Raw genomic sequence first — 57,671 nt, forward strand, 5'->3', positions numbered from 1 at the left:
GTTGGTGTTATACCGTTCCTGGGACTTATTGTTCCTAACATTGTATCACTGTATCTGGGGGATAATCTGCGCAAAACCATTCCGCATACCGCAGCACTTGGTGTAGTATTCCTATTGGCTTGTGATATTGTGGGGCGCATTGTAATTCATCCTTTTGAAATTCCAGTTAACGTAACGGTGGCGGTAATTGGCAGTGCGATCTTCTTATTTATGTTGTTTAGGGGGAGAGCATATGCAAAAAAATAGCACAAAGTTAATTCTACTAGGGGTTGTTGGCCTTGCATGCATTCTGCTCTATGCCTTCTATGATATAAAAGGCGGGTTTGATTATGCCTTCCCAAGACGCATGGTCCGCATCGGGGCTATGGTTGTAACAGGTATCGCTATCGCATATTCAACCGTTGTATTCCAGACGATTACGCGTAATCGGATTCTGACGCCGTCTGTTATGGGTTTGGATTCTATGTATGAGGTCGTGCAGACTTTAATTTATTTCTTTGCCGGCTCCATGTCGGTATGGGTGCTGAATAAGTACTTGAATTTTGGCGCGGCGATTGCTGCTATGGTTCTATTCGCGCTCATCTTGTACCGGTTCCTGTTTAGGGCAGACAAGCATCCCATTTATTTGCTGCTATTAATAGGAATGATCTTGGGCACACTGCTCGGAAGCTTCGTCACCTTCTTGCAGGTATTGATTGATCCGGTAGAGTATCTAAGCCTTCAAAGTCGTCTCTTCGCGAACTTTACCAATGTTAAGGTCGATTTGTTGTACGTGTCTATTGTGATCTTGGGCATAGCATTTATTTATGGTTATCGTATTATGCACAAGCTCGACGTCATGTCACTGGGCCGTGAGAATGCGATCAATCTTGGTATTAACTATGATGGCATGGTCATGAGAGTGCTGATCCTGTCTTCGGTGCTGATTGCGACATCTACTGCGCTGGTCGGCCCAATCACGTTCTTTGGACTCATTGTGGCCAATCTCGCTTATCAATTTATAGTGACCTATAAACACTCTATATTAATTCTGGGGGCCAGCCTAATTAGTATAATCGCGCTGGTCGGCGGACAATTTCTCGTCGAGCATATACTGGAGCTGCGCACCACACTGAGCGTCATCATTAACTTTGTCGGTGGAATCTACTTTATATTCTTATTACTCAAAGAAAGCAGGGCGGCTGGAAGATGATCGAAATCAAAGGATTAACGAAGCGATATGGCAAGAAGCCTGTTGTAGAGGACGTGTCAGTAACGATTGAATCAGGGCTGATCACATCGTTCATTGGTCCGAATGGTGCGGGTAAATCTACCCTGCTGTCCATGGTCAGCCGTTTGCTTGATTCGGATACAGGGGAAGTATTTATCGACCAAAATGATGTGAAGAAGTGGAAGTCGAGCGAGTTCGCAAAGCGGGTATCCATACTGAAGCAGTCAAACTTTATTAATGTGCGTTTGACGGTGCGTGAGCTGGTTTCCTTTGGACGTTACCCTTATTCCAAAGGGCGGCTTAATGCAGAGGATGAGCAGTTCGTAGACCAAGCAATTGAATATATGAATCTTGCTGATATGCAGGACAAGTATTTGGATGAATTGTCAGGCGGACAGAAGCAGCGAGCATTTATTGCCATGGTCATTGCACAGGATACGGACTATATTTTGCTCGATGAACCACTGAACAACCTGGATATGAAGCACTCTGTCCAAATTATGAAAATTCTACGCAAGCTCGTTGATGAGCTGGGCAAAACGGTCATTATCGTGCTCCATGATATCAACTTTGCCTCCGTGTATTCTGACCGGATTGTGGCGCTTAAGGATGGCAAGCTGGTGAAGGACGGGCCGACACATGAAATTATTAATACCGAGGCTCTGCGTGATATCTACGATATGACGATTCCGGTTCAAGAGCAGAATGGTAACCGTATTTGTGTCTATTTTGATGCCCAATCCTAAGTGAAATAGAGTTCCTGATTATAGGCTGAGGAGCAGCTAAAACAGCTGATTTCTCAGCCTTTTTTTAAGATGATCGCTTTAGGAGGGGGCAGCATAAACCAATAAAATTGAACAATTTATTAAATCTCGTATAAGAAATCATGAGAACTTTGTAAAAAACGTTTGACTTATCATGCTTTAAAGCAATATAATGAGAATCGTTATCAACAATATGATAATGATTATCATTATAAATAAGAGAAACGAAAAGGGGAGAGTTAGTGATCATGAAAAAGTGGAAATTTACTTCTGCAATACTTGCCATCGCTTTGATGCTCGGAGCATGCGGAACAACGGAAGAAGGTAGTACAGCGGAAGGAACGAATGAAACGGCAGTCGTTGAGAATGAGACAACGGCAAGCGGAAATGAAGCAGCTGGTGAAGAGACAGCTGTAGAATCAACGGCTACATACCCGCTAACCGTATCTCCTACGGTTGGTTCATCTGAAAGTGAAGAGAACGGAACGATCAACTTTGAAGATGTTACTTTTGAAAAAATGCCAGAGAAAGTCGTTGTATTCGACTATGGCTTCTTAGATACACTAAATGCACTGGGTGTTGAAGGAATCGTTGGTGTTGCTAAAGACTCCACTTTGCCAGCTCACCTTGAAAAATTTGCATCCGATGACTACGTAAGTGTAGGCGGACTCAAGAGCCCGCTGTTGGAAGATATCGCAGAGCTTGAGCCAGACGTGATCTTCATCTCTGGTCGTCAATCTGCTTACTATGAAGAGCTGAAAGAGATTGCTCCCGTCCTCTTCGTGGGTACACAGCAGGATGACTACTGGAACACTTTCCTTGCTTCTGTGGACACGGCAGCCAAAATCTTTGGCAAAGAAGCAGAAGCTAAAGAGTACACTGCGAAATTCGATGCAGCTCTAGAAGAGATCAATACGCTTGCAGGCAACTTTGAGACGTCCCTGGTGACAATGTACAATGAAGGCAATCTGTCAGGATTCGCCTCCGAATCCCGCTTTGGATATATGTATGAAGTATACGGATTCAAGCCAGTAACAGAGGATATCGAATCTTCATCCCACGGCTCTAACTTCGGCTTTGAAGCCATCCTGGAATTCAACCCTGAAGTATTGTTCGTTATCGACCGTACCGCAGCTACAGGCGGCGAATCGAATATCGAAGCCGATATGGAAAATGACATCATCAAGAAAACAACCGCTTACCAGAACGATCGTGTCGTTTACCTTGACGGTCCACTGTGGTACCTGAGCGGCGGCGGCTTGGAATCTGAGCTTGCTAAGATTGAAGAAATATTGGCTGAATTGAAATAATCTAAATGAATAAAGACTGCTACAGAAAAGGGTAGATCCTTAAGTAGCAGTCTTTTTTTTAAGGGAACTAATGAAGAAACCTTGAACATATAAACCGGCTTTGCCCTTGCTGATAGGTGCAAAGCCGGTTTATTGTTGAAGAATAGTACGGATAAGTGATAGAGAAGGTAGAATCTATGTTACATTATGTATAGAGCCCTGTATGAAGCTGGGAAACAGCAGAGCCGAATGAAGCCCGAGATGATATTTGATGAGGAAGCTCACTACAACTTCAGAGACGGAGGGAATGGGATGAACGAGAAACGAAAGGACGAATTAGGAAGAAGGTTTTTGCTAAGCCCCTATATTTTAATAGATGAGTGCAATGAACTGGAAATACAAGAACTGATCTTTCTCATTCATTCAAGTAAACACCTCAAGACAAAAGAGGCAGCTCCAGCGAAGCAGCTGGATGAGAGAATCAGTCTGTTAATTAACGTGCTGCACGAGAAAGTAAGAGACGCAGAAGCGTTATACATAGCCTATGAGAAAAAGACGAATTACCCTTACATTGATGCAGAGGATCGCATCTGGATGTTCTCAACAGAGGAATATGCATCGCATGCAGCCGATTATTTCATGCAGCAGCAGCTGATGCTGGAGATGAAGCGGGTTAACAAGGAAGATCTGATGAAGATGTTTGGCGAGCTTCACATGCTTGGGCTGCAAAAAATACTCGTAGATAATGGGCAGTACCACACCTTGCTGGATCGGGATGAGCTGCTGCCGCCACCGGACTTTGGCGATACACCCGAGATTAATATTCCTGTAACCAATCCAGATTTGCAGCATGCTATTATTCGCTTCTTTCAATTCATTGGCACCAGACGGAGCGGAGAAGGAGCAAAACAGCTGGCCAAGGAGTTTGAGGCCAAAATGTTGTATGAAGTGATTCGTGCCAAGTATCTAGTCCCGATGCAGCTGGAGGAAAAAGTGCCGTCTACGCCAGATGAGCAGGGCAGAAAGACGATCAAGGAAGGTGCAAGAATCCAATTTGCCGTACTGGGCGGCGAAGGCGATTCGAAATGGCTGCCGGTATTTACAGATTGGAAAGAGTTTGAGAAGGCTTACGATAAGAAGGTGTGGAGCAGCAACATTGCTACATACGATGACATCGTGGCGATATCAGCAAGAATGAATGGAATTGTCGTGAATTGCAGGGGGATTCCTATTCCCATCCATGAGAAAAATAAACAGATGATTGAGGCGTACAGACAGGAGCTTGCTTCGGCTTCGGCTGAAGCTTCTAAGGAAGCACCAACCGAGGCTGTACAAGAGAGTAATACAGATGATGTGCCAACCGAAGCAACGAGTGACGCGCCAGATCGAACATCTGATGCAGTACCGAATGAGGTGTCGAGGCAAGCTTTGAATGATGCATCGGCAGATGCGCCAATTAAAGCAGCAACAGATGTAACAATGGACCCGGCAACAGGAGCACAAAATGATAGCCAAGCTGATCGCGAGACGGAGAATACCACTAACATTGGAGCTCAGAACGAAAGTGCAGCCCCAGTTGAGACGAAGCATTCACCTTCTGCCGCGGCAATTGAGGAAGTGAAGGTTCCTCAAGGAACAACGCTGCGGATTGGTGAACCTAGTGAGGTGCCAGAACCTCTCTCCCACTCGTTAAAGGCCTGTCTGAAGAAGCAGAAGGGCGTTAAGAAAGCCTACTTAAAATGGATGGTAAAAGGAGAAGAACAAAGCTATCTCCTCATCGTCGATTTCGAGGGGAGTCAGGCAGAGCTGTTCAGAGACATTGCCCAAGCAGCTTCGCCTTATCTGAACGGATCATTGCTTGATATTACCGATAGCAAGGGCTGGGCTGCCGAACATCTCAGGGATGCGGAACCATTTTATAAGAAGAAACGGTTTGGATTTATTTGATCTAAATAAACGATGGAAGACTAGCAAGTGAATATTTAATATCTATCCTGTCCAAAATAGTAACATTTAATAGACAGGAGATCTTATTTATGAATGTAACTTGTCCTTCCTGTAAAAGAATAGTGAAGATCAAAAAAAACGGAAACGGAAGATGCGAATGTGGAGCTAATATTAAAGTGATAGACAAGGATTAATTCAGTCTATTTGCAAAAAAATAGATATTTTTATAATTAGATATAGACACCCTCTATTTTATATGTAAAATATTCTTTAAAATTAAACAAAGAGGTGTCGACATGAGGTATCTCTATAAAATATTTCATGAAAAAAATGCAACTGATTTTCAGATAAAATACAATGAGAGATTCAACTTTGATTCGACTAGCCGTTTTGGCTTATATATCAAACCGATGAACCAGCCCAATAACTATGAACTATATTATGTTCCTACCAATAATATGCTTCAAGTTGTGAGTAAGATCCATGCAGTGTCTGACCAATTTGAAAATATCTTTAATGAATTACCAACAGTTGCACAGAAACAATTTATAAACGAGTGCTTAGTAGAGGAATTATACAACACAAATGACCTTGAAGGTATAAGAAGTACTCGAGAGGAGATAGCGAGAAGTACTAGAGAAATACAGCTAAATAGAGGTTCAAATAAAAGATTTGAAAGCATGATTAAGTCGTATATACGTCTTCTGAATAATGACATCGTACCTCCAATGACACCTTATAATATACGTGAAATATATGATGATATTACAAATGGTGAGATCGAGGAGCAGGAACTGCCTGATGGTAATATTTTTAGAAGTGAAACAACTTATATATTGAAAAAGTCGGGTACAGGCAAGGTCGTTCATCAAGGAATGACACCAGAGTCTGCAGTTATTAGTGCCTCAGAACAGTTATTACGGTTTATGAATGATAATAATGAGGTTCCTATGATGATCAAAATTGCTATAGGGCATTATTATTTTGGGTATATTGATCCTTTTTATGATGGAAACGGGAGAACCTCAAGATTTATTAGCAGTATCTATTTATCTGAAGTGCTAGGTGATATTTCAACACTTTCCTTATCAAGAGGATGCAATAAATATAAAAATAAATATTTGGATTCTTTTGAGATCACAAACAGCATAAAGAGCAGGGGTGAAATGAACTGCTTTATTGAGAACTTTCTGGAGATCATTCTAGAAACTCTTATACAAATGAATGCAGAATTAAAGGAAAAGAGTGAGTTGTTGAACTTAGCAAGTCGAAAAATAATGGAAGAGAGTATCTTGAAGGATCAGGATGGATTTTACGCGGAAGTCATGTTCGTGTTAGCACAAGACTACTTCTTTGATTCCAGTAGAGGTCTTACAATTAAAGAGCTCAGCGAAATATTTTCGAAATCAGAAGCAACATTAAGAAAAGTGATGAAGGAGTTAAGTTCGTTGTCCCTCGTTGATCAGAAAGGCGAAAGGCCTGCATATTACTGTGTTAAGCAGAGTTACTTTGAAAGTTGAATTATAGATTATAAATAAGGACGGATAGGATTAGGCTTTTTTAGACAACTACAAAAAATCCCATCGTGGTAGCGGTAGAGTTTTTTCTACTGTCTACTATGATGGGAGCATATCATGCGCGGCCCAGTTCTTGTCTAGCTGCGTTAAGCCTTCGTATACTTTTCAACTACATCGACCAGCTCGCTCCAATGGTCACATTGATCCCAATGGAATGAGGAAGGAAGCTCGTAAATCTCTTCCCAGGAGCGTTTCTGCAGATAAGGCTTCAGGTTCTGCTCCACACAGATGACCTGCATGAGGGTTCTCATCCGGAACTGAAGCGGATAGCGCTCATCCTTCGAGATCGGTTTAAAATACGTTTCAGCCATATAATCGACTAACGCTTCTCCCTTTGACTGTTCCTCGTGCTGATTCCATACGAGCTTGATCTCCTCGGTCAGTTTGCGCCAAGGTGTTTCAATCTTAGGATACACAATGCCCATCACGGCAGCATCCTTATAGGTCCAGAGCGCCCAGGAGACATCGTTTGCTTCGCACAGCTCCAGCATGTCTTCAATGATCGTCATCTGAAAATCAATCTGCTCTTGATTGAACACCAGCCCAAGCTCACCACACCAGACAGGACGCTTGTACTTCTCGCGGATGCTGAGCAGCTGGTTGAAGGCGTCGGCAAAGATCTCTTTGCGGCGCGCCCGGTCCATTTCCTCGGTAAGCACAGCAGGTTCATCCACGAACGGATAGAAGTGGAACTCATATGCCACCTGCGGATCATCAATCGGATCCAGCATGGAGAAGTCGGTCGTGAACTTGTTACCCTCAATAAAGATAATATGATGCGGATCGTATTTGCGAATTTCGGCAATGACCTTCTCGTAGAACTCATTAAATGCTGCTGCATTGGTGACCATTGAAGGCTCGTTAACAATATCATAAGCAGCAATCCAAGGCTGATCCTTGTAGTACTGAGCAATATGTCCCCACAGTCCGATGACGGTATCGCGCAAAGCGCCATACTCCCAGAACAACGGTAGGCCGGAGGAGGTGTCCGCGTGCCAGTCCGGATTTTGCCCGCCTGGAACGGAGTGAAGGTCGAGCATGGCATAGATCTCGTATTTTTCACACAAAGCAACAATATGATCGAGATATTTAAAGCCGTCATTCTTGTATTCATGCGGATTTTGATCATCAATAAAGTATTTATAATTAAAAGGAATCCGAAGATGGTTGACGCCGATCTTTTTGAGAAACTCAAAATCCTTCTCATCGACATATTCCAGCAGGAATCGGTCAAAGAACTTGGCGCTGCGCTCTTCGCCATACACCTCGGCAAATGCCTTCTTAATCATGGTGTCTGTCCCAGGGAGTCCAATCATGAAATGCTCTAGGTTCATCCAGGACCCGAGTCCAAAGCCTCGAAATACGATTTTTTCTCCGTTCACCGTAAAATCTTCACCGCGAACCTGTACAAAATTGTGCAATAGATTAGTCATGATCATGTACTCCTTTTATCATGTGTTAGTTTTTCATGCCGGTTGTAGCTACGCCTTGAATGAAGAATCTCTCGCCGATCAGGAATACGATGATCATCGGAACAGTCGCAATTAATGTGCCTGCCATGAGTAACCCGTAATCCATGGTGTGCTCGGTCTGGAAGGATTTAAGACCCAGCTGCAAAGTCTTCAAGCTATCATCATTAAAGTAAATCAAGGGTGCCAAGTAATCGTTCCACATAAAAGTAAACGTAAAGATGGCGAACGTGGACAAGCCAGCCGCAGATATAGGCATCACAATTCGCCAGAAAATCCGCCATTCATTATAGCCGTCAACCCGCGCCGCTTCATTCAGCTCATCAGGCAGACTCTTGAAGAATTGCCGCATCAAGAATACACCGAAGCCGCTGAACAGCTGAATCAGAATGTAACCAGTATGCGTGTTGTACAGTCCCAGGCTACTGACAATGGAGAACTGAGGCACCATAATAGAGTGCCAGGGCATCATTAGATTCGCCATGAAGAGGACAAAGATCGTATTCTTAAAGGGCACCTTGAGCTTCGCAAACGCATAGGCCGCCATGGAGCAGATGATAACCTGCAATACCGTGATCACCACGGACAGCTTTAATGTATTCAGAAAGTACTGGGCAAAAGGAATGGCCGTCCATACCTCTTTATAGTTGTTCAGGAACAGCGTCTCCGGAATCCAATTCATCGGGTTCTTGAACAGATCGACATCGGTCCGAAGCGATGCGGAGATCATCCATAAGAATGGGAAAAGTGCAGCTACTGAAAAGATAACGAGCAGAATTAACAGCAGGTAGTAAGAGGGCTTATGTCTCTTGACTGTATGAAATGCATTTATCATGTGTTCCTCCCTCCCCTCCTTAGTAAGTGACCCATTTCTTCTCGAGTCTGAATTGAATTAGTGATATAACCATAACGATGACGAACAAGACGATGGACATCGCAGAGGCGTATCCCATCTGATAATTGCTGAAGGCTTCCTGATAGATTCGGAATACGAGCACATTCGTTGAACGTCCCGGACCGCCGTCGGTCATCACCGATACAAGGTCGAATACCTGGAAGGAGTTAATGATCGTAAGAATGAGCACCATGAACAAGGTGGGTGACAGGGAGGGCAGCGTAATGTAAATGAACTGCTGAAACTTGTTTGCCCCATCAAGCCTTGCAGACTCGTACAAGTATGTTGGTATCCCTTGAATGCCTGCAAGCAGGATGATCATGTAGTAACCGAAGCTCTTCCATACCGCTACCAATACGATGGCAATCAGTGCCCAGGCCGAGGACATCAGCCATTCTGGCGGATTGGTTATTCCGATGGCCTTCAGGATGTAATTGATCGGACCCGACATCGGATTAAAGAGCAGACCCCATACGATGGCGATCGACACCATGGAAGTGATATGAGGAAAATAGAAGGCCATACGCAAATATTTGCGCAGATGCCATATGTTGTTCAAAGCTACTGCGGAGAGCAGGGCGAACAAGATCGTTAGAGGAACAAACAGAATCATGTAGATAAAGTTATTCTTAAGTGATATAAGAAAATAATCGTCCGTAAGCAGCTTGGTGTAATTGTCTACACCTATGAAATTCGGCTTGATATTGAAGCCGCCGTAATCGGTAAAGCTTAAGTACAAACCATAGATTAAAGGGATAAATATAAATACCGCAAACAGGATGAAGGCCGGTAGAATGAACAGTGTGCCTGCCATGTAGGATTTGTACTGGATTCGATGTCTGCCCGTCATCACAACAGCCTCCTTTGTCATTATTGATCTTACGTAGATCAGCCTGAGTCCGAGTGGGGACAGGCTGATCGCCATACTTCGTTATCTAATTCAAGACGGAGGATCTCTCCGCTTGGAAGTTTTGGATCGCCTGCGCCGCATCCTGCTCCTGGAACAGGAATAGATCGAGCTGCTCGCTGTACAAGTTATACACTTGATCGATCTTGGCAATCGGAGGCATTTCAACCAGCGTATTCGATTCGAAGAAATATCCGCTTCCTTCAAGGCCGGTGGCATTCAGGAAGGCTTCCTTCGTTGCATCACTAGAATAGGCAGGGAGGACACTTGCTTCTGCAATAACCGACTCCCCTTCCTCACCGGTTACGAATTTTACAAATTCATAGGCTGCGTCCACATTTTTGCTGGCTGGATTAATCCCCATATAGGTACTCACACCGCCAACGGTTATTGGGTCGGAGGTTCCCTCTGGGAGCGGAAGCGGAGCCATATCAAATTCAATATCGGTCTTGCCTGCTTCTATATCGGCCTTGAGCATATTGACAGTCCATTCACCATTGACCATTATGGCGACGTTCCCATTCTCGAACTGCTTGATCCAGTCGATGCTCTCTGCATTCATCTGCTTATAGCTCATATGAGATTGATCCTGATAATACAGGCGATCCAGATAATTCATCCATTCCTCAATGGGGGCGAGGCTGTCGTCCAGGATCGTAGTCCCCTGCTGAATTGCACCAAGTGGTGAGATGATCCAGTCAGCGTAGTAGCCGCCCCACTGCTTGTCTGCTCCTTCGCCTTTTGTCAGGCTCTTCGCCAGCTCCGCGTATTCCTCCCATGTTAACTGCTCAGGATAAGGAATGCCTTGGGCATCAAAGAGCGCCTTGTTATAAAAGAGGGCATATTGAGACGTCCGATAAGGGAGCGCGTAATATTTCCCTTCGGTTAGCACCTCACTAATCTCCTGAAAGCTGGGACCGTAGGCGCTGACATCAAGATTATCCTCCTTCACCCGATCGGTAAGGTCCAGCAGCTGATTTTTGGAGGAAAACAGGCCAAGACTGGTTGTTCCGTTAACGCTGTATACATCCATTTTTGAACCGCCGGAGAGGTTGTTCATTATTTGCGTGTTATACTCATTTGCATTGTTGCTGATCGTATTCATATGCACTTCGATGTTGCTATTCTGAGCATTAAAGGCTTCAATGACCTTCTGCATGTAAGCTTCTTCATCCGTCCATGTGTAATATTCCAGAACGACTTTGCCATTCTCACCTGTACTGCCTTCTGAATCTGTGGCTGCTGAACTGCAGCCGACCAAGGCAAGTATTAGCACAGCAATCAGCGAGAACCTGAAATAGCCGTGTTTATTCTTCATCATAACGCCCCCAATTTTTTGTGGTATGCTCTAATAGTAGGGTGATCTTTGGTTAAGTGTAAGGTTGAAATTTTATCGTCCTACAGGTGGACGAAGGGAGAGCAGCGGTATATCAGGCTAAAATACAGCTCCAGTTGCGGATTTATTATGAAAACGCATTCCTAATAAGGTGTATATAATTTCAACCTTTACAGGTGAAGGAATGCACCATAAAATTAATTCATTTCACATCTTAGGGAAGGGTGGCATCTATGGTTATATTCTTCGTGCTGATCCTGTTTATTGTGATCGCGGTATTCTGCCTGACCCAGCAAAAATATACAAAGGCCACGCTGTTTATGCTGCTCATGGGCTTTTCCTTCCTCGTCGTCGTTTCCTGTATTATTACTTATTTGTCCAAGGACGCTTATTACTATTACAGCCTGGATCGTTACTTCGGTATCTCGAAAGAGCTGCAAAATGATTTGGTATTCTTGCCGGTATCACGGTATGTATTGATACGAGTCTTTAACGTGTTCACCATGGTGTTTCTGTATGCGGGCCTTGCTTCTGCGATCTATTTTGCCTTTCACATCCTTCCCAAGAGGGGGGTATGGATTCTATCCCTCATCGCACTACCGTGTATCCTGCAGGTGATGATCTACGATCCGTCCGTATATACGGCCTTCTACTATGCAATGTACCCGGATTACATGACAGCACAGGGTATTGTCACTCTCTATGAATCCATTCATAAAGTGACTTGGACACTAAATACACTTTATATTGTGGCAGGCATTGTGCTTATTATTTATGCCTATTGTGATGCTCCCAAAGTCAGGCAGATCCGAAGCAATATACTAATGATTGTGGTGACCTATGTCTCCGTACAAATTACGTACTACTATATGAATTACTGGGCTCCTGACCTTATGGTCAAAGTGTCCAAAGCGGCCCATTTCATCAGCTTTAAACCCATCAATCTAGTGGGCAATCCGTCCATCTATACGCTGCTTCCTTATCTTGCGGGGGTGTGTGTGCTGCTCAGTCTATATTCCATCTACAAATATGCACGCCTGCAGAACAGCATTCGGAACCAGGAGACCGTGACATCGCAGAATATCGATTCGGCATTATTAACATCGCGTGTGTTCAGTCACTATATAAAAAATGAACTGCTGGCCATCATGGCGCAGACTGAATTTTTGGAGAGCATGTGTGAGAAGTCACCTGAGGTTGTAGAGGAAATTCAAGTAATCGAGCAGCGCTGCCGCAAGGTGTATGATCGGCTGAATGTTATTCATCAAAAAAATCTTAAATCCCAGATGGAGCTTAAACCGGTTCCCTTGACAGAGCTAATGGACAAGCTGCTCGGCGATATGAGTATGGAGCTCAGAGATATTCAGCTGAACTACAGCAAGCCGCAGAAACCGCTGACGATCATGGCAGACTCTTATTATTTTTCGCAGGCCATCGAAAATATTATGTCTAATGCCGTTGACGCTCTGAAATTTGTTCCGGACAAATCCAGACAAATCGATGTTAGAATGAATGTGAAGAACAAGTGGGTCGAGCTGATCATTCAAGATAACGGAACGGGTATGGAAGAGGACAAGCTGGAGCACATTTTTCAGCCTTTCTACTCGTCAAAACCAACGGCGACAAATTGGGGAATGGGATTATCGCTCTGTCATACGATTATTACGTCACATGGTGGTAAGATTCATGCCAGCAGCACACAGGGAGAGGGGAGCTCATTTCATATTGTTATGCCGTTACTCTTAAGATGATATATGGAAGGAGATGAGACATTCGTGAGTACGCCACAGATTAAGGTTCTGATTGTTGAAGATGATGATCTAATTTGTAAGCGATACCAAATGATCATGTCCAAGGATGAGGAGATTGAGTGCGTAGGGAGAGCAGCAAGTGGATACGAAGGAACGATGCTGGCTGCGCTGAATAAGCCGGATGTCATACTCATGGATATTGAACTGGAGGATAAGCAGGCCGGGCTTAGAGCTACGGAGGAGATTCTGAATTACATGCCGGAGATCAAAATCGTCATGCTAACCGTATGCGAGACGGATGAAACGGTATTTCGTGCGTTTGAGCTGGGTGCAACGAATTATTTACTCAAAAATATGCCAGCCGATTCTATACTACAGGCAGTGAAGGATGCTTATAACGATCGACCTGCTCTTCACTCGAATATTGCCGGCAAGATTACTAGGGAGTTCAAACGGATCAAGACGACAGAAGACAGTCTGCTGCACAACTTTTTTATCTTCACCCAGCTGACCCCGACTGAGCTTGAGGTGCTGGAGCTGTTGATGAAAGACTATACACGGCAGGAGATATGCAAGCTCAGACATGTGGAGCCTTCCACTCTAAAATCACAGATTAACAGTATTCTAAAGAAGTTCAAGAAGAGCAGTGTGCAGGAGATTGTGCCCGTGCTCAGAGAGCTGCACATTCCAGAGATCCTTGAGCAGCGTAAGGAGAAGTCGTCATAATTCTGCTGAGCAGGTGTTTTTTAGAATGGCTATGTTAAATCCACCGTTGATAATTAACCATAATAAAGCCGCCTGGTAAAAAGGCGGCTTTACCTGAGCTATCGTTTCCCGTTAGTTTAAAGACAAATTCATAGGTTTCTTTTAAATCACTTTTATTTTTCATTTAATGAAGGTCTTAGTCGTAGTAAACCTATTGTCATACAAATCATACTCATTGCCCAAATTAATCCGATCCATCCAATAGTCAGAGAATTCTGTACTGAGCTAGTTGTTGCTCTAGTTTCCAGCAGTTTAATCCAACCTAATGCACCCCATGAAAATAATATTAAATGAGCTAATATCCATCCATAACCAGCTTTTTTGTATCTAACCATTAATACAATAACTACAATAAGAATTGCTCCAATAACCAATATTAAACCGAATCTTAGTAAGGCTAGAACTTCTTCTTCCATTAACAACGAAACCCTACCTCCCTCAGCTATTAAGATTAATTAGTGATAAACTCTTACTGATACAACACTCTTTAATAGTCTATAGTTATACAATTAATTTTGAAAACAGCGATCTTGTCCTTGTCTCGGGATACGAACTTGTACCGATAAAATAAAGAAACACCGCTAAAATAGCGACTTTCATTGGGACTATGCTCTTGTCCTCCGACACGTGACCACCGTTCATGTCAGACGACAAGAGCTTTTATACAAATACAACAAGAACTTCTATACATAAATCTGCGTAAAATTTTTGGCGGTCCCCGAACCCTAATAAAGAAATTATCCTTTTCTAAAAATGCATTCATAGATATTGATTCTGATCTAAGATTCCAATCAAAAAATGAGAACCCCTCGAATTGAGGGGTTCTGAGTTTTAAAAATAGTTATAGCACCTTCTTGGCATAAGGGATTTTCCGAATCAGCATAGCGAGCAAATAACTCGTGATTGTCCCTAACCCACCTAATATCAGAAACTCAATAAACAGAGGCATCTGGGTGCTGTGCAACCAAATGCTATAAGCAATCAATACGAGTGAATGGATGATATAAACCGTATACGAGGTAGTATCAACACTACGTTGAAATCCGTTCGTTTGATTGCGATATTTGCGGTACACTGCCAACAATAGTAGAGAGATGCCAAATCCGACAAAGGGCTCCCACATGGCATAGATGAAGGCATTTGAGTTTAGTCCCCCTCCGGTACTCAATGTCGGGTTGAGGATGAGAGCGGCGATCGGAAGTATCGGCAGGAATACGAGTGCGATAATGCCCATGATTTTTACGGTTCGAGGTGGGATACTCGTTAACCACTGATTGCGGTACGCGATAATCCCTGCAATAAAGAGTACGATATATGCAGGAAAATAACCAAAGTTCAATCCAAATATCAGCTTGCCAATCGGGAATATTTGCCGAATTCCGAAGGTTACAAGCCCGATGAGCGTGGCAGTAAGCAAAAGCACTTTTACCGATGGGAACGGGATACTCTTCTTTGGTGCACTATCTTTCCTAACTATCCTTACAATCGTATAAACTGAATTAAACACAAGCAATGCGAGCAAAAACCAGAGTGGACCAGGTTCTGTGATTGCAAAGCTGAGGATCTGCGTCCGATAAAACTCCCAAAATGACACTACTTTGCTAGCGTCTGTGCTGTAGTGGAGCGTAGTGATATATAAAATCACTGGACTGATGAAGAAAATATAAACGATCACAGGAATCCCCAAGCGCATCAGCCGATCTTTGAGAAATGACTTTGGTCCTTTGCGATCAAAAGATGACGGCACGAAGTACCCCGCGATAAAGAAGAATAATCCCATAAAGAACGCTTGGTTGATAAAGACAAACATCAGCATCAGCACAAAACTCGCATCAGGCTTTTGAAGCGTATCAAAAAAATACCACGAACCCGGTACAGCATATGTCGTCGCTGCATGATGAAACACAACCAGAATTGTGAGAAATGTCCGCAGATGATCCATATAAAATAGACGATTGTTCACCGTGCTCCCCCTTTTATATGATGTTTTTCTTGTTTACTTTTCTCCTGCGAACCCCACTAATTGATACTAAGTGGCATACTGCTTGAAATTAGCAGCCGGACGATACATTTAAATCAATGCAGTAAAACAACGCTTCTGAGCAAAACTAGAATTGTAATACCATTTCCGACTTCTGGTTCGTTGGATAACATTCGAGCAACAGCTATAGACTTTTCGAACTCTAGCAGATTGGATTTTCTAACCTCAAGCAGTTTCCTCTTTGTTGAACATAATAACCATTCCCTTCCATTGAATTATATCTTCATGTTACTTAAGAATGGCGTACCCCAAAACAACCTTGAGTCTGATTCATAGCTCCGTCTACAGTTCGAGATTTTTATTAACCTATCATAGTAAATCCCTTATTTCATTGAAAAGAAGCCGAATGTAGCCAGCTGCTTCATTATTTTATTAATTTAGCGTTTCCCGTTACGTGATGCAGTTGTATTTATAATGCGTTTCATAATAATTAGCAGAACTTGAATGGGAATTCAGGTAGTTGTTTTGAATGATGATTTTGGTTAGTAAAATAACTACAGCTACTCTCCTCCATTTATTCAACTATCCTGCCCGGTAGCTTAAAGAAGGCAGCCAATCGCATTGGTTGGCTGCCTTCTTGTTTTGTTAATTCCCTTTATCCACTTAGCGGCTTACAAACGTCTTAATATCATTGACTCCAGGTACCTGATCCCCTTTCTTCATGAGCCTTCTATCACTAACAATCCATGTATGATCCTTGGAGCCCTTTCTTCGAATCGCAGCAAAGTGGTAGGGGCTTCCTGCATAAATGGAATAACCCTTGGCTCGGCACAGGGAGCAGAACTTCACACATTCACCGCGCGACCGGTTCGGGAAGCTCACCGCATCAAATACCTCACGTTTGAAGAGGAGTGTCGCCCCCTGTACCTCAGATACGTAACGCTCGGCCATATCACGATAACGATAAAGCACAAGTTTTTTGCTGCTTAAATATACATAGTGGGCTCTCTTTCCGACGATATCTGCTTTTGTTTTACGCAGCGTATGCATGCTGTCTTTCAGGTAATCCGGTGCATAATAATCGTCATCATCAAACTTGGCAATATAGGGATACTTGGCCATGTTGACTCCATAATTAAGACAGTTGCCCAAGGATACATGCTCAGGCTGTCGATAAATTCTTATATTTTTATAAGGCTCGGCAGCTTTAATATAATCTTTCATTTTCAATTCCTTGTGGTTCAGGATAATAATGAGCTCCTTGTGTTTGTAGCGCTGACTTATAAAATTCTCAATGAGGTTGTCCATACAGTAATGTCTTTTCGTACAGACGATAATGGAAACGCCGTAATGTGAAGAACGCTCCTTTTTTGCCATACTCACACTCCCTTTGGCTTACGTTTAACAAATTTCTTGAAATTGTGAACGCCGGGAATAGACTTATGATGAGCAATAAGCTCTTCGTCATTGATAATCCAAGTATGATCGGCCGAATTCTTTCTTCGAATTGCAGCGAAGTTATGTTTGCCGCCAGAGTAGACCTTGAATCCTTTCTTCTTGCTTCTTTTGCAAAACAGGTCATCTTCTCCCACGTTTTGATCAGGGAAGGAAACCTGTTTCAGAACCTTTCGCTTGATCATCAGGGTAGCGCCCGGAAGTTTGGAGACAACCTTGTTCTCATCATTCGCAAATCGCAGTATTAAAGTTTTGGAGCCGCGCAGATACATATAATGAGCCCGCTTGCCCAGTACATCGGCGCCACTCTTCTGAAAGGTCAGAAGGCCTTCGGTTAGGTAATCAGGGGCATAGTAATCATCATCATCAAATTTAGCGACATAATTATATTTTGTTTTTTTTACAGCAAGGTTAAGGCAGGTGCCGAGGGAGTAGTGCTCAGGGACACGGAAGATTTGCACATGACGGAGATGCTTAGCGGCTTGCTCATAGGGTTCAAGTGATATGGCATCGTTGTTAACGACAATAATCAGTTCTTTTTTTGAATGACGCTGTCTGTTGTAATTTTTGAAGAGCTGTGCTACATAGCTTTGGCGCTTCGTACAAGTGATGATCGACACGCCTTGTTTCAATATGGATCGCTGACGTCTGTTTTCCACTCGATCACTCCCTTCATCCACAGGAATCTTACAACTATACTCTATGGTATGAAGATGAAAGATTAGTAGAAACGGTTATCTGACCAAGGGAGTGGCCTAAATTCACAAGACTAATGTGGTCTCTCATAAAGATGCTTGTACTCATAAAAGAGAGCAATAGCCGACTTTGCCCCTTGGATTGCTTCGAGCAAGGATTGGATTAGACGGTCTGTAACCGTTACAACATCCTCTTCATTTGAAGGAGAGTTAAGAATAGTAATGACATCTGTAGGAAGCTGATCAAGCTTGCGAAGCAAACGGAGAATGGCTTGGAGAGAGTAGTGGGCGCTTCTTAGCCCCCGAATAATTTGCAGCCTGGACAATTCTTTTTCCCCATAAATACGGTGTCCGTTCTTAAGTCGCGGGATCACAATCAGCCCATTGCGTTCCCAGTTTCTTAACGCTTCTGTCGTCACTCCTAAAATATGAGCTGCTTCTGTTCGTGAGTATGTCTTATCTCCTGTTGGAACATCCTCATGCAGCCATTTCTCTACGGCTTCTGCCGCGAGCAGAGCATGCTGATATTCGCTTTTTAGATGGGATAGATACTCGTGAGTCAAATGTAACGCCTGTGGGAATTGTTCTTTCCCAGAAGTGGTAACAATCTCTCTTGCTTTATTACGGATGTCACCTTGTACAATCTCGCATTGAAACAGAATTCGGGCAATCTTCATCTGAAAGAGATGAACGTCTGAATACACACGGTACCCATTGGTAAGCCGAGGAACAGGAGAGATGTATCCCCATTCCTCATAGACTCTTACCGTATTGGGATGCACAGAGGCGAGAGCGGCAATCTCTGAGGTCTTGTACAACGGATAACGACCTACTTCCATCTAAAATATCGAATCGTGATCCCCATAGAGAGGATGATACAAATTCCTAGAATTCCAATGTGCAGGAGACTGTTCGCGAGTGCGGCTCCTGTACTCACGTCCTTTAATAAATGAATGCCATGGGCAAGCGGAAACACATCCATTCCCCATTGCAGAAAAGACGGCATAATCTCATACGGAATGGTTGCTCCTGAGAATAACAGCATCGAGAAGTAGGCTGCGGAGCTCCAAAGGTTGGCGGACTTGGTATCCCGAACAAGGCTGCCAATCAGTGTGCCAATACTGAACATGGATATAAGAACATATAAATAAGATATCAGGAAAAACGGCCAGGAGCCCTGAAGCTCAAAGCCAAACGCATAGATGTAAACGAGTGTAACGCCAATAAATGAAATGACAGCTGCAATCATCTGAACAAGTCCCTGGGCAATGACGATCTGAAGAGGGGATACAGGTGTAACCTGCAGTCTCTGCAGAATTCCCCGGTGACGATAATCGGCAAGTGTCAGGGACAAGCCCATCACCCCGGTTGCCAGTATACCAATCGTTATGACCGATGCGTACGAAAGGTCAAAGTTAGACGCACCGCTCCCAGCACTGTCTTTACTCAATGTATATCCAAATATAGACCCAAGTATAATGGGAAATAAAATCCCGAAGATGAGTATATCGATACTCTTCCAGACGAGCTTTGCTTCAATTTTAAAGAATGTCATAAAAGAATTCATCAGTAGATGTCCCCCTCTGTTCCTGCAAAATGTAAATATGCTTCTTCCAATGATTGCGTACCGCTGAGCTCAAGTGCTTCAGGTGTCGTCCCTTGAAAGACGGTGTTTCCTTTATTAAGAATAAGGATTTCATCGCACAGGATCTCCACCTCATCCATGTAGTGTGAAGTAAGAACCATGGCCATCCCTTGTTGTTTCATATCCAGCAGTCGATTCCAGAGCATGCGGCGTGCTCGAGTATCCAGACCTGTCGTCAGCTCATCAAGAAATACCAGCTTAGGTCTGGGAATGAGCGCAAGAAGAACAGCGAGTCTTTGCCGTTCCCCACCGGAGAGTGTTTTGACGAGCTGATCTGATTTGTCCTCGAGTCCAAAAATACGTAGTAACTCGTTAATATCTGCCGTTTGCTGGTATAAGCTCTTCCACTGGCGGCATGAGTCCTGAACGGTTATGTTTTCCTGAAACTGCGTGGATTGCAGCTGGACACCAACCTCTTGAAAAACATGCTTCCTCTCCTTGATCGGGGATTTGCCTAGAATGGCAAGCTCGTCATACTGGCTCTTCTCTATGCCTAGAACAGCGGAAATGGTTGAAGATTTACCGGCACCGTTAGCCCCTAGCAGCCCAAGCACCTTGCCTGATTCAAGTTCGAAGCTGATATGATTGACGGCAAGAGTAGAGCCGTAGGTAACAGATAAGTTTTTAACGTTTAGTACCATATGAAGTGCCTCCTTCGTTTTTGGGTGAGAAGCAACTATATCAGAAGAGGCGCAGGGTGGTGTCTTATTGGAGGGTTTGGCAGCAGGAGAATACAACAGGGGATGGAATTGTAATATGAGAATTGCCTGATTCACCACAACATAGGGGAGGTAGATTAGAATGGCAAAGCAGTTCCCGGCCTTACTGCCAGAGCATGTTGAGTTTATTGGAAAACAGCATTTGTTCTTTGTAGGTTCAGCGGCTCTATCACCAGATGGGCATGTCAATCTTTCACCCAAGGGCTATGATACGTTTCGTGTGCTGTCCGAGAATCAAGTGGCTTATCTCGATCTGACCGGAAGCGGCAGCGAGACGAGCGCACATATCAAGGAAAATGGGCGGGTAACCATCATGTTCTGTGCATTCGAGGGCCCGCCTAATATATTGCGGCTGTATGGAACAGGAAACGTAGTGCTGCACGGGACGAAGGAGTGGGAGGAGTTGTATCCCAAGTTTGATCCGCTTCCCGGATCAAGGCAGATTATCATCGTCGACGTACATAAAGTACAGACTTCCTGCGGTTACTCTATTCCGTTCATGGCATATGAGAAGGAGAGAGATACACTCCAAAGATGGGCTGATCAAAAAGGGGAAGAAGGACTGAAGAGCTACTGGGAGCAGAAAAACAGCGCAAGCATTGACGGTTTGCCGACTCCGCTCGGAATCCAGCTTAATAAGTAAATACAATGGGCTGCCGGTATACCGTCAGCCTTATTTTCAATGGTACTATATATGTAGGTCAATATGATTTGGCAATACAAGGAGGACGTTCACACCATGGAGGGTAAGCTGTTAATTATAGAAGATGACGTGGATATCAGTAATATGGTCGCAGAGTACTTAGAAAAAGAAGGATATCATTTAACCACAGTTCATGATGGTGATGAGGCCCTTCGTCAGTTTGAGAGAGACACCTTTGATCTTGTGCTTCTTGATCTGATGCTGCCCAAGCTGAATGGGCTGGAAGTATTACAAAAGATCAGGGGGAAGAGCCGGGTTCCGATTCTTATTCTTTCTGCAAAAAACAGTGAAGTAGATAAGGCGTTAGGCCTCAGATTTGGAGCCGATGATTATATCGCCAAGCCATTCTCGCTGCTTGAGCTCGCTGCTCGCGTACATTCCTCGATTCGCAGGGCAACCGAATATTCCTCAACCGTCGACCTTATAGATGAACCGAAGACAAAGCTGCTTACATATGAAGATTTAGCGATCGACATCGAGAACTATAAAGTGTTAAAGAGAAATGAAGAAGTGAAGCTTACAGCCAAGGAATTTGAGATTCTAAAGCTGTTTGTCCAGAATCCGCTGCGAGTATATACCAAGGCTCAGCTATATCAGCTGGTTTGGGACGAAGCATATTATGGGGACAAGAATGTGATTAACGTACATATGAGACGCTTAAGAGAGAAAATCGAGGATGACCCGTCGAAACCAAGATATATTCATACGCTGTGGGGAATCGGCTACCGAATGGGGGAACAGTAAGTGGCGGGCTTTTGGTGGATCAGCCTTGTGTTGACTGTCTTCTTCTTACTGCTGTACTTCCGAGAAAAAATGAAAAACCGACAGCTTCACAGTGATTTAAAATATATGAACGATAAGCTCGGGAAGCTTACAGGCGCAGGCAACCCCAAGGCAGAAGAGAGACTTCTTCTGATGACCCGTGATCCAGAGCTGCAGTTACTGCTCCAAGGGATCAATGACTTGCTTGATTCTCTTCAGCAATCTACATCCAATTATGAAAAGTCAGAACGAGCCATGCGTAGAATGCTGTCCAATGTATCTCATGATCTCAAGACACCTTTAACTGTCATCATGGGCTATGCCGAGATCCTATTAAGGAATATGGATTTGTCAGAGCAAGAGCGGCGGAGAATGACGGAGCAGATATCAAATAAGGCAGCGGAGGTGAATGAACGGATCCTCGCTTTCTTCGATTTATCCAGGCTGGAGGCAGATGATGTTGATCTCCCTCCTTCTGTCGTGGATGCAGGTGAGGTGTGTCGCTCCCGGATCTTGTCTTATTTCGATCTTCTTGCAGAACGAAATATGGCTGTGGATATTCATCTTCCGGAAGAGCCGGTATGGGTATATGTGAACGAAGAAGCCTTATCGAGAGTGCTCGATAATTTGTTATCCAACGCGGTCCGCTATGGTGGGGATGGAGGGTATCTAGGACTTTCGCTGACGACAACCCAGGGATATCTTCGTATCGATGTGACGGATCGGGGGAAGGGGATAGCCAGAAAGGATCAAGGCAGAGTATTCGAGAGAATGTACACGATGGAAGACTCAAGAGACCGCAATGTCCAGGGCAGTGGTTTGGGGCTCGCCATTGCCAAGAAGCTTACGGAACGCATGGGAGGCGAAATCAGTCTTACGAGCAATCCGGGCGTATCCACTTGCTTCTCGATCCAGCTTCCCTTATCCACGTACAAAGAAAATGGCTTGCTTAAGAAATAAGTAATCTTTTCGATATGGAAAAGAGAGATTCAATTGATATGCTAACAGCAGTTGAAAGGGGAGTGAACAAATGACGAAGATCATTCTTACGAAAATGCTGAGCAAGCATTATAAAGCAGAGGTTGTATCGAGCGTCAATATGGGGATTAAGCGCGGAGAAATATATGGGTTCCTCGGGCCAAATGGAGCAGGAAAATCTACGGTGATGAAGATGCTGCTCGGATTGGTTCAACCAACAAGTGGAGAAATAGAATTATTTGGCGAGCGACTGCTTCCAGGCTCGGTTGAACATCTCAAGCGGATAGGACATTTGATTGAGGCTCCGGTCTTCTATGAGAAGCTGACAGCAAGGCAAAATCTTGAGCTTCACGCCGAGTACATGGGTTACTATAAGGAGCAGGCGATAGAAGAAGCGCTAGAGCTTGTTCAGCTATTGGGAGCAGATGACAAGCCGGTTAAGCAGTTCTCGCTCGGCATGCGGCAGCGTCTGGGTATAGCCAGAGCGATATTGACAAAGCCTGAATTTCTGCTGCTGGATGAGCCGATTAATGGTCTTGATCCGGATGGGATTCAACTCATGCGCAATCTATTTCGAAGACTGAGAGATGAGAGGGGAATGACAATTCTCATCTCAAGCCATTTGTTATCAGAAATCGAGCAGGTGGCGGATACAATTGGCGTGATCAATGGAGGACGTCTGATTCAAGAAGTGTCCATGGAAGCGGTACATGCTTCTTCTAAGGAATACGTGGAGATCGTAACATCGAACATTACGCATGCTGCTTATGTGTTGACGGATAAGCTGAGTATAGGAAGCATTAAGCTGCTTGGTGATAATAAGTTGCGTATCTATCATATGGATATCTCGCTTGAGGATCTGTCTAAGGCGCTTGTCCTGAACGATGTTCCTATCCTATCCATGAATCAACGACACCACACGCTTGAGGAGTATTTCTTCGAGTTGATTAGAGGAGGCGAAGAGAATGTTGCATCTCATCAAGCTGGAGCTTAAGAAGGGAGGCTTATCAAGCTACCTATGGGGGTCTGTTGTGGCTTACGCAGCCATTGCTGGATTTATGATGTTGATCTATTTTGTAGAAGGACCGAATGTCCAGGAGCCTATATTCAGGAGCTACACCGAGATGTTCGAAACCATAGATCTGTTTGTAAGAGGCACTTTCATCATTTATGCATCTGTCATGATATCCAAGTTAATCATCAGCGAGTTCAGGGACAAGACGATAACACTTCTCTTTGCTTACCCCGTGAGCCGCAAAAAACTGATCATAGCTAAGCTGGCGATTGTCTTCTTTTGGACATTTCTAAATGTGATCCTTTGCAATTTAGTTGTAGGTTCGTTATTTGTTTCCATTAATTTGGGTGTGGGGTATATTCCTGGTCAGTTGACGACAGAGATGTTAATGCAGCATGGAGTGGAAATCCTGCTCCAAGCCATTGGGGCCGCGGGTATGAGTTTGTTGTCGCTTCCTTTCGGCTTGCGTAAAAAATCAGTTGCAACCACCATTGTATCCTCCATTCTGATTGTTTTCATTGTATGCTCGAATAATATGGGATTTAGCCTGAGCTCTATCATCGCCATTCCTTTAACGCTGGCAGCTATAGGTTTGTCTATCACTTATTTAAGCTTCCGGAATATTGATCGCGTCGATATAGGTTAAATATGCAGCCTCAATAAGGAGTGAAGTAATTGAAAGAAGATCCGAATCTGCAAACTTATCAGTTATCCGATGTTCCTCATCTTAAGGTTCACGGCCGTACGACAGGCAGGCTCGCACCACTCACCTTATTCTGGACGGGGAGTGGCATTGAACTGAACAGCACGGGCTCCGAGCTGTGGCTCGAAGTCGAAGTGGACTACAGCCAGCATGAACAGTGGATCTCTATTCTGATCAACGGGGTGCCGGCAGCAAGACAGATGCTCACGCACGGCAGGTACTGGATCTGCTTATTCAGAGGGATGAATGATCGTACGGTCAAAAATGTGCGAATCGTGAAGGAGGTTCAGGCCATGAGCGCCGATCCTGATGCCTTGCTGCAATTCCATGCGGTCAAAGGCAATGGGCAGTTTATGCCTGTTCCCGAGCGTGCTGTGAAGCTGGAATTTATCGGCGACAGCATCACTTCCGGGGAAGGAGCTATTGGCGCAAAATTAGAGCAGGACTGGATTCCGATGTGGTTTAGCGCGGTAAGCAATTACTGCGGGTTGACGGCCGCAGCGCTCGATGATGCGGAATACCGTATCCTGTCCCAGAGCGGCTGGGGTGTGCTCACAAGCTGGGATAACAATCCGAAGGCGAGCATGCCGCAGTATTATGAGCAGGTGTGCGGACTGCTGCCAGGAGAGCGAAACCGGGAGCTCGGTGCGCAGGAGCCGAACGATTTTGCCGCATGGCAGCCGGATGTCATTGTGGTCAATCTGGGTACGAATGATGGCGGTGCCTTTCACTCTCCCGAATGGCGAGATGAAGCAGGAGGAGCGACCCACAAACAGCGGTTAAATTCGGACGGAACATATCATAAGGAAGACTTACAGGCGTTCGAGAACGCGGTAGAGCAGTTTCTCGTCACCCTTCGGAAGAATAATAAGGAGGCTCATATCGTATGGGCCTACGGTATGCTCGGAACACCGATGATGCCGGCCATTTATCGGGGGGTGGATGCTTACCTGTCGAGATCGGCCGATCGGAAGGTATCTGTGTTCCAGATGCCGAACATGACGGAAGCGACCATGGGCGCGAGAAGTCATCCCGGTGCGTTGGCTCACGAGGAAGCCGCCACAGCATTAGCAGGGTATATTAGAGGCATTCTTCCATCTAAATAACAGGCTATATACAAACAGGCCATCTCCCGGATATCGGGAAACGGCCTGTTCTGATGCATACCGGTTTAAACCAATAGCTTTATTTTTTGAAAATGCCAAATGCTCGTCCCACAGGCAGGAAGGTCCGTCCAAAGTGCGTATTAAGCACAGCAGCGCCCGCTCCATACAAGGATAGAAGTCCGATACCCATCTCTGCATAGGCTGCCAGCGTGTGGAAGACGTGAGGAGCAATGCCGAAGGCATCCAGCGTCAAGCCGAGGAAGAGCAGATCGATCAGTACGAAAATAAAGAACAGCACTTTATGTGTCTCCATAGCTCCAATAGTCATAAATACGCTGAAGATCAAATAGCCGGCAAAAGCAAAGCCCAGTTGTCTGCCATCTGCTGCACCTGCAAGCTCCTCCCCGAACACGCCCATGTTCGTCAGCCAGCTGGCAGCTGTAGCAAACCAGAAGAAGGCATAAGCTCCAAAGGCGGTCATGCCGAAGGTGTTATTGTGCTTGGCGTCCAGCATGCTTGCGAACAATTGAGCGAAGGCTCCTAGAAAAATAGCCCATGGGATAACCAGGCTGAGGCCCTCGGTCAAGCCCAGCTTCTGCGAAGAAGCAACCAGTGTAACAATAGCCAGGCCGAATAGGCCGATACCGCTCGGATCAGCCGTTACAATCTTAACTTGAGTCGATGATGCATTTGACATGTTGTTTGTTAATGCCTCCAGTAATCTAATATAGGTGCATTCATTTCATTAATTTCTGAAAATTATGAAAAAAATCATGCTGAATCATTTTAGCGCATCAGGACATTTTAATCTACTACAAATATTACATAAAATCGAAGAAATACCGGATAAAGTGAAACAGCACCGGCGAAGTGTAGGTTAAGCTGTCAATTTGACTGAGATAGCCTTTCTTCGGTGCCTCCAGCTTGTCGCCTCCGAGCAGCAGGTCCCGCTTCAGCACGGAGATCGTTAAGCTGCCGAAGAATCCGCTGAGGCTGATCAGCATACCTGTAATTAGGCCAAACTTCAAATCGAACGGCGTCAGGTGAGGATAGGCAAAATAAGCGGCGGCTGTCGTCACGAGAAACGCGCAGGCAAACCCCTCCCACGTTAGATAGGGATTCGAGGTTGGTACGATTTTTCGCTTGCCAAAATAGAGAGACGCTAAATAATGAACGACATCACCCAGCTGTGTCAGCAGCACGAGATACAAGACGATTCCAGCTCCATACTCGGGCGCAGCGAACTGATAATAGGCCAGGTGACTGAGACCGAACACCATCAGCATAAGCCCCCACTGGGTAGAGCTGACGCTGCGTACAAATCCGATCGTGCCTTTGTTAATCAGCCGCGGAAGCGGAAGGAACAGGAACACATACACGGGAATAAAAATAATAAACATGCCGTACCAGCCAATGTAAATCCAAAAGAACTGCACCGGAATTGACAAATAGGCCCACAGAAACAGTCGGCGGTCTGCCTTCCTCGTCTTGATCATAGAGAAGTATTCCCGCAGGGAGAAGAAACATAGTACCATAAGCGATAAGAGCGAAACTGCCGGAGTGAACAGGGTAGCCAGACAGAAGATGAAGAACATGCCCCACCAGGTCTTGATCCGCTGGCCGATTGCCTTGTAGTCCTTGTCAGGCTGAACCCTGCCGATGATATGATAGATAATATGGATTGCAACTAACAACGTAAGAGTAACGATAAGCGTAGGTAAAGAACTGCTCAATGTGATGTCACCAACTTCTTCAAATTCTCGGCTATAATGAATGAAAACTACGGATAGAAGACCTTGATTATTCGAAAATTCCACCATTAGGATCATATGTTATTATGAAGGAATAGGTCAATCTTGATAAGGGGAAATTTCAAAATGGAAGCTTCACGCTCAGTTTATATATTGCTTACGAATACAGGGACGCTCTTTACGAAGATGATCCAGAGCTATACAAGGGCTCCCTATAATCATGCCTCCATTTCATTTGATCGGGAACTCTCCGAGCTGTACAGCTTCGGCAGAAAGCATCCGAATAATCCGCTGAATGGCGGATTCGTCAAGGAGGATATCAAGACGGGTACGTTCAGCAAATATCCTGGTACGACATGCGTTCTGTATGAGCTGAGGGTCACCGACCGGGAAGTAGTGAAGATGAAGAGAGTGCTGCAGATCTTTATTCGCAGTCATCGTAAATATATTTACAATATCCTCGGTGTGATTGGCATTACGTTAAAAGAGCCAGTTGAGTTCAGCAACTCTTACTTCTGCTCCCAGTTTGTCGCTGAAATCTTACAGCGGTCCGGAATCAAGCTGTGGAATAAGCTGCCTGCACTAGTGACACCGGATGATTTTCGCCAGTGTGACCGGCTGAAGCTGATCTATGAGGGCAAGCTGAGCGAGTACGAACCTGATCATGGATAAAATCTAGCAAAATATCTTTATCCTCGCGGACACCGGCTGCATATGCTATAGAAACTTACAGCACTCAGGAGAAAGCAGGGATGTACTGTGCCCGCCAAGCGACAGCAGCAGAAGCGGCTGGAGCGGCGCCAGCTTCCACAGCAGAAGAAGCAGCTGCCACAGCCGATCAAGCGGAATAACTCCAAAAAGTCCCCGCGGAAGAGGCAGCAGGGCCAGCAAAACCAGGCTAATGAGCAGTCTGAGCAAATCCAGCAGGATATTAATGTACAGCTTGCGATATATACATGGCTGCAGGCAATCGGCACGAACATCACAGCGATTGGACAGACCAAGATCCTGTCGAGAAGCACGGAGGTACAAGACGAGGGACAGAACCTGGTGGTTATAGGAAACATTATTCAGTCCATCGCCAATGCAGTCCAAACCGAGCTTACCTTGCAGCAAACCCCCTTTGTCACGAACAAGAGCGCCAACAACTGGAATGCCTTCGGCAGCCTGCTGCAATCCATTGGGAATTCAATTCAGGCGATCGCGACAGAAGCATCGGACTAAGAAACTCACATCATATTAGGAACAGCGAAGAGCATAGCGAAAGAAGGAAGCAGACGGATGATTAGTCCGTCTGTTTTTTTGCGGGAAAGTTATTGACGCCATATGGTAAATAAAGTTAGAATACAAATGTTAACTCGATTATTTAGTAATTAATATTGTTATTAATTATATGATAACGGAGGTGAACAGTTCTCCACACGCCGGCTATGGATGGTTTAGTCTAATCTTGTCAACAATCCCGCAAGAAATTGAGCGATACAGCTATATTAACGAAGGAGGATATGCATGAAGAGAATGATGAAGAAAGTTACGGCCACGCTTCTCACATTTACGATGCTACTGCCTGGCGCCGCATTCGCTGACTCCAGCCAGAAGGAAGATGTGAGTGGTCATTGGGCGAAGGAGCAACTCGGCACCTGGATCGACAGCGGTCTGATGCAAGGATATCCGGATGGGTCCTACAAGCCGAACCAGCCGATCACACGGGCTGAACTTGCGACACTGATTAATCGTACGTTCAACTTGGTTGAGGTGAACAGCAGCAGTAAGTTCTCCGATCTGTCGGTGCAAGATCCTTTTTATCAAGAGATATTGAAAGCGGTTGCGAACGGTTATATGAACGGATATGCAGACGGTACAATCAAGCCGGACAGCTATGTTTCCCGTCAAGAAGCGGCGGTGATGCTGACGAAGGCTTATGGACTGCCGCTGCAATCTGCTCTTGGGTCTTCTGCACTTTCTGATGTGAAAGGGCTTCCAGATTGGAGCCGGTCATATGTTAATACGCTTGTTAATGAGGGCTATGTGAAGGGCTATACGAACGGCACCTTTAGCCCAGAACGCCAGATCACGAGAGCTGAAGCAGTGACCCTCCTTCAGAACATCTCAGGACAGGTCATCAATAAATCAGGAACTTACAGCAACATTACATCCCGTAATGTGGTCATTAATCAGCCGGGTGTGACGCTTGAGGATACGACCATTGATGGAAATCTCTATCTGACTCAAGGGATTGCAGATGGAGATGTGGTGCTTAACAATGTCACTGTCAAAGGTCAGGTTATCGCTAGTGGCGGCGGTGAGAATACAGTGCACCTGCAGGACACTGCCATTAATGAGCTGCTGGTGAACAAGCTGAACGGCAATGTTCGCTTACTTGCTACAGGAAGTACGAACATCGACAAGACCTATGTTCTTTCCGGTGCATCTCTTGAAGAACAGGACTTAACGGGTGCCGGTTTCTTGGATGTCGTACTGCAAGCGGAGCTGCCCCTGAATGCAGTCGTTCGATTGAACGGGGAGTTCGAGCGGGTTGAAGTGGAGGCAGAGCATCAGCCTACGATTGACCTGATTAAGGGTCTGATCAAGCAGATCATTCTGAATCAACCGGCAGCGCTTCAGGTTGGTGAGGGAGCGGTCATTGATAAGGTAGAAATCCATGTCGAGGGCTCCATTCAGGTAACAGGAAAAGGGAAAGTGAATTCCAAGGATGACCGTATTGTTCATGATCGCGGTGACGAAACAACGGGTGGGAATCCGAGCCCGGATCCAAATCCAGGATCGGACTCAAGTGATCCATCGACCCCTACGCCAGAAGAACCGGGTCAGGAAGCTCCTGCCTTTACGAACGTATCTGTACATGATCCTTCTATCATTAAAGACGAAGATACCTATTATGTATTCGGTTCGCATATTGAAGCTGCCAAATCGGCTGATTTGATGAACTGGTCTACCTTTACGAACGGCTACACGACTCCAGGTAACAAGTTGTATGGCGATTTGTCCGAGAACCTTGCAGGCTCATTTGCATGGGCGGGTGAGAATGACTCAGACAGTAAAGGCGGTTTCTCAGTCTGGGCACCTGATGTGTACTGGAATGAGGACTATATCAATGAGGACGGAACGACAGGTGCCTACATGATGTATTACAGTGCGTCATCGACGTATATCCGCTCCGCCATTGGTATCGCGGTATCACAAAATATCGAAGGTCCATACACATATGTGGACACGATTGTATACTCTGGATTTACCAAGAACGATGCAAAAGATGCAGACAGTCAGGTTAACAAGAAATGGACGAATACCAACATTCAAGGTCTTGTTGACAGCGAAGTGCTGGCAGAGCCGAACCCGAATTGGTTCAAGGCGGACGGTGCCTATGATAATTCACAATACCCGAATGCAATCGATGCAACCTTGTTCAAGGACGAAGACGGAAGACTGTGGATGACCTACGGTTCCTGGTCAGGCGGTATTTTCCTGCTGGAGCTTGATCCAGAGACAGGCAGAGCGCTCTATCCGGGAGAAGATGGGAAGACCTCTGATGGACGTATGATCGACCGTTACTTCGGAATCAAAATCGCAGGCGGACATACCAAATCGGGCGAAGGTCCATTCATCGTATATGATGAAGCCTCCGGCTACTATTACTTGACCGTTTCCTATGGCTGGCTTGGAGCAAACGGTGGTTATAACATCCGGCAGTTTAGAGCGGAGAGTCCAGAGGGTCCTTACCTCGATGCAGCTGGAAATGATGCTGTTCTGCCAGCGGGGACGGAGAACGAGAAGATTGGCATTAAGCTTATTGGTAACTTCCTGTTCGAGAGAGAAATTGGTGAGGCTGGAACAGGAAGCGGTTATGGATATGTATCGGCAGGGCATAATTCGGTCTTCTACGATGAAGAGCTGGATAAGCATTTCTTGTTCTTCCATACTCGATTCCCGCAAAAAGGGGAGGCACACGAGCTGCGTGTCCATCAAATGTTTATGAACAAGGACGGCTGGCCTGTTGTTGCCCCGCATCGCTACTCAGGTGAATCACTTGAAGAGGTGGCAGAAGAAGAAATTGCAGGAGAGTATAAATTCGTCAACCATGGACTTGCCTATTCAGGAGATATTGTCAGCTCTGTGAATATCGTTCTGAACGAGGATCATACGGTATCCGGCGATGTATATGGAACATGGACTCTTGTTGATGACTACGAAGCGCAAATTACTATTGATGATGTGACTTATGACGGCGTATTTATATCCCAGTGGGATGAGACGACGAAGCGGGAGACGATGAATTTTACAGCTATCTCTGAAGCCGGCGAAGCGGTATGGGGAATCCAGCAGCCGGACAAGTCAGATGAGCAGGTCGTTCAGGATGTGCAGCAGGCGCTGACGCTTGGGAATACATCAAATGTGAGCTCTCGTCTGGACCTTCCAACAGAAGCGGCACGAAACACAACGATTACATGGGCGACTTCCGATCCAAGTGTAATTACTGCGGAAGGAGAAGTATTCCCTCCTGAGGTAGGTGAAGAGAATCTGACAGCTGTACTGACGGCTACCATTACCAAAGGTGACGCATCACGCACAAAAGAGTTCAATATTACAGTTACACCGATTGATGTGACGTTTGGCTTGTCTGCGCAGTATTCCTTTGAAGATAATCTTGCCGCATCGGTTGGCGATTTCGGAGAGGGCACAATCACCGGAAATCGCATTAACAATGAGGGCGGAGCGATTACTTATGAGGCAGGAGTACAAGGGAAGTCCGCTGTATTTGACGGAAATTCAGGCATCAAGCTGCCCAATGGATTGATCGAAGGAACCGAATACTCGGTATCCATGTGGCTGAACCCGGAACAGACAACACAATATACAACGGCCTTCTTCGGAGGCTCGGATAAGAGCTGGATCAGCTTCGTTCCCCATGGAGGCGATGGGAATACGATGCTCTGGTCCGGGGAGAACTGGTACGATGCATCAACAGGCTCCCGAATTCGAACCAATCAATGGCATCACGTAGCTTTCTCCGTCAATGGCGAATTTGTTAAAGTGTTCGTTAATGGAGAAGAAGCTTACTCCGGCGCAGGATTTCCTCATGTATTTACGACGAGTGAAGGTGTGTTTAGTCTTGGTGTGAATTTCTGGGATACACCGTTCAAAGGAAAAATAGATGAGCTTAAAATTTACGATGTTGCCATTACAGCGGAAGTTGCTGCGAAGCTTGCTGAAGATCTGCCGCCGCGTGAAGAAGGACCTGCAGAGCTGCAAGCGCAGTATTCCTTCGAAGAGAATTTGGCAGACACCGCAGGTAACTTTGAAGCAGGAACCGTGATTGGTAACAATATCAATACTCCGGACGGTGGATCCATCACCTATCAAGACGGGGCAGAAGGTAAAGCAGCCGTATTTGATGGCAAGTCGGGCGTAAGACTTCCGAATGGCCTTATATCCAGTGACAGCTACTCTGTAACGATGTGGGTATATGCAGATGAGCTGCCAGGCGTGAATACGACCACTTTCTTTGGAGCGCTGTCGAATGCAAGCTGGCTTAGTCTAAAGCCGGCAGGTCCTGAGGGTAAGTCCATGCTCTGGTCTAATTCCAATGGAGCTTGGTACAATGCGGTAACAGGCACTAAGCTTCCATTAAGTGAGTGGACTCATTTGGCCTTCACAGTCGCTGGCGATCAGGTCAAGGTATATGTTAATGGGGAAGAAAAATTCACAGGTTCAGGCTTCCCGGACATCTTTCTCGACAATACAGGAACCTTCAGTCTGGCTGTGAATTGGTGGGACCCCCCGTTCAAAGGCATGATGGATGAGCTGAGAATATATCAAGGTGCCATCAGTGCAGAAGAGGTACAGGAGCTTGCAACAACATCGGCAGTGAACTAACACAGCAGGTGGATCAAGCAGGAATAACACAATAAGGGCAGGCGAACAATAAGTTCGTCTGCCCTTTTTTTGGGCTATTCGACGTATGTCATAAATCCTCATATTTAAGAGCTTCTTGGGCAAACATATAAAAATGGAGTTGTCTGGAAACAGTTCGTCTTGAAGCTCGAACCAACAAAGTTCGACTACATTTGACAAAACTGTGACAGAGGAGTACAATAACAAATAGTTAGTAACTCACTTCAATATACTTACTTTTTATATACAAAGGAGTCCTGAATCATGTCTGAATTAAACGGAAAAGTCATCGTCGTTACAGGTGGAGCAAGCGGTATCGGCAGAGAGGCTTCTTTGCAGTTGTCGGCAAAAGGAGCAACGATTGTTGTAGCTGATTTTAATGAAGAAGGTGCCAAGAAAGTCGTATCCGAGATTGAAGCGCAGGGCGGTACAGCGGCTGCTTACAAAGTAGACGTGTCCAATGGCGATGAGATCAAAGCGTTGATCGACTTTACAGCTGAGAAATTCGGAACCTTCAGCGGTATTTTCAATAATGCGGGTATTGGTCTGGTTAAACCGTTCCTTGAAATGGACCCTGCGTCCTATCACCGTGTAATTGATGTCGACCAACACAGCGTATACTATGGTATGTACTACGGAGCTAAGAAAATGGTTGAGCTTGGCGTCAAAGGTACCATCGTGAATACAGCTTCCATCTATGGAACCATTGCTGCTGTCGGCAGCTTCAACTATAACGCAGCTAAAGCGGCTGTTGTGATGATGTCCAAATCTGGTGCACTTGAGCTGGCCGAGCATGGGATCCGTGTGGTGGGTGTTGCTCCTGGCTTCATTAATACGCCGATTCTTGGGGAAGATGAAGCAGCGAAGAAATTCCTGGCCGAGCAGCATATGCGCGGTGAACTGATTGAGCCGGAAAAAGTAGCAAGCGCTGTAACCTTCCTGTTTACTGATGCTGCTTCTGCCATTAACGGAACAACGCTTCCAGTGGATGATGGTTTCCTGAGCTTCAAAACAAAATAATTGCCGTTTTTGAAAAGCTGACTTGCACACGAATCGGTGTATAGACGTTTAAAGCGTTTATGCACCGATTTTTTCATATGAGCAGGACACACGAACTAAATATCGATTCAGTCTATTCGTGTTTATATCATTCGTTCGCTATAATCTCTAGAGAAAGCTTCTAATTCCTCTTTTTTCACAGAATATATGAATGGACAGGTGAGAAGATGACAAAGACCATTGTACAAAAGCTGAATTTACATAACTTTACCCGCAAGGCCGTGCTGAATTTGCCTGCAGACATCGATTATTTTGCAGAGCTCGGGGAATATGAGCATGAGCTGGCAGAGAGTAATTATGATCTGATCTTTGCCTTCGTGCTGGATATGGACCAGATGAAGTCACAGGTGAGCAGGGTGATCGAAGAGGATCTGCTGGAAGAGAAGGGCTACCTGTACTTCGCTTATCCCAAAAAGGGCAACAAGGTATACTCTACTTACATTCACCGTGATGAGATCTTGGGAGGAATAGGGGCAGATGAGGACGGCTATGTAGGGACAAGCAGTATTAAATTTGCCCGCATGGTGGGTATGGATGACGTATTTACCGTGGTAGGGCTGAAGAAGGAACAGCGGAAGAGTAAGGAGTCCTCCAAAGCAAGCCAGAGAGTAGAAGATTATGTCGCCATGATCCCAAATGTGGAGCAGGATTTGCAAAATGAGCCGGAGCTGCTTGCCTTCTACCTCACCCTTACCCCTGGATATCAGAAGGACTGGGCACGGTACGTATACAGTGCCAAGCAGGAAGCAACGAGAGAGAAACGACGGGAAGAGATGAAGATGATTCTCGGAAAAGGGTACAAGAGCCGCGAGCTGTACCGCCAGGAGCAAGGGTAGATCTTCGGATAAAATAGTGCTTGATAAATCAGCCATTCGACCTCAGAATATAGATAGTGCGTTAAAGTTATTAACTTACAAAAATTAATTAATATAAAGCAGGAGGAGAAATCGAATGGAGATAGGAATCAGTACTTTTGCAGAGACATCACCCGATGTGCATACCGGTGAGGTGATGAGTCACGCGCAGCGTCTGCGCGAAGTGGTGGAAGAGATTATTCTGGCCGATCAGGTGGGACTTGATGTATATGGAGTTGGGGAGCATCATCGAAAAGATTATGCCGCATCCAATCCTGCAGTCGTTCTGGCAGCAGCAGCACCGCAGACCAAGCGAATTCGGCTCACGAGCGCCGTGTCCGTGCTGTCATCAGCCGATCCGGTACGTGTGTTTCAAGACTTTGCGACCTTGGACGGCATTTCGAACGGACGCGCGGAGATTATGGCGGGCAGAGGTTCTTTTATCGAGTCCTTCCCCCTGTTTGGCTATGATCTGAATGACTATGACACCCTGTTTGATGAGAAGCTCGACTTGCTGCTCAAATTAACCGCATCGGAGAAGGTAACCTGGCAGGGGACTCATCGTCCGGCAATCAACAATCTTGGTGTATACCCAAGGCCGGTTCAGGACCCTCTTCCGGTATGGATTGGCAGTGGCGGGAATCAGGAATCCGTCATCCGGGCCGGGCTGCTGGGGCTCCCGCTCGTGCTTGCGATTATTGGAGGAAGACCTGCACAGTTTGCACCGCTGGTTCAGCTGTATAAGAAGGCGGCTGCCCATGCAGGGCATGATGCTTCCAAGCTTCCAGTGGCTTCTCACTCCCATGGCTTTATTGCAGCAGATCAAGAGACAGCTGTGGAGAAGTTCTTCCTTCCGACCCAGCAGAGTATGAATGTCATCGGACGGGAACGGGGCTGGCCGAGCTACTCGCGCCAGAGCTATGATGCAGCCCGCAGTCTTGAAGGGGCGCTGTATGTTGGTGACCCGGACACGGTGAGCGAGAAGATTATATATTTGCGAAAAAATGTCGGCATTACTCGGTTTATGCTTCACGTCCCCCTGGGCACAATGCCGCATGAGGAGGTCATGACGGCGATTGAGCTGCTCGGCACGAAGGTCGCCCCTCGGGTTCGGGAAGAGATCGCTGCGTGGGAAGCGAATGGTGGAGCCTAAATCAGAGATATCATGATAAGTGATTGATTATATATAGAAGATCTTCAAGCCTTACTTTAAGCGTAAGGGTTGAGGATCTTTTTTTTGCGTTATAGATGGCAAAGAAGTGAAAAAAGCAAAAAAAAATAATCTACAATTATTCCTATCGTGATATAGTAGATTAAAGTCGTTTTATGTAGAATTATGGCTAGAGAACGGCAACAACCTGTTTTATAATTTAATGAGGATTTAGTATGAAACCATAAAAGTAATCATGGAGTAGATGAAGATGGCAGAAGAGCTGCGCTTACCGGTATTCATGATCATGGCTGGCGGCAGTATAAGCGTAATTTTATGTGTATACGGACTGCTGAGGCTTAAGAGTGCACCTGGCGGGATGTACTATGTCTGGATGACATTAATGGCATCCTTTTTTTCATTTGCCTATGCGGCGGAGCTGACCAGCTCGACACTGATGCAGATCAAGTTCTGGATCACCGTCGAATACATCCCGCTTCCGCTTATTCCTGCATTCATGCTGCTCATGTGTACACAATATGTCGGTGTGGCTATAAAAAAATGGGTTTATTATATCCTTTTTGCCATCCCAGTGACGACGACACTCATCCAAAGCACGAACGAGCTGCATCATCTGTACTACACCTCCGTGACACTCCGGGAGAACGCTCCATTTCCGATCGTGGAGCTGACTTATGGACCGTGGTTCGCGGTGCACTCGGTTTATCTGTACGGATGCATCATCGCGAGTGCCGCTATCCTGCTTGTACAATGGGGCAAGGCAGCGCCCGCCTTTCGGAGGCAGCTTCTTACGATGGCGGTTGGGAATCTTGTGCCGATTATCGGCGCCTTTTTGTACTTGGCGGGTATGAGTCCTTACGGGATCGATCTGGGGCCTGTTTTTATTAGTCTGTCCTTTATATTTCACAGCATCGCCCTGTTCCGGTTTCAGATGTTCAGCGCCGTACCTCTGGCGAGAGAGATGGTGTTTGAGCATATGAGGGAAGGAGTCGTCGTATTGGATGACAAGGACATCATTGTTGATTACAACCAAACGGTACTGACTGTGTTTCCACGAATGACCAAGGAGGTTATAGGGCGCTCGGCATCGGACGCACTTCAGGATTATCCTGAGCTTGCGGAGCTGGTTCGCCGTGGGCTGGAGTTTGACTATATGCTCAAAATAAATGGAGTGAATCAGCATTTTCACGTCAGATTTACACCGATGATGAAGCAAGGGATGCCGATCGGCCGCATCATCACGTTTGCCAACATCTCAGAGCGCATCCTGATGCAAGAACAGCTCAAGGAGCTGGCTGATACGGACGGGTTGACCCAACTCCTAAACAAAACCGCACTACTGAGAGAATCGGATAGGGTCATTCATGAATACACCGAGCATGGGGGAAGGCTCTCCGTGATCATGTTCGACATCGATCTGTTCAAAGAAGTTAATGATACGTATGGTCATGAAGCAGGAGATATCGTGCTGACCCATGTGGCAGATGCTATTCATTCGACACTCAGCGGTGCAGGATTTGCAGGCCGGTATGGCGGGGATGAATTTATCCTCTGGCTTCCGGACACCTCCCTGACGGAGGCGTGTGAGCTTGCGGAATCGATTCGTAAGAATATTGCTGGACGTCAGATGATTGTAGAGGACCAAGAAGTTAGGGTAACCTCCAGCTTTGGTGTAGCGCATGCCGGTATCGTCCCTGGCGAAGGACAGCATTCCGCTCAGTCCCTCATGAGGGAAGCAGATAAAGCGCTGTATACCGCCAAGAAATCGGGGAGAAACAGTGTTTATCCGCTTAGAAAATGGATTCATGTATAAAATCTAATCTTCCTCTGGAACGATCACATCAATATGACGGGATAATATACGCAGATGGAGGGGCAGAGAAGGACCAGCTTCTCCATCAATATTGGTAGACAATGACTCCTCAGATCGAACACGGACTTCCTTCGCTGTAAAGTAAACCACGTCGGAATGATCCTTTAAATTCCCGAGTAAGAGCGACGTTCCGACAGTAAGTGTGTTAAAGACATTTATATCCTTGATGATGAAGCAGTGAATCAGTCCGTCGTCCACGGAGGCCGAAGGCACCATCTTCTCAAATCCGGCGACAGAGTTCGTTAATGCAGCCACGAACAAGGGGGATTCACCTACCCATGTTTCATCATCATGCTCGATAATCAGATGATTGGACGGGCTGTTCACGAGGCGTTTAAGGCCTTCTTTGTAATAAGCGAACGCGCCGAGCTTCGATTTTTGCTCAGAGCTCACCTCAGCTAACACTTCAGCCAGCATGCCGACCGCAATGACGTTGGCAAAGATCCGATCATTGATCAATCCGATATCAATCGGCTTCAAGCGGGTGGAACGGAGCGTACGGATCGCCTCATCCGGATCAAGCGGGATATGGAGTGCTCTGGCAAAATCATTAACAGTGCCGAGAGGAACAATGCCAAGCTTGGGTCTGTGCGCTTGATCCATGTAACCATTCAGCGTCTCGTGCAAGGTACCGTCTCCTCCGATGGATACAACCAGATCATAGCAATCCTCACAGGCGGAAATGCAGAAGGCTGTTGCATCATGCTCCTTCGCTGTTTCGTTTACGGACGTCTGGTAGCCCTGTTCCTCCAAGACCTCCTGTACATCTCTCAGATAGGCAAGAGCTTCTTCCTTACCTGAAGAAGGGTTAATAATAATCATTGCCTGCTTCATATCGTTGTTCCTTCCTTGGTTATCATTTTGATATTCTTTACCCTGAGAAGTCCCCATGTGAATACCCGGCAAGCCTACATCCTCAAAAAATAAGAAAGAATCGCCCACATACCTTCTATTTTTCACAGAAGCATTTCCCTTTATTATCGTATGTAGATGCAGCTACGCTGTTTGCGATAAATAAGAGAGGTGTGTTGATATGACTTCTACTCCTTTAACGGATAAATATATAAATTTAGATACCTGTGCTGTCGTTACAGAATTTCCTTATATGCTGAACCCATTCATGCTGTCCGATGATGAGAACCGTTTCGTCACGCCGCCTGGAGAGCTTGTTCCGGTGGGGGATCGCCAGCTTCACACGCTGATTACCGGATCAGGCGATCAGACGATTATTCTGGAAGCAGGTAACGGCGGCTGCTCACAGGACTGGTCTCGGATACAGCCTGAGCTGTCCAAGCATGCAGTAGTGCTCTCCTATGATCGTGCAGGATTCGGCTGGAGCAGGGGAGAGGAGAAGCAGCAGACCTGCCGAGAGGATGTGGAGGATCTGCGAACCCTATTGGCTGTGAAGCAGCTGAAGCCTCCCTATGTTTTTGTCGGGACCTCGTTCGGTGGAATGACCATACGGCTGTTTGCTTCCATGTATCCGGATGAAGTGTCTGGATTGCTGCTCGTCGATTCGATTCATGAGGGCATGAACATCGAGGCTATAGCTTCAGGATATCGCCGCAGTGCATTTGCAGTCGCTGATCCTGAGCTTGAGCTTAGGTATGCTCGTGAGAGTGTTCGGCAGTTGTATAGTGCTGCACCGCTTCGGCCTTCGATGCCGGTCATCGTGCTGACGGCAGGCAAGCAAACGGAAGAGTGGAAGGACAGCCAGCAGGCATTGTTTGAACTGACCAATTGCACAATACCGCTAACGGTTCAGGACAGTGAGCAAGACATTCATATTCATCAGCCGGAAGCGGTCGTTGATGCAGCGCTCTCCCTGGCCATACTCGGCCAGCGTGGATAGCATGAACGAATTGTGATTTTACAGTAAAAGGATTCCTCCGCACATATGGGTGGGGAGTCCTTTTTTTGGTTCGATTAAACGCCTAGACATATGTAAAAAAGTACATTATAATTATAAAGTTATTAGTTACCTAGGGTAACTATATAATTGATAAAATTACTCGGCCTTTTGTGACTGAATAGAGCTTAAGAAAGCTTTTTTTGCAGAGGACCAGACTTGCACCAATGCGGGATGGTTCTTTTTTGTGATCTATATAGAAAGGGGAATGTGTTAATGGAACAGACAGTATCAAAGGACCGATTATGGACAAAGGATTTTTTCATTGTCTTCGGTGTAAACTTTTTATTATTTTTATGCTTCTACTTGCTCGTCGTTATTATGCCATCTTACGCCATTAATGAGTTTGGGGCATCAGAGAGCATGGGTGCATTTGCATCCAGTATCTTTGTGATCGGTGCATTGATCGGCCGGCTGGTTGGAGGCAGCACGATTGAGAAGGTGGGACGGAGACGGATGCTCTTGACCGGGCTGATTTCTTTTGTCATCCTGACCTTTCTTTATTTCGTCACCCCTAATCTGGGAGTACTCCTGATCGTCCGTCTGCTGCACGGGATTGCCTTTGCCCTTGCTTCTACAGCGACAGGAACCATCTCGGCCAGCCTCATCCCTCATTCCAGAAGAGGAGAAGGAACCGGATATTACGGTGTCAGCATCATTATTGCCTCTGCCATTGGCCCATTTATCGGATTGCTGGTCAAAGAACACGGGAGCATCACGTTAAACTTTATTTTATGCGCGGTTCTTGGCGTACTATCCTTGGCTTCCTCTTTCCTGATGAAGGTTCCGAAGCTTACACTGACCGCGGAACAGCAGAAGGACTTAAAAGGCTTCAAGATATCCAACCTGGTGGAACCGAAGGCCATTCCGATCTCCATCATCAGCTTCGTCATGGCGTTTGGATATTCTAGCATTCTAACTTACCTCACCTTGTTTGCCGAAAAAATAAACCTGGTGGAGGTCGCAAGCTTCTTCTTCATCGTCTATGCGATTGTCGTCATTCTGACCAGACCCTTCACAGGGAAATGGTTCGATAAGCATGGAATCAACGTGGTCATGTACCCTGCTATTGTGGTGTTCGCCATTGGACTTGCGATACTGAGTCAGGTGCACAGCGGTCCATTGCTGTTGCTCTCCGCCGTCTTCGTCGGGCTTGGCTACGGAACAACGCAGGCCAGCGCTCAGGCTCTCGCCGTGAAGAGATCTCCCGTTCACCGGATGGGACTGGCTACCTCGACCTTTTATATCTTTGTAGATGTTGGGATTGGCGTGGGGCCCTTTATTCTCGGGTTCCTTACACCGGTCATCGGCTACAACGGCATGTACATGGCAATGGCGGCACTGATGATCGTTGGATTTGTTCTTTATTATGCACTGGTGGGCAGAAAAGAAGCCGCAATGCAGAATTCAGAGCTTAAGATATTGAATTAACGACTGAGAAGTCGTGGGCAGCCTTAATGCCTATTAAAAAAATTCCCTGCCTTCTTTGGCAGGGAGTTTTTTTATATCAGCACCGTTTGTTCTTGGTATCGCGAAATGAGATCTTGCATAGTGCAAGGGGATGTTATTCAAGTCATGCTCACAGCGAGCTTTTGATCACCCGTTTGTAGTAGTTGACTGACAGGATACCAAAGATCGAATAGAGCACGGTGTACAGACCCATCACGATCAGCATCGGCGCCATGAGCTCGGTACCGAAGAGGAACCAGCCTGACTTGACGGCGAAGTAGCTGTGGCACAGACCGACAATGAGCGGAATGCCGAAGTTGAACAGCTGCTTGAACCTTATGCCGCGCATCAGGTTGCTCTCTGTAAAGCCCAGCTTGCGCAGAATCGTATAATTAGGCCGCTCTTCTTCACTTTCATCCATCTGTTTGAAGTACAGAATACAGCCGGAGGTAATCAGGAATGTCAGACCGAGGAAGCCGACGATGAACATGATCATTCCCATGTTATTACGTTGATTCAATTCAAAATCATATTGAGAGAAGCTTGGTACGCCAAGATCCATCTCTTTATATATTTGATGGGCTTCTTCGACCTGTGAACGGTCCTTGAGCTGAACTCCGTAATAGTTGGCACGGTCGTCTGTTTGAAGCTCCGGATTCATATCTTGGTGCAGCTGCTGATACACAGTCTCGTCTACAATAACAGTAGGTGATAAGCCGCCGTAAAAATAGGAGAGCACAGCCTCTTTCTTGATTCCGATCAGTTTCTGATGAATTTCAGTTCCATTTCTTCCGATCAAATTGAACTCACCTGTATTAGCAATCGTCATGAAGCTTGATAACGAATCATCGTATCCCATGAATACAGCTTCACCAGGTTCAAGCTCGATTCCTCCAACCATCGTTTCACTGAGCACAGGCGTTGCAATCGTTTCATCGGCAAATGTACTATTAGACATGAGTTTACTTGCATCCATCTCAGCTGTAATCGGCTGTCTGTGGATGACCTCATAAGCGATCAGGTGTGAATCCAGCTCGGATATGAAATCTTCTTTGACTTGCTCATCTGCAAAGGAGAAGTCATGCGGTACACTATTCTTCGCACTCGTTTCAGCAGAATAATAAGAGATATAGCTGAGTGACAGCAGGCCGATCGCGAGCGCCGAGACGGTCGTGATGACGGTGAGGAGCATGGCATTCGATTTCATCCGGAACATAATGGATGAGAGCGACAGCACCTCGCCAATGGACAAATATCCATTCTTGCTCTTGCGGATCGCGTTGAATATGAAGCTGACCGAGCCCTTATAGAAGAGATAAGTACCGATGATGACGGACGCCAAAATAAAGATCATGGCCCACATCAGATCTCCCATTTCCGTAAAGCGTCCTCCGAATAATTGAGAGGAAACATAATAACCGCCCAGAATCAGAGCGATTCCCAGTACGCCGAGTAATATTTCGAACAGTGACATCTTACTCACCCGCTGCTGTGCGGTGGATACGACACGGAACAGGGAGAGTATGCTCTGTCTGACAATGAACAGATAGTTCATGATCATGATCAGCACATAGATGAGTGCAAACACAATAACGGTCTGCGTGAGAGCCTCCGGTGAGAAGCGAAGGGCTGCCAGCTCATCCACACCAAGTATTTTGAACAGAATCATAAGAATAAGCCGCGAAGCGGCGAAGCCTGCCGCAATACCGATAACCATGGAGCCAAAATACAGAATCAGGTTCTCTGCCGTCAGGATCCGGAAGATGCGGCCTTTCGTCAGACCAATCAGCTGGAACAGTCCGATCTCCTTGCTCCGGCGTTTAATGAAGATCGTGTTGGCATAGAGCAGGAAGACGGCGACAATGGCAACGAGCAGAACCGAAGCTGCCCCAAGTGCCGCAGCCCCTTTGACCGTACCCTTCGCTTCATCCATGGACGGATCGTATTGCAGCGTTACGAATGAGAAGTACAGGCCGACACTGAAGATAAGAGCAAATACATAAAGATAGTAATTGCGTATGTTCTTCTTCAGGTTTCGAAAAATAATGGTATTCAGATTCACGCTTGAACACCGCCCAGCACGCCTTGGGTTTTCATAATATCGCTCAGGAAGGAGGATCTCGGCTGCTCGCCCTTATTCAGCTGCGAGTATATCTGTCCGTCCTTGATGAAGATGACCCGGCTGCAGTAGCTTGCCGCTACGGGGTCATGCGTAACCATAATGATCGTTGCCGCATGCTTCTCGTTCATGTCACTGAGCTTATTCAGCAGATCGGAGGCAGACTTCGAATCGAGCGCCCCTGTCGGCTCATCTGCAAAAATAATGCCTGGATCATGGATGAACGCTCTGGCAGCAGAGGTCCGCTGCTTCTGTCCGCCTGAAATCTCACTTGGGTATTTATCCGCCAGTTCATATATGCCAAGCTCGGATGCAACCGCCTTGAATTTCTCCAGCGCAGCCCGCTTGGATACGTTCTTGATGGATAGCGGAAGGAGTACATTTTCCTTAACCGTCAGTGTGTCGAGCAGATTATACTCTTGAAAAATAAAACCGAGATGGTTCTTGCGGAATTCAGCGAGATCCTTCTCCTTCATGCCTGTAAATTCCTTGCCCTCAATCTCTATGGTTCCCTCGCTCAGCTTGTCGATGGAGGACAGCACATTCAAGAGGGTGGTCTTGCCTGAGCCCGAGGCGCCCATGATGCTGACAAACTCTCCTTTGTTTACTTTCAGATCGATCCCTTTCAGCACTTCCTGCTTGTTGAATTTGTTGCCGTATATTTTGTGGATCTTGTTTGCTTCCAATATAACCACGGGTTTCACTCCTTATGTTCTTTATGAATCCATCTTACCTGGTTCACGTAAGATTCTCCTTCGATTCAGCGAACAAAGCACAAAAGCATGTGACAATGTTGTCACATGCCTGCAAGGTGATCGAAATCATTAGGAACAGGAAAGGTAAGATAGAAGGCCGTGCCATGCCCTACAGAAGACTGAACCTCTATATGAATTCGAAGCGAATCAGCCGATTTCTGTGCCAAATACAGCCCCATTCCCGTAGCCGCGCTCTCCTGATGCCGGGTCGTTGAGGTGAAACCCCGATCGAAAATGCGGGGCAGATCCTTCGGATCAATGCCGCGGCCAAAATCCTGAATGGTCAGAATAACATGTCCATTCTCTTGCCGGCTCTCTACGATAATATCCGAAGCCTCACTGTATTTGACGGCATTGGTCAGGAGCTGACGAAGGATGAAGCCGAGCCATTTCGCATCCGTGAGCACCTGAGGCGCTTCCAGCGATACGTCAAAGCCGATTCCTTTTTGGATACACCAAGATTTCAAGTCCCGAATCTCCTTGTAGATGATCGGCTCAAGCGAGGTCTCCTCAATATACAGATCATTCTCGATAAAAGGAATCCGCTTCTGGTGCAGCTGCTGATCCAGCAGATGGTGAATCCGCAGCCATTCGAACTGCAGCTGGTTCTTGAGCGTATCATCAGGCAGCCGGTCGATCATGAGCCTCATTGCCGTCAGGGGTGTCTTGACTTCGTGAATCCACGAGAGCAGTTCATCCTTCTCCTGCTCAAGGAGCAGAAGACGGCCGGAAGCTTCTTGTTTATAGTGCTGGGTCTGTAATGTCACTGCTTCCTCCACAATTTGCTCGAAGGGGCTCTCGGCATTCTTGAAGGCTGTAAGATCATAGGTGTGATTCCAGGCCTTCAACTGTTTGAAGAACTTGGTTTCCTTATGATACCGAATAAAGAGGAACAAAATACAGAGCATGGAGGACAGCAGTGTAATATACAAAATCGGCAGCAGTGGAACAGAGGCATCGATATAGGCGACGAACAGTGTCAGCAGCTGTAGGACGAGAATCAGCAGCAGCCAGCTGCGCCGTTCAATAAGAAACCCCCGAATCATGGGGCAGCCTCTTCCGTAGCCATGTAACCCTGTCCAACCTTGGTTTCGATATAAGCCCCAAGGCCGATGGTTTCGAGCTTCTTGCGCAGGCGGTTCACATTGACGGTGAGCGTGTTGTCGCTCACAAAATGCTCGTTGTCCCACAGGCTCTTGATCAGATCCTCTCGGCTGATGATTTGGTTCTTCTGCTCAATCAGCATCTTGAGGATGAACATCTCATTTTTCGTCAGCTCTGCCGTACCTTGATCATTAGAAATCGTGTTCTTCACATATTCTACGGTAGCTCCCCTCCAGGTCTTGAGCTGAGTCGGTTCTGTATTGTAATTGTAGACACGGCGGAGCGTAGCCTGGATCTTCGCGATAAGGACATCGAAATGGAACGGCTTCTGAATAAAGTCGTCAGCACCGAGCTGCATAGACATCACCATATCCGTCGGATGATCACGGGAGGACAGAAAGATGATGGGAACGTTGGAGTGGGACCGAATCATGCGGCACCAATGAAACCCGTCGAACTTGGGAAGCTGGATGTCGATGATGACTAGATCGGGCTGGATTTCTGCAAACTCCTGCATGACCTTATCAAAGTTTTGTACACCGTATGTATCATAAGACCACTGCGATAAACGATCTTTTATCTCCTGAAACAAGGTCAGATCATCCTCGATGAGCATGATTGTGAACATATGACAAGTCACCACGTTTCTCTATAGATTACTATAGCCAGTGTATCGGAAATTGTTTGCTGATTAAAGTGAGGGCCTTTTTGATGAAGCATACTCAAATTGAATCGGGTACCAGGTTCAATTTGCTGTAACGGGTTAATAATGAGCATACGTACTACTTTACAGAAAAGAGGGCTGCATCATGGTAAACAAAGATACACAAAACAATGAAGAAGATAAAGCGATCCGTGATGATGAACCGGACCAATTTGAGCAAACCGGCGGGAAGGCTGGCGCGGACGAAGAGAAGTCTGAGCAAAGCAACGCGTAAGTTAAGTGCCAAACACCAAACACCCTTTCGTGTATAAGACGAGAGGGTGTTTTTTGATGAAGTGAGTCAGCCTTATGCTTACTCCACAATAACACTGGCTTCCATACTCGGGTGGGTAGCACAGTAGTAGTTGTAAACGCCTTTTTCATGGAAGGTATAGCTGAACTCCTCCCCAGGTGCGAGGTGACGGCTGTCAAAGGTGCCTCCTATATCCGTCACCGTATGAAAGACAGGGTCCTGGTTCTCCCAGGTGACGGTTGTTCCGGCTTTGATTCGGAGCTCTTTCACGGAATATTTCATGTGGCTGATTGCTACCATAGCTCCTTCCCGGGACTCTTCCAAGGGGGAGACAGGGTTTGCAGCGGCTCCTGCTCCTGTTATGCTGCTAGGGTGTTCATTCTCGTTTTGCTCCTCAAGTTCACCATTCTTCCCATGCCCTTCATGTCCTGGCGCCGGTCCTTGATCACCGATCATGACCATCGTATGCATACCGCCGGGATAGACTCCATTGTTCGTATTGTCAACGATGTTATGGCTGTGGAAGGGGTAGGCTCCTTCCTGGGTGAATGTGATTAACAGGTCGTAGCGCTCGCCGGGCCCGATATTTACCGTGTCCTTCTCAAGCGGGGCAGGCAGCGGCCTGCCGTCAGATGCGATCACCTGAAAATGATGTCCATGCAGATGCATGGCATGAGGCCGGTATCCCGAGTTGATGATGCGGACGAGTACCTTCTCCCCGAGCTTGCCTGTGATCAGCGTACCTGGGTCTTTCTCCGTATCAGGATAGGCCTTGCCGTTGATTGTAAAATAGGTAGGCTTGAAGTCAGTACGATCATACTTCTTGCCCTCCTGCACGGCCTTGTGCCATACCGGATCAATCTCGTTCAGTACGAAAGTATATTCTTTATCGTATTTCGGACCACTGGTCCAAGCCTCATTAGCTCCGTCCTTTGCTTTGACAATAAAAGCCCCGGTCATTCCCATCTGCAGATGCTCAATCGTATCGACATGACAGTGATAGAAATAGGTTCCTGCATGATCGGCCTTGAATCTATAGGTATAGCTGTCTCCCACAAGCAAATCCTTGGAGGTGTGCGGCACACCGTCGTTTGCCTGATCCGTATCGAGCCCATGAAAATGAATCGTATGCCCGACCTGCTTAATCCCCTTCTGGGAGGTACCCAGATTGGTCAAGGTCACCTCTACCTGATCTCCTTCATTAACGGTGAGAGTAGGGGCAGGATATCCGGCAGTCCCCTTTGCTTGTTGCTCACTATATCCCCACACATATACAGATGTCTCATCAGGGAGCTTGAGAGTGCCGTCCGTGGCATAGAGGTGAAAACGTTTGGTCTCCGGAAGAGACGTATTCATCTCGCTCGGACGTTGGAAAGCGGCGGCAGCAGAAGAACTAGGCTCCAATCCGGTCATTATATTTATCATCGAAAATAAAACCATAACAATGAGCAGGATAGTGCCTGTACGGAACAGAAGTGCTTTATTGGATGAATTTATCATATATTGTTCCTTTCCCCTTGAAATTGGGTATATGTAACAGAGATAATAAATCGAAACATTTGATCACAAGAAACGTCCATATATTTAGGATTCTGGCTTTCAGTTTAAGCAAACAGGGGGAGGAATATGCGTAGTGAGGAAATACATATCCAGCATACTTATTTTCTTAATCATCAGTATAAGTGTTGTCGGACAATCCTCCTTAGCCGCAGCGTACACCGAAGAGATATTTATTGAAGATGAGGCACTGTCCTATGGACTGAAGTCAATACTTAATAAGCCGGTTGACGAGCCGCTCACGACAGAAGATTTGGCTTCCTTGACGGTCGTTGATCTGCGGAGCTTGGGAATTAAGAGTCTGGCTGGACTGGAGCACGCGGTAAATATGACCCATCTGAGGCTCTCTGGCAATGAAATATCGGATCTTGCACCTATAAGTGGAATAAAGACTTTGCGGGAAGTCGATGTAAGGAGTAACTATATTACTTCAATAGAGGAGTTAGCAGCACTTACGGATTTAGGAAGACTGTACATAAGCAATAATGGAGTTGCATCCATTGAGGTCGTCAGAAACTTTCCTCGGCTACATACGCTTCTGATCAGCGGCAATCCGGTAGATCGTCTGGATGCACTGGAAGAAGCCAAGGCATTAAGCTGGCTGGAAGCGACCGACAATGGAATTACAGATATTTCGGTGCTGGCTGAGCTTCCGGCCCTTCGGTATATTCAGCTGGACAATAATGAGATCGAGGATTTGTCCCCTCTTGAGCATTTGACAGAGACCCTTGAGGGAATCAGTATGAATAATAATGAAGTCACCGATTTAACACCACTTGCGAGCCTGACGAACTTAAGATCCATCCAGCTGGCCAATAACCAGATCTATGATCTGGCACCACTGGCAGATTTGGCAGAGCTCAGCGAGCTGCAGCTGTCAGGCAATCGAATATGGGATATTTCGCCCCTTGCAGATCATGACTTTATCTATTATCCGGCAAACCAGGTTGGAAACGTGCTGGAATACTATTCTTTGGGGCTCGCTGACAACTATCTGGACTTAAGCGAAGGAAGCGATACATTAGATATTTTTGAGAAAATAACGGCGAATGACAAAGACAAACGATCCCAAGGCGAGCTGCAGCGCTTAATCATTGGATCAAGCACAGCCTATGCCGGCAGCATGGAATTTTCTTTGGAAAGTGCCCCGTATATAAGCGATAACCGCACCTATGTACCGCTTCGGTTTGCAGCAGAACAGCTGGGGGCAGTTGTTGAGTGGAATCAAGATCTTAGAGAAGCGACGATCCAGGCTGGAGACACAACGATTCGCTGGGCAGAGGGAAGCAGGCAGGTGGATGTGAATGGCAGGATTGAACGGTATGATGTCCCGCTCATGCAGCAGCATGGCCGTTTGTTCGTTCCTGTCCGCTTCATATCCGAACAGCTGAATGCGGATACGGCCTTTATCAACGAAACGAAGACAGCCCTCATTTTCAATAAGGAATAAATCCATCCATTTCATTCTTTTGTTGTGAACCCTCATCTTGCTGATGGGGGTTTGCTTGTTCGCATTGGATCTACTTTCTAGTCCATGGTAGCGATGATCCACCTGTCCTCTTCTGTCCCCTTCTCCGGAATCAATGTATATTCAAAAGATCCATAGGTGACTTCTTCTTTCATCTGAATGGCATAGCTTACTGCAATTTGGATTCTTTTCTCCTTCTCCAAATAAGTGATTGAATCAACAGATTGGAACTCAATCGCTTCTCCATCCGTGTGCAGATAGGCTAATAAATTCAGATTTTGTTCCACTACATCCTCGGACATTCCTTCTGAGAAGCCTTCTGAATCATTGCTGACGATCGCTTCCATATTGCGCTGGATGGTCTCCGCCATGTCCAATGTAAAAAAATCCTGTACATAACCTGCCATATCTATAGAGACACCTTCTTGAAATTTAGTGGGATCAGAGGGGGCGGACCTTTCAAATATAATCGTTTGTTCTTCAGCCTCCGGCTGCTCTGCTGGAACAGTTTTTGGCGCTGTTTCTGTCGCATTAACAGGGTCGGGAAGATCAGGAGTCGAAGTCTCCGTCTCTGCTTGACTACATCCAGTGATCCATAGTAACACTGCGGCGCTTGCTGCATAGAGGATAATTCGGCTTTTTTTCATCTGTATAACGACTCCTTTTGATTTAATTAATACTTCTACTGACGCCGGCGTTCTACATAAAGTTGCAATAGAATCTTTATTACATCATGCCGAAAATATTAATATTTTCATGAAAAACAGAGGAATATGATAGATTGTCGACTATTGTCATCATTTCTCAACAATTGATACACAAGGATATATAGGCATTTTTTTAAAAAAATAGGTTTACATATTTTCCCTCTAAATATAGTATGAAGGAGTACGTCCATAACGTTTAAGGGGGAGAGCAATATTATTAATCGTAAATCGTTTAAGTGGCTCGCCGCGCCACTCATTTTCATGCTGGTCGTATTGACAGGCTGTCAGTCAGTAGGTGGATTTGATGTCAATTCAGCCATACTAGGAAGCAAGGAAAAATTATATCAGCCGATGGAATCCCGTCAGACACTCGATCTGGAAGTTACACCGTCTGCGAATGCAACTGCGGAAGATAAGGAAATGATAGACCTATTGAACTCCATTTCCGTACATATTGACAGTGCCAAATCGGAAGATATGGATCATGCTTCGGTTACAGGCTCTGTATACTATTCGGATAATGAAATTCCATTCCTCTTCAGCATGGATAAAGCCGGGTTTGCTCTTGATATTGAGGGTGCAGAGAAGCCGGTCTACTTCTCGCTTGGGGAAGAGATAGAAACACCAGAGATGACAGAATATTATGAGCAGGTAGAGGATGTAACCTGGGAATTGGCGAGCTTCTTGGTGAAGCATTTGCCTAATCCAGACACCATCTCGGTTGCAAAGGCACAAGAGACAGTTAATGGAGAGCAGCTTGACCTCACTCAGCTTCATGTGGAACTCAGCGGTACAGAGATGGTCGAGCTTATCCGTCCGTTCCTGACTTCTATTGCTGAGGATGAAGAAGGCTTGAAGCAGCTCATTGGCAATCTCTACGATGCCATCTCAGTTATGTTTGTTGCGATCGAAGCGGAAGATGAGTCACTGGAAGGAGCTTCGGAGTTCCTGTCTCCGGAATCCAAGGATACGACGGTAGCGATGATTCATGGCGCGATCACGGGTTATCTGGATGAGTTCCTTTTGGATTATGATCAAGAAGTTGAGAAATTGTTCAATGAAACACCAGAGCTGAAGACCGTATTTGGCGATGATACGAATCTTACAGTAGATTATTATTTCGACAGCGAGCTGAATGCCCGCAAATCAGATATGGAGCTGAAGGTAGCCATTCCCGAATCGGATGAACTGCCTGTCAGTGAAATCAAGCTTGTAAATACCTCTGAGATCTGGAACTACGGAACAGAAGTCAAGGCAGATCAGGTCGATACTTCGAGTGGCGTTCTTGATGTGATGTACGGTGAAGCAACGACAGGCGAAATTCTTCGTAATTTTGAAGGATCCGCACCAGTGCATGAGCTGCTGCTGAACTCCGGTATGACCAGCATGTACACTTATCTTGATCCGGAAGACGAGTACTACGGATTGGTGAATCACGACGGTACTGGATTTGTAGCCCTTCGTTATTTTGCAGACCAGTTTGAAGCGGATGTGAAATGGACCAAAGGCTCGAATCAGATTGTGGTGACGAATGACCTGACACTGGAACAGTCCACTTATACGCTGGGCTCTAAACAAGCTGTCGTCAATGGAGAGAAGGTAACCTTGCCTTCTGCACCTTATACGGAGCATGGGATGGTCTATGTTCCACTGCGTTCCATTGCAGAAGCACTGGATGCAACGGTTACGTTTGAAGACGGCTGGTATGCCGTAGAGCGCATGTAATAGCACGACACTGTAACATGAGCACTGAGCTGTTCAATGCTGCCGATGGCGGTATTGAACAGCTTTTTTTGTAGCTGCTGTACGGTCGGCAAAATAGAGGCCAGAGATTGAGACAGTGAGGATCGGAGACGGAATAAGTCCATGTTTTGTCGGGGGCGAATACTCTATAATGGCTAGGCAAGTAGGGAGGAGGAGAGGTATGGCAACAACTTCAGCGAAGCAGGTCACACTTTCTGCAACGAAAGAATGGATCATGCGATCCCGATTTAACGGACATGACTATCGAATTTGTGTGTATTGTCCAGTAGAGGAGCCTCCAGCAGAAGGCTTTCCTATCATTTATACCCTTGATGGCAATGCGACCTTTGCAATGACAACGGAAATGATTCGAATTCAATCGGTGAGACGGGAGAAGACGGGGGTCGTTCCAGCGATTGTGGTCGGTATTGGCTATGATCTGGATGCGCCGTTTCCGCCGCGCAGACACTATGATCTGACGATGCCGGCTAACGAAGCAGAGCTGCCTGTAATGCCAGGAGGAAGAGAACGCCCGGAGCAGGGCGGAGCTAAGGAATTTATGTCCTTTATTGAAGAACAGCTCAAACCGAATATAGAGCAGCATTATTCGGTGAATGCAAGCAAACAAATGATCATCGGACATTCACTCGGAGGCTTGTTCGTGCTGCAAATGCTGTTTGCGAGACCGGGTACTTTTCATACCTACATTGCCGGAAGTCCTTCTATTCATTGGAATGGATCTTATCTTGCGCAGCAGGAGGAGGCTTGGACGAAGGCGTTGACATCCGGAGAGCTTGCATCACTGAAGGTTCGGGTTCTGGTGGCTGTAGGCGAGCGGGAGGGAAACTTTAAGATCCCGATGATTGAGAATGCCAAGAAGCAGGCAGAACGGCTCTCCGCTCTATCCGAATATGGCGTACACGCTGTATTCAAGGAATTCGAGGACGAGAATCACAGCTCCATTCTGCCTGTACTGATTAATCGGGCTTTACGATTTGCGGACTGGGCGAGCAAATAACGGACAACAAGACAACTTTTCTCAGGAGTGCTTTTTGAGGAAGCTGTCTTTTTTTCTGCGGATGAAAATGAATTTTCGTTTATTTCAAAAAAAATCACTGCAAAGTCGTGAAATTTGATATACTCTTTATGATATTGATAATCATTATCATTAATGAGGTGGTGATTCCAACATGTATGAATGGAAGATGGATAGCGCAGATCATGAATTGGCAAGCAAGACGCTTGATTATTCATCGGTAAGACTGCGTGATATTGCAAGAGTCAGTACCAAATCAAGGTGGTCCCTTCCGAGAACCCGTACAGCATCACGCAGACTGCTTGTGATCACGGATGGAAAGGGCTCCCTTACGATGAACAACTGTTCATATCAAGTAGAGAAGCCCTGCGTGTATTCCTGTGTGCCGGAAGCGAGTATTGAAATGACATGCAACTGCGGCCGGGATCTCGATTTAATGATTATAGAGTATGATATCTACCAGGAACAGGGTAACAAGGGTCCGCTTGTCGTTGTTGATGATTACATTATGGAACCAGGCAGTGAGCTGCTCAGTCAAGAGGCAAGCTGGTTCACAGGGATGTGTCAGTCCATATATGGTCATTGGCACAGCGGTGAGGGACTTGGACGCTACCGCAGCCAGATTATTTTTCAAGAATTTCTGTACTGGGTTGCAAAGAGCCGTACGGCTGAGGTGCAGGACTCGAACTCAACGCTTCAGAAGACAAAAGAGTATATTGATCAGCATTATGATGAGAATCTGACACTGGAGCGGCTAGGACGGATGGCGGGACTCAGCTTGAAATATTACAGTGAACTGTTTAAGAAGCAATATGGAGTGAGTGTAACCGAATATATTGCAACGACGCGGATGGAGCATGCCAAACAGCTCATGATGGATTCAGAGCTCAAGCTGCGGGATATTGCCCACTTGGTCGGGTACCCGGATGAATTCTATTTCAGCCGTAAATTTAAAAAAATGATGGGCGTTTCCCCATCTGAATATAAGAAGCAGCAGGAGTTAACCTTCTTAGGCAGCCGTTTTTCCTAAGTATTGGTAAAAAACATGGAATTCGTCCATACCTTTACCGGAAAATATCCATGGATACCTTTTCAAAACTCTTATAATATTCAATAATGATAATCATTATCAATTATGGAGATATAAGAGAGGGGTTCCTATTTTCATGAAAAAGATTTCCTTTTATGCCATGCTCGTTCTGATGCTGGTCATGCTGGCAGCATGCGGACAAGCAAGCGACACAAACGAGACCGCAAGCGGCACATCAGAGACAACTCCAGCTGCTTCTGAGCAGCCTGCCGAAACGGATACTACAGAAACCGATACAACAGAAACAGACAGTACAGAAGGCGAGACACGTACGGTTACATATCTGGGAGAAGAGTATACTCTTCCAGCAAATGTGGAGAAGATCGTCGTAACGGGCGCTATGGAGGCGATGGAGGACGCTCTTGTACTTGATGTGCCGCTGACAGGTGCTATCGAAGTAGGCGGCGAGTTCCCTGAACGCTACGCTTCGATTACGGAAGGGGCAACCTCGATCGGAGCGAAGCAAGAGCCTAACTTCGAAACGATTCTTTCCTTGAAGCCAGACGTTATTCTGGGAACAACCAAATTCAAACCAGAGGTTGTAGAACAGCTGAAAAAGATCGCTCCACTTATTCAAGTGTCTCATATCTCAACGGATTGGGAAGCTAACCTGAACCTGATGGGTGAACTGTCCGGCAAACAGGATGAGGCAGCTAAAGTCATTGAAGATTACAAAGCAGAGGCAGAAGCAGCCAAAGCGGAGCTTGGTACGAAGCTTGAAGGTAAGAAGGTCATGGCGATCCGTATTCGTGGCGGAGAGATGTATGTTTACCCGCAGGACGTATTTTTTAACCCTGTGCTTTACACTGACCTAGGCTTGACTGTTCCAGATGCAGTAGCTGCAGCCAAAGCGCAGGAGCTGATTACGGTTGAGCAGTTTGCCGAGATTAATCCTGATTATGTCTTCCTGCAATTTGCAGATGCGGAGAACGCGGATAAACTTACTGCACTCGAAGACATCCAGAACAACCCGATTATTCAAAAAACAAATGCGTTCAAGGATGGACATGTATATACCAATATCATTGATCCATTGTCTGAAGGCGGACCTGCTTGGAGCAGAACAAACTTCCTGACAGCTGCTGTGGCAGAGCTGAAGAAGTAAACGAGCTTTCATTCATCCATGCTATCCAAAAGACGAGTACATCCGCTGCTCATATGCCTGGTCGCTCCGGTCATCATAGCTGTTACCATTCTCGTCTCGATACTATATGGTGCCAAGGATATTAACGCGTCTGAAGTATGGAATGCCTTATTCCAATTCGACTCGGACAGTATCGATCACCAGATTATACTAACCTCACGACTCCCTCGAGTCGTGGGGGCATTATTAATTGGTGCGTTTCTAGCTGTCTCCGGTGCGCTGATGCAGGGGATGACGAGAAACTATTTGGCTTCACCTTCCATAATGGGTGTATCGGACGGTTCCGTATTTGTAATCACGATCTGTATGATTCTGCTCCCTAACACATCCTCATTGGGATACATAGCTTACTCCTTGATCGGTTCTGCCATCGGTGCCGGCATCGTGTTCTCACTTGCATGGCTGCTGCCGAGGGGGATGACACCGGTCAGGATGGCCATTCTCGGAACGATCATCGGGACCTTCTTGAGTGGACTGTCCGAGGCGGCAGCTACTTATTTTCAGGTATCGCAGACGGTCAGCTTCTGGTACAATGCCAGACTCCATCAGATGGATCCTGAGCTGATCAAGCTCATTATTCCATTCGCGATTGCCGGCCTTGTGCTTGCCATGGGTCTGGCACGGTCCATTACGATTCTGTCGATGGGCGAGGAGATGGCTACCAGTCTTGGCCAACGGACCAAATGGGTCAAGGCATTGTCCATTCTCAGCGTAGTCATTCTGACAGGAATTTCGGTAGCGCTTGCGGGTAAGATCGGATTTGTCGGTCTTCTCATTCCGCACATTACCCGGTTTATTGTCGGTATTGATTATAAATGGGTCATCCCATGCTCTGCGTTAATCGGAGGCATATTCCTGGCTTGGTGTGATATTATGAGCCGGTTTATCAACGCTCCGTTTGAGACGCCGATTGGCGTTGTGACAGCCATATTTGGTGTACCATTCTTCCTCTACCTGATCAAGACCAGAGGAGGGAAGTCCAATGCCTAGAACCGCTCGTTTTAAGCGATGGACGGTTGTTACCGTTTCGCTATTCATTATCCTTACTGCTTCTTATATCAGTGTAACGAATGGCACCTTTGACATGACGGTAGCTGAGGTGATCAAGACACTGCTTCGGATTGATCCGACGCCAGAGCACGATCTGGTAATCTTTGATTTCAGGCTGCCCCGAATTGTCATTGCCATATTACTCGGACTGGGGCTTGGGGTAGCGGGTGCCGTTATTCAGGGTATCGTCCGTAATCCGCTTGCGGACCCCGGGATGTTAGGTATTAACGCAGGGGCTGGCTCAGCGGTCGTGCTGTTCATGTTCTTGTTCCAAGGAACAATTACAGGAGCGAGCTTTGGCTCTATTATGCTGATGCCCTTGTTCGGGCTCGTCGGCGGACTTATAGCGGCCGCTTTCATCCTGCTGTTTACGATGGACAAAGGAAGACTCGATTCGCAGCGGCTCATTTTGGTAGGGATCGCGGTATCGTCAGGGTTCGGTGCACTGACCTTGTATGTATCGCTCAAAATGAACCCAAGTGACTTCGAGATGGCCACAGTATGGCTGTCAGGCAGTATCTATAATGCGAACTGGCAGTTTATCCTTGCCATGCTGCCATGGCTGATCATATTAATCCCGCTGATCTGGAGTAAATCACTCGTGCTTGATGTCATGCAGCTTGAAGAACTCAGTGCCTTGGGAGCCGGTGTGCGTGTACACCGTGAACGCTTATGGCTGCTCCTGTTCAGTGTTGGCATTGTGAGTGCGTGTGTAGCGGTATCAGGAAGCGTGGGCTTTGTCGGACTGATTGCACCGCATATCGCCCGCAGGCTTGTCGGGATTAAGCACCGGCATGTTATTCCTGTATCCGGGCTTATAGGGATGGCAATGGTGGTCGTCGGCGATCTCATCGGCAAGTCCATCTTTGCACCGGCGGAGCTGCCGGTGGGTATCGTTATATCCATCATAGGGGTTCCTTACTTTGTGTACTTGCTATTCAAGACAAGAGTATAGCGAACAGCTAACAACTGAGGTATGTGTGAAATCAATTGGAAGGAAGGGACGGGGGTAGTGGAGGACTCCTGTCTCTTTTTTATAAGTCTATTTGAGCATTCATTTCGCATAATTGAATCGTGCATGATAGAATAAATAAGGCGCGAAGTTAAAACGTGCCAATCCCCATACGGAAAAAGGAGTGTATGACGAATGGCTTTGACATTTAAGAATATGATTGAAGAAGCATTGAAGCATGTATCCGGGATTAGCTCCCAGGAAGCGAAGCAGCAAATTGCTGACAAACCGAACACGCTAGTGATCGATGTACAGGATGCCGCTGATGCCGGTGCTTGC

General features: G+C 46.2%; 52 protein-coding genes (2 of these 52 cut by a window edge). 32 read left to right on the plus strand and 20 right to left on the minus strand.

The window, feature by feature from the left end; genetic code table 11:
* The 6 genes from BK126_RS19445 to BK126_RS19470 all read left to right on the plus strand — a co-directional run.
* Nucleotides 1-246, plus strand: partial view of an ABC transporter permease gene (locus BK126_RS19445; protein WP_076314217.1) — the 3' portion only. The gene continues 711 nt to the left of window position 1, outside the view; only the last 246 of its 957 coding nucleotides appear in the window; its start codon lies beyond the left edge, outside the window; it ends in the stop codon at nucleotides 244-246.
* Nucleotides 233-1,192, plus strand: a complete 960-nt coding sequence (locus BK126_RS19450; RefSeq protein WP_076314218.1) for an iron chelate uptake ABC transporter family permease subunit — start codon at nucleotides 233-235, stop codon at nucleotides 1,190-1,192. The genes BK126_RS19445 and BK126_RS19450 overlap by 14 nt, the downstream gene beginning before the upstream one ends.
* Complete coding sequence (locus BK126_RS19455) at nucleotides 1,189-1,956, plus strand: iron ABC transporter ATP-binding protein (RefSeq protein WP_076314219.1); 768 nt, start codon at nucleotides 1,189-1,191, stop codon at nucleotides 1,954-1,956. The genes BK126_RS19450 and BK126_RS19455 overlap by 4 nt, the downstream gene beginning before the upstream one ends.
* A 266-nt stretch (nucleotides 1,957-2,222) precedes the next feature.
* Nucleotides 2,223-3,284 (plus strand): siderophore ABC transporter substrate-binding protein, encoded by a 1,062-nt coding sequence (locus BK126_RS19460; RefSeq protein WP_076314220.1) that lies wholly within the window; start codon nucleotides 2,223-2,225, stop codon nucleotides 3,282-3,284.
* Nucleotides 3,285-3,575: 291 nt separating this feature from the next.
* Nucleotides 3,576-5,210 carry an enhanced serine sensitivity protein SseB gene (locus BK126_RS29490; RefSeq protein ID WP_179085571.1) on the plus strand — a complete coding sequence of 545 codons (1,635 nt, stop codon included), beginning with the start codon at nucleotides 3,576-3,578 and terminating at the stop codon, nucleotides 5,208-5,210.
* Between the two features lie 296 nt (nucleotides 5,211-5,506).
* Nucleotides 5,507-6,730, plus strand: coding sequence for a Fic family protein (locus BK126_RS19470; RefSeq protein ID WP_076314222.1), 1,224 nt, complete (start codon nucleotides 5,507-5,509; stop codon nucleotides 6,728-6,730).
* Nucleotides 6,731-6,873: 143 nt separating this feature from the next.
* On the opposite strand, the gene BK126_RS19475 is transcribed toward BK126_RS19470, so the two are convergent.
* From BK126_RS19475 to BK126_RS19490, 4 genes are all read right to left on the minus strand, one after another.
* On the minus strand, nucleotides 6,874-8,220 hold the full coding sequence (locus BK126_RS19475) for a glycoside hydrolase family 5 protein (protein ID WP_076314223.1): 1,347 nt from the start codon (nucleotides 8,218-8,220) through the stop codon (nucleotides 6,874-6,876).
* Nucleotides 8,221-8,245: 25 nt separating this feature from the next.
* A complete protein-coding gene (locus BK126_RS19480) occupies nucleotides 8,246-9,091 on the minus strand; it encodes a carbohydrate ABC transporter permease (protein WP_076314224.1) in 846 nt (281 codons plus the stop codon).
* 19 nt (nucleotides 9,092-9,110) lie between these two features.
* Nucleotides 9,111-10,001, minus strand: a complete 891-nt coding sequence (locus BK126_RS19485; protein WP_083655987.1) for a carbohydrate ABC transporter permease — start codon at nucleotides 9,999-10,001, stop codon at nucleotides 9,111-9,113.
* A gap of 85 nt (nucleotides 10,002-10,086) precedes the next feature.
* Nucleotides 10,087-11,379 (minus strand): ABC transporter substrate-binding protein, encoded by a 1,293-nt coding sequence (locus tag BK126_RS19490; RefSeq protein WP_083655988.1) that lies wholly within the window; start codon nucleotides 11,377-11,379, stop codon nucleotides 10,087-10,089.
* Between the two features lie 248 nt (nucleotides 11,380-11,627).
* Here BK126_RS19490 and BK126_RS19495 point away from each other — a divergent pair, with 248 nt between their 5' ends.
* On the plus strand, nucleotides 11,628-13,145 hold the full coding sequence (locus BK126_RS19495; protein WP_076314226.1) for a sensor histidine kinase: 1,518 nt from the start codon (nucleotides 11,628-11,630) through the stop codon (nucleotides 13,143-13,145).
* A gap of 24 nt (nucleotides 13,146-13,169) precedes the next feature.
* Nucleotides 13,170-13,871, plus strand: a complete 702-nt coding sequence (locus BK126_RS19500) for a response regulator transcription factor (RefSeq protein ID WP_177178733.1) — start codon at nucleotides 13,170-13,172, stop codon at nucleotides 13,869-13,871.
* Between the two features lie 152 nt (nucleotides 13,872-14,023).
* Here BK126_RS19500 and BK126_RS19505 read toward each other — a convergent pair whose 3' ends face one another.
* The 7 genes from BK126_RS19505 to BK126_RS19535 form a co-directional block, all read right to left on the minus strand.
* On the minus strand, nucleotides 14,024-14,332 hold the full coding sequence (locus BK126_RS19505) for a hypothetical protein (RefSeq protein ID WP_076314228.1): 309 nt from the start codon (nucleotides 14,330-14,332) through the stop codon (nucleotides 14,024-14,026).
* A 419-nt stretch (nucleotides 14,333-14,751) separates the two neighbouring features.
* On the minus strand, nucleotides 14,752-15,873 hold the full coding sequence (locus BK126_RS19510; protein WP_076314229.1) for an acyltransferase family protein: 1,122 nt from the start codon (nucleotides 15,871-15,873) through the stop codon (nucleotides 14,752-14,754).
* Between the two features lie 681 nt (nucleotides 15,874-16,554).
* Nucleotides 16,555-17,268, minus strand: a complete 714-nt coding sequence (locus BK126_RS19515; protein ID WP_076314230.1) for a glycosyltransferase family 2 protein — start codon at nucleotides 17,266-17,268, stop codon at nucleotides 16,555-16,557.
* 2 nt (nucleotides 17,269-17,270) lie between these two features.
* Complete coding sequence (locus tag BK126_RS19520) at nucleotides 17,271-18,005, minus strand: glycosyltransferase family 2 protein (RefSeq protein WP_076314231.1); 735 nt, start codon at nucleotides 18,003-18,005, stop codon at nucleotides 17,271-17,273.
* Nucleotides 18,006-18,115: 110 nt separating this feature from the next.
* The gene (locus BK126_RS19525) at nucleotides 18,116-18,880 is read right to left on the minus strand and encodes a MerR family transcriptional regulator (RefSeq protein WP_076314232.1); all 765 of its coding nucleotides are present in this window, start codon (nucleotides 18,878-18,880) and stop codon (nucleotides 18,116-18,118) included.
* Entirely contained in the window at nucleotides 18,871-19,608 is a 738-nt protein-coding gene (locus tag BK126_RS19530; RefSeq protein ID WP_076314233.1) for an ABC transporter permease, read from the minus strand. The genes BK126_RS19525 and BK126_RS19530 overlap by 10 nt, the downstream gene beginning before the upstream one ends.
* Nucleotides 19,608-20,327: an ABC transporter ATP-binding protein gene (locus tag BK126_RS19535; protein ID WP_076314234.1), complete on the minus strand. Its 720-nt coding sequence runs from the start codon at nucleotides 20,325-20,327 to the stop codon at nucleotides 19,608-19,610. The genes BK126_RS19530 and BK126_RS19535 overlap by 1 nt, the downstream gene beginning before the upstream one ends.
* Before the next feature lie 160 nt (nucleotides 20,328-20,487).
* Between BK126_RS19535 and BK126_RS19540 the strand changes: the two genes are divergently transcribed.
* From BK126_RS19540 to BK126_RS19565, 6 genes are all read left to right on the plus strand, one after another.
* Nucleotides 20,488-21,048 carry a pyridoxamine 5'-phosphate oxidase family protein gene (locus BK126_RS19540; RefSeq protein ID WP_076314235.1) on the plus strand — a complete coding sequence of 187 codons (561 nt, stop codon included), beginning with the start codon at nucleotides 20,488-20,490 and terminating at the stop codon, nucleotides 21,046-21,048.
* Nucleotides 21,049-21,144: 96 nt separating this feature from the next.
* On the plus strand, nucleotides 21,145-21,852 hold the full coding sequence (locus BK126_RS19545) for a response regulator transcription factor (RefSeq protein WP_076314236.1): 708 nt from the start codon (nucleotides 21,145-21,147) through the stop codon (nucleotides 21,850-21,852).
* Nucleotides 21,853-22,830 (plus strand): sensor histidine kinase, encoded by a 978-nt coding sequence (locus BK126_RS19550; protein WP_076314237.1) that lies wholly within the window; start codon nucleotides 21,853-21,855, stop codon nucleotides 22,828-22,830. It abuts the gene before it with no gap.
* 70 nt (nucleotides 22,831-22,900) lie between these two features.
* Nucleotides 22,901-23,842: an ATP-binding cassette domain-containing protein gene (locus BK126_RS19555; RefSeq protein ID WP_076314238.1), complete on the plus strand. Its 942-nt coding sequence runs from the start codon at nucleotides 22,901-22,903 to the stop codon at nucleotides 23,840-23,842.
* Nucleotides 23,814-24,509: an ABC transporter permease gene (locus BK126_RS19560; protein ID WP_076314239.1), complete on the plus strand. Its 696-nt coding sequence runs from the start codon at nucleotides 23,814-23,816 to the stop codon at nucleotides 24,507-24,509. Before BK126_RS19555 ends, BK126_RS19560 begins: the two co-directional genes overlap by 29 nt.
* Nucleotides 24,510-24,538: 29 nt before the next feature.
* The gene (locus tag BK126_RS19565; protein ID WP_076314240.1) at nucleotides 24,539-25,672 is read left to right on the plus strand and encodes an SGNH/GDSL hydrolase family protein; all 1,134 of its coding nucleotides are present in this window, start codon (nucleotides 24,539-24,541) and stop codon (nucleotides 25,670-25,672) included.
* Nucleotides 25,673-25,751: 79 nt separating this feature from the next.
* Here BK126_RS19565 and BK126_RS19570 read toward each other — a convergent pair whose 3' ends face one another.
* On the minus strand, nucleotides 25,752-26,369 hold the full coding sequence (locus BK126_RS19570) for an acetate uptake transporter (RefSeq protein WP_076314241.1): 618 nt from the start codon (nucleotides 26,367-26,369) through the stop codon (nucleotides 25,752-25,754).
* Nucleotides 26,370-26,493: 124 nt separating this feature from the next.
* On the minus strand, nucleotides 26,494-27,405 hold the full coding sequence (locus BK126_RS19575) for a phosphatidate cytidylyltransferase (protein ID WP_076314587.1): 912 nt from the start codon (nucleotides 27,403-27,405) through the stop codon (nucleotides 26,494-26,496).
* Nucleotides 27,406-27,549: 144 nt separating this feature from the next.
* On the opposite strand from BK126_RS19575, the gene BK126_RS19580 reads away from it, so the two are divergent.
* The 7 genes from BK126_RS19580 (at nucleotide 27,550) to BK126_RS19610 (ending at nucleotide 38,233) form a co-directional block, all read left to right on the plus strand.
* The gene (locus BK126_RS19580) at nucleotides 27,550-28,095 is read left to right on the plus strand and encodes a hypothetical protein (RefSeq protein WP_076314242.1); all 546 of its coding nucleotides are present in this window, start codon (nucleotides 27,550-27,552) and stop codon (nucleotides 28,093-28,095) included.
* An 87-nt stretch (nucleotides 28,096-28,182) separates the two neighbouring features.
* Entirely contained in the window at nucleotides 28,183-28,647 is a 465-nt protein-coding gene (locus tag BK126_RS19585) for a DUF6944 family repetitive protein (RefSeq protein WP_256209739.1), read from the plus strand.
* Nucleotides 28,648-28,932: 285 nt separating this feature from the next.
* A complete protein-coding gene (locus BK126_RS30140) occupies nucleotides 28,933-33,318 on the plus strand; it encodes a LamG-like jellyroll fold domain-containing protein (RefSeq protein WP_076314243.1) in 4,386 nt (1,461 codons plus the stop codon).
* A 282-nt stretch (nucleotides 33,319-33,600) separates the two neighbouring features.
* Nucleotides 33,601-34,356 carry an SDR family NAD(P)-dependent oxidoreductase gene (locus BK126_RS19595; RefSeq protein WP_076314244.1) on the plus strand — a complete coding sequence of 252 codons (756 nt, stop codon included), beginning with the start codon at nucleotides 33,601-33,603 and terminating at the stop codon, nucleotides 34,354-34,356.
* Nucleotides 34,357-34,562: 206 nt separating this feature from the next.
* On the plus strand, nucleotides 34,563-35,231 hold the full coding sequence (locus tag BK126_RS19600; protein ID WP_076314245.1) for a YdeI/OmpD-associated family protein: 669 nt from the start codon (nucleotides 34,563-34,565) through the stop codon (nucleotides 35,229-35,231).
* 115 nt (nucleotides 35,232-35,346) lie between these two features.
* Nucleotides 35,347-36,402 carry an LLM class flavin-dependent oxidoreductase gene (locus BK126_RS19605; protein WP_076314246.1) on the plus strand — a complete coding sequence of 352 codons (1,056 nt, stop codon included), beginning with the start codon at nucleotides 35,347-35,349 and terminating at the stop codon, nucleotides 36,400-36,402.
* A 268-nt stretch (nucleotides 36,403-36,670) separates the two neighbouring features.
* Nucleotides 36,671-38,233, plus strand: coding sequence for a histidine kinase N-terminal 7TM domain-containing diguanylate cyclase (locus BK126_RS19610; protein ID WP_076314247.1), 1,563 nt, complete (start codon nucleotides 36,671-36,673; stop codon nucleotides 38,231-38,233).
* Nucleotides 38,234-38,236: 3 nt separating this feature from the next.
* Here the strand turns inward: BK126_RS19610 and BK126_RS19615 are convergent, their stop codons facing one another.
* Nucleotides 38,237-39,127, minus strand: a complete 891-nt coding sequence (locus tag BK126_RS19615; protein WP_076314588.1) for a diacylglycerol/lipid kinase family protein — start codon at nucleotides 39,125-39,127, stop codon at nucleotides 38,237-38,239.
* Between the two features lie 199 nt (nucleotides 39,128-39,326).
* Here BK126_RS19615 and BK126_RS19620 point away from each other — a divergent pair, with 199 nt between their 5' ends.
* Together BK126_RS19620 and BK126_RS19625 are read left to right on the plus strand one after the other, a co-directional pair.
* Nucleotides 39,327-40,145: an alpha/beta fold hydrolase gene (locus BK126_RS19620; RefSeq protein ID WP_076314248.1), complete on the plus strand. Its 819-nt coding sequence runs from the start codon at nucleotides 39,327-39,329 to the stop codon at nucleotides 40,143-40,145.
* A gap of 273 nt (nucleotides 40,146-40,418) precedes the next feature.
* Nucleotides 40,419-41,633: an MFS transporter gene (locus BK126_RS19625; RefSeq protein ID WP_076314249.1), complete on the plus strand. Its 1,215-nt coding sequence runs from the start codon at nucleotides 40,419-40,421 to the stop codon at nucleotides 41,631-41,633.
* A gap of 148 nt (nucleotides 41,634-41,781) precedes the next feature.
* Here BK126_RS19625 and BK126_RS19630 read toward each other — a convergent pair whose 3' ends face one another.
* The 4 genes from BK126_RS19630 to BK126_RS19645 all read right to left on the minus strand — a co-directional run bounded on the left by BK126_RS19630 (nucleotide 41,782) and on the right by BK126_RS19645 (nucleotide 46,257).
* Nucleotides 41,782-43,713 carry an FtsX-like permease family protein gene (locus tag BK126_RS19630; protein ID WP_076314250.1) on the minus strand — a complete coding sequence of 644 codons (1,932 nt, stop codon included), beginning with the start codon at nucleotides 43,711-43,713 and terminating at the stop codon, nucleotides 41,782-41,784.
* Entirely contained in the window at nucleotides 43,710-44,465 is a 756-nt protein-coding gene (locus BK126_RS19635; RefSeq protein WP_047912670.1) for an ABC transporter ATP-binding protein, read from the minus strand. Before BK126_RS19635 ends, BK126_RS19630 begins: the two co-directional genes overlap by 4 nt.
* Nucleotides 44,466-44,566: 101 nt before the next feature.
* A complete protein-coding gene (locus tag BK126_RS19640) occupies nucleotides 44,567-45,571 on the minus strand; it encodes a sensor histidine kinase (protein ID WP_076314251.1) in 1,005 nt (334 codons plus the stop codon).
* Nucleotides 45,568-46,257 (minus strand): response regulator transcription factor, encoded by a 690-nt coding sequence (locus BK126_RS19645; RefSeq protein ID WP_076314252.1) that lies wholly within the window; start codon nucleotides 46,255-46,257, stop codon nucleotides 45,568-45,570. The genes BK126_RS19640 and BK126_RS19645 overlap by 4 nt, the downstream gene beginning before the upstream one ends.
* 181 nt (nucleotides 46,258-46,438) lie before the next feature.
* Between BK126_RS19645 and BK126_RS29960 the strand changes: the two genes are divergently transcribed.
* Nucleotides 46,439-46,567: a hypothetical protein gene (locus BK126_RS29960; RefSeq protein ID WP_256702945.1), complete on the plus strand. Its 129-nt coding sequence runs from the start codon at nucleotides 46,439-46,441 to the stop codon at nucleotides 46,565-46,567.
* 78 nt (nucleotides 46,568-46,645) lie between these two features.
* On the opposite strand, the gene BK126_RS19650 is transcribed toward BK126_RS29960, so the two are convergent.
* On the minus strand, nucleotides 46,646-48,085 hold the full coding sequence (locus BK126_RS19650; protein ID WP_076314253.1) for a multicopper oxidase domain-containing protein: 1,440 nt from the start codon (nucleotides 48,083-48,085) through the stop codon (nucleotides 46,646-46,648).
* Between the two features lie 133 nt (nucleotides 48,086-48,218).
* Between BK126_RS19650 and BK126_RS19655 the strand changes: the two genes are divergently transcribed.
* Nucleotides 48,219-49,592, plus strand: coding sequence for a leucine-rich repeat domain-containing protein (locus BK126_RS19655; protein ID WP_076314254.1), 1,374 nt, complete (start codon nucleotides 48,219-48,221; stop codon nucleotides 49,590-49,592).
* A 77-nt stretch (nucleotides 49,593-49,669) separates the two neighbouring features.
* Here the strand turns inward: BK126_RS19655 and BK126_RS19660 are convergent, their stop codons facing one another.
* The gene (locus BK126_RS19660; RefSeq protein ID WP_076314255.1) at nucleotides 49,670-50,257 is read right to left on the minus strand and encodes a hypothetical protein; all 588 of its coding nucleotides are present in this window, start codon (nucleotides 50,255-50,257) and stop codon (nucleotides 49,670-49,672) included.
* 321 nt (nucleotides 50,258-50,578) lie between these two features.
* Here BK126_RS19660 and BK126_RS19665 point away from each other — a divergent pair, with 321 nt between their 5' ends.
* From BK126_RS19665 to BK126_RS19695, 7 genes are all read left to right on the plus strand, one after another.
* Nucleotides 50,579-52,042: a copper amine oxidase N-terminal domain-containing protein gene (locus BK126_RS19665; RefSeq protein ID WP_076314256.1), complete on the plus strand. Its 1,464-nt coding sequence runs from the start codon at nucleotides 50,579-50,581 to the stop codon at nucleotides 52,040-52,042.
* A gap of 199 nt (nucleotides 52,043-52,241) precedes the next feature.
* The gene (locus BK126_RS19670) at nucleotides 52,242-53,078 is read left to right on the plus strand and encodes an alpha/beta hydrolase (protein WP_256702946.1); all 837 of its coding nucleotides are present in this window, start codon (nucleotides 52,242-52,244) and stop codon (nucleotides 53,076-53,078) included.
* A 172-nt stretch (nucleotides 53,079-53,250) separates the two neighbouring features.
* Nucleotides 53,251-54,126, plus strand: a complete 876-nt coding sequence (locus tag BK126_RS19675; RefSeq protein ID WP_076314258.1) for a helix-turn-helix domain-containing protein — start codon at nucleotides 53,251-53,253, stop codon at nucleotides 54,124-54,126.
* A gap of 136 nt (nucleotides 54,127-54,262) precedes the next feature.
* A complete protein-coding gene (locus BK126_RS19680; RefSeq protein WP_076314259.1) occupies nucleotides 54,263-55,291 on the plus strand; it encodes an ABC transporter substrate-binding protein in 1,029 nt (342 codons plus the stop codon).
* Between the two features lie 18 nt (nucleotides 55,292-55,309).
* Entirely contained in the window at nucleotides 55,310-56,320 is a 1,011-nt protein-coding gene (locus BK126_RS19685) for a FecCD family ABC transporter permease (RefSeq protein WP_076314260.1), read from the plus strand.
* Nucleotides 56,313-57,335, plus strand: coding sequence for a FecCD family ABC transporter permease (locus tag BK126_RS19690; RefSeq protein WP_076314261.1), 1,023 nt, complete (start codon nucleotides 56,313-56,315; stop codon nucleotides 57,333-57,335). Before BK126_RS19685 ends, BK126_RS19690 begins: the two co-directional genes overlap by 8 nt.
* Nucleotides 57,336-57,527: 192 nt before the next feature.
* Nucleotides 57,528-57,671, plus strand: the start of a protein-coding gene (locus BK126_RS19695; RefSeq protein WP_076314262.1) for a rhodanese-like domain-containing protein. 252 nt of this gene lie beyond the right edge of the window; 144 of the gene's 396 nt are visible here — the first part of the coding sequence; the start codon lies at nucleotides 57,528-57,530; its stop codon lies beyond the right edge, outside the window.

The organism is Paenibacillus sp. FSL H7-0326 (assembly GCF_001955535.1).
Taxonomy (GTDB): Bacteria; Bacillota; Bacilli; order Paenibacillales; family Paenibacillaceae; genus Paenibacillus; species Paenibacillus shunpengii.

What these genes read in the sequence shown, in the direction of transcription:
- BK126_RS19545 (WP_076314236.1), top strand. Translation starts at nt 21,145, where the DNA reads ATGGAGGGTAAGCTGTTAATTATAGAAGATGACGTGGATATCAGTAAT.
- BK126_RS19475 (WP_076314223.1), bottom strand. Translation starts at nt 8,220, where the DNA reads ATGACTAATCTATTGCACAATTTTGTACAGGTTCGCGGTGAAGATTTT.
- BK126_RS19605 (WP_076314246.1), top strand. Translation starts at nt 35,347, where the DNA reads ATGGAGATAGGAATCAGTACTTTTGCAGAGACATCACCCGATGTGCAT.
- BK126_RS19535 (WP_076314234.1), bottom strand. Translation starts at nt 20,327, where the DNA reads ATGGTACTAAACGTTAAAAACTTATCTGTTACCTACGGCTCTACTCTT.
- BK126_RS19515 (WP_076314230.1), bottom strand. Translation starts at nt 17,268, where the DNA reads ATGGCAAAAAAGGAGCGTTCTTCACATTACGGCGTTTCCATTATCGTC.
- BK126_RS19615 (WP_076314588.1), bottom strand. Translation starts at nt 39,127, where the DNA reads ATGAAGCAGGCAATGATTATTATTAACCCTTCTTCAGGTAAGGAAGAA.
- BK126_RS19490 (WP_083655988.1), bottom strand. Translation starts at nt 11,379, where the DNA reads ATGATGAAGAATAAACACGGCTATTTCAGGTTCTCGCTGATTGCTGTG.
- BK126_RS19480 (WP_076314224.1), bottom strand. Translation starts at nt 9,091, where the DNA reads ATGATAAATGCATTTCATACAGTCAAGAGACATAAGCCCTCTTACTAC.
- BK126_RS19670 (WP_256702946.1), top strand. Translation starts at nt 52,242, where the DNA reads ATGGCAACAACTTCAGCGAAGCAGGTCACACTTTCTGCAACGAAAGAA.
- BK126_RS19620 (WP_076314248.1), top strand. Translation starts at nt 39,327, where the DNA reads ATGACTTCTACTCCTTTAACGGATAAATATATAAATTTAGATACCTGT.
- BK126_RS19690 (WP_076314261.1), top strand. Translation starts at nt 56,313, where the DNA reads ATGCCTAGAACCGCTCGTTTTAAGCGATGGACGGTTGTTACCGTTTCG.
- BK126_RS19595 (WP_076314244.1), top strand. Translation starts at nt 33,601, where the DNA reads ATGTCTGAATTAAACGGAAAAGTCATCGTCGTTACAGGTGGAGCAAGC.
- BK126_RS19685 (WP_076314260.1), top strand. Translation starts at nt 55,310, where the DNA reads ATGCTATCCAAAAGACGAGTACATCCGCTGCTCATATGCCTGGTCGCT.
- BK126_RS19540 (WP_076314235.1), top strand. Translation starts at nt 20,488, where the DNA reads ATGGCAAAGCAGTTCCCGGCCTTACTGCCAGAGCATGTTGAGTTTATT.
- BK126_RS19460 (WP_076314220.1), top strand. Translation starts at nt 2,223, where the DNA reads ATGAAAAAGTGGAAATTTACTTCTGCAATACTTGCCATCGCTTTGATG.
- BK126_RS19560 (WP_076314239.1), top strand. Translation starts at nt 23,814, where the DNA reads ATGTTGCATCTCATCAAGCTGGAGCTTAAGAAGGGAGGCTTATCAAGC.
- BK126_RS19645 (WP_076314252.1), bottom strand. Translation starts at nt 46,257, where the DNA reads ATGTTCACAATCATGCTCATCGAGGATGATCTGACCTTGTTTCAGGAG.
- BK126_RS19650 (WP_076314253.1), bottom strand. Translation starts at nt 48,085, where the DNA reads ATGATAAATTCATCCAATAAAGCACTTCTGTTCCGTACAGGCACTATC.
- BK126_RS19530 (WP_076314233.1), bottom strand. Translation starts at nt 19,608, where the DNA reads ATGAATTCTTTTATGACATTCTTTAAAATTGAAGCAAAGCTCGTCTGG.
- BK126_RS19665 (WP_076314256.1), top strand. Translation starts at nt 50,579, where the DNA reads ATGCTGGTCGTATTGACAGGCTGTCAGTCAGTAGGTGGATTTGATGTC.
- BK126_RS19625 (WP_076314249.1), top strand. Translation starts at nt 40,419, where the DNA reads ATGGAACAGACAGTATCAAAGGACCGATTATGGACAAAGGATTTTTTC.
- BK126_RS19680 (WP_076314259.1), top strand. Translation starts at nt 54,263, where the DNA reads ATGAAAAAGATTTCCTTTTATGCCATGCTCGTTCTGATGCTGGTCATG.
- BK126_RS19455 (WP_076314219.1), top strand. Translation starts at nt 1,189, where the DNA reads ATGATCGAAATCAAAGGATTAACGAAGCGATATGGCAAGAAGCCTGTT.
- BK126_RS19470 (WP_076314222.1), top strand. Translation starts at nt 5,507, where the DNA reads ATGAGGTATCTCTATAAAATATTTCATGAAAAAAATGCAACTGATTTT.
- BK126_RS19660 (WP_076314255.1), bottom strand. Translation starts at nt 50,257, where the DNA reads ATGAAAAAAAGCCGAATTATCCTCTATGCAGCAAGCGCCGCAGTGTTA.
- BK126_RS19495 (WP_076314226.1), top strand. Translation starts at nt 11,628, where the DNA reads ATGGTTATATTCTTCGTGCTGATCCTGTTTATTGTGATCGCGGTATTC.
- BK126_RS19570 (WP_076314241.1), bottom strand. Translation starts at nt 26,369, where the DNA reads ATGTCAAATGCATCATCGACTCAAGTTAAGATTGTAACGGCTGATCCG.
- BK126_RS19675 (WP_076314258.1), top strand. Translation starts at nt 53,251, where the DNA reads ATGTATGAATGGAAGATGGATAGCGCAGATCATGAATTGGCAAGCAAG.
- BK126_RS29490 (WP_179085571.1), top strand. Translation starts at nt 3,576, where the DNA reads ATGAACGAGAAACGAAAGGACGAATTAGGAAGAAGGTTTTTGCTAAGC.
- BK126_RS29960 (WP_256702945.1), top strand. Translation starts at nt 46,439, where the DNA reads ATGGTAAACAAAGATACACAAAACAATGAAGAAGATAAAGCGATCCGT.
- BK126_RS19450 (WP_076314218.1), top strand. Translation starts at nt 233, where the DNA reads ATGCAAAAAAATAGCACAAAGTTAATTCTACTAGGGGTTGTTGGCCTT.
- BK126_RS19640 (WP_076314251.1), bottom strand. Translation starts at nt 45,571, where the DNA reads ATGATTCGGGGGTTTCTTATTGAACGGCGCAGCTGGCTGCTGCTGATT.
- BK126_RS30140 (WP_076314243.1), top strand. Translation starts at nt 28,933, where the DNA reads ATGAAGAGAATGATGAAGAAAGTTACGGCCACGCTTCTCACATTTACG.
- BK126_RS19555 (WP_076314238.1), top strand. Translation starts at nt 22,901, where the DNA reads ATGACGAAGATCATTCTTACGAAAATGCTGAGCAAGCATTATAAAGCA.
- BK126_RS19485 (WP_083655987.1), bottom strand. Translation starts at nt 10,001, where the DNA reads ATGACGGGCAGACATCGAATCCAGTACAAATCCTACATGGCAGGCACA.
- BK126_RS19610 (WP_076314247.1), top strand. Translation starts at nt 36,671, where the DNA reads ATGGCAGAAGAGCTGCGCTTACCGGTATTCATGATCATGGCTGGCGGC.
- BK126_RS19580 (WP_076314242.1), top strand. Translation starts at nt 27,550, where the DNA reads ATGGAAGCTTCACGCTCAGTTTATATATTGCTTACGAATACAGGGACG.
- BK126_RS19600 (WP_076314245.1), top strand. Translation starts at nt 34,563, where the DNA reads ATGACAAAGACCATTGTACAAAAGCTGAATTTACATAACTTTACCCGC.
- BK126_RS19525 (WP_076314232.1), bottom strand. Translation starts at nt 18,880, where the DNA reads ATGGAAGTAGGTCGTTATCCGTTGTACAAGACCTCAGAGATTGCCGCT.